Annotated in this window: 39 protein-coding genes and 1 riboswitch; of the genes, 33 read left to right on the top strand and 6 right to left on the bottom strand. The window is 32.6% G+C overall.

Annotated elements, in window-relative coordinates:
* The 4 genes from T369_RS0108465 to T369_RS0108480 form a co-directional block, all read left to right on the top strand.
* On the top strand, positions 1–1,173 hold a 1,173-nt coding region (locus T369_RS0108465), incomplete at its 5' end, for an N-acetylglucosaminidase (protein ID WP_211247191.1).
* A 56-nt stretch (positions 1,174–1,229) separates the two neighbouring features.
* On the top strand, positions 1,230–2,234 hold the full coding sequence (locus tag T369_RS0108470) for a glycosyltransferase family 2 protein (RefSeq protein WP_035496577.1): 1,005 nt from the start codon (positions 1,230–1,232) through the stop codon (positions 2,232–2,234).
* A 214-nt stretch (positions 2,235–2,448) separates the two neighbouring features.
* Complete coding sequence (locus T369_RS09045; protein WP_051619001.1) at positions 2,449–4,233, top strand: CHAP domain-containing protein; 1,785 nt, start codon at positions 2,449–2,451, stop codon at positions 4,231–4,233.
* A gap of 153 nt (positions 4,234–4,386) precedes the next feature.
* Positions 4,387–5,070 (top strand): C39 family peptidase, encoded by a 684-nt coding sequence (locus T369_RS0108480; RefSeq protein ID WP_031554332.1) that lies wholly within the window; start codon positions 4,387–4,389, stop codon positions 5,068–5,070.
* 40 nt (positions 5,071–5,110) lie between these two features.
* Here the strand turns inward: T369_RS0108480 and galE are convergent, their stop codons facing one another.
* Positions 5,111–6,133 (bottom strand): UDP-glucose 4-epimerase GalE, encoded by a 1,023-nt coding sequence (galE, locus tag T369_RS0108485; RefSeq protein WP_006363958.1) that lies wholly within the window; start codon positions 6,131–6,133, stop codon positions 5,111–5,113.
* Between the two features lie 198 nt (positions 6,134–6,331).
* Here galE and T369_RS09455 point away from each other — a divergent pair, with 198 nt between their 5' ends.
* The 8 genes from T369_RS09455 (at position 6,332) to T369_RS0108525 (ending at position 13,843) form a co-directional block, all read left to right on the top strand.
* The gene (locus tag T369_RS09455) at positions 6,332–8,029 is read left to right on the top strand and encodes a C39 family peptidase (protein ID WP_051619002.1); all 1,698 of its coding nucleotides are present in this window, start codon (positions 6,332–6,334) and stop codon (positions 8,027–8,029) included.
* Positions 8,030–8,252: 223 nt separating this feature from the next.
* Positions 8,253–10,682: a leucine--tRNA ligase gene (gene leuS / locus T369_RS0108495; RefSeq protein WP_031554340.1), complete on the top strand. Its 2,430-nt coding sequence runs from the start codon at positions 8,253–8,255 to the stop codon at positions 10,680–10,682.
* Positions 10,683–10,693: 11 nt separating this feature from the next.
* Complete coding sequence (locus tag T369_RS0108500) at positions 10,694–10,918, top strand: KH domain-containing protein (protein WP_006363962.1); 225 nt, start codon at positions 10,694–10,696, stop codon at positions 10,916–10,918.
* Between the two features lie 183 nt (positions 10,919–11,101).
* Positions 11,102–11,803: a peptidoglycan editing factor PgeF gene (pgeF, locus tag T369_RS0108505; protein ID WP_031554343.1), complete on the top strand. Its 702-nt coding sequence runs from the start codon at positions 11,102–11,104 to the stop codon at positions 11,801–11,803.
* A gap of 23 nt (positions 11,804–11,826) precedes the next feature.
* On the top strand, positions 11,827–12,360 hold the full coding sequence (locus tag T369_RS0108510; RefSeq protein ID WP_006363964.1) for a hypothetical protein: 534 nt from the start codon (positions 11,827–11,829) through the stop codon (positions 12,358–12,360).
* A 139-nt stretch (positions 12,361–12,499) separates the two neighbouring features.
* Positions 12,500–12,886, top strand: coding sequence for a hypothetical protein (locus T369_RS0108515; RefSeq protein WP_051619003.1), 387 nt, complete (start codon positions 12,500–12,502; stop codon positions 12,884–12,886).
* An 84-nt stretch (positions 12,887–12,970) separates the two neighbouring features.
* Positions 12,971–13,357 carry a hypothetical protein gene (locus T369_RS0108520; RefSeq protein WP_031554350.1) on the top strand — a complete coding sequence of 129 codons (387 nt, stop codon included), beginning with the start codon at positions 12,971–12,973 and terminating at the stop codon, positions 13,355–13,357.
* Positions 13,358–13,441: 84 nt separating this feature from the next.
* Positions 13,442–13,843: a hypothetical protein gene (locus T369_RS0108525; protein WP_031554353.1), complete on the top strand. Its 402-nt coding sequence runs from the start codon at positions 13,442–13,444 to the stop codon at positions 13,841–13,843.
* 17 nt (positions 13,844–13,860) lie between these two features.
* On the opposite strand, the gene T369_RS0108530 is transcribed toward T369_RS0108525, so the two are convergent.
* On the bottom strand, positions 13,861–14,385 hold the full coding sequence (locus tag T369_RS0108530; protein WP_031554357.1) for a hypothetical protein: 525 nt from the start codon (positions 14,383–14,385) through the stop codon (positions 13,861–13,863).
* Positions 14,386–14,503: 118 nt separating this feature from the next.
* On the opposite strand from T369_RS0108530, the gene T369_RS0108535 reads away from it, so the two are divergent.
* The 4 genes from T369_RS0108535 to T369_RS0108550 all read left to right on the top strand — a co-directional run bounded on the left by T369_RS0108535 (position 14,504) and on the right by T369_RS0108550 (position 18,190).
* A complete protein-coding gene (locus T369_RS0108535) occupies positions 14,504–14,914 on the top strand; it encodes a hypothetical protein (RefSeq protein WP_031554360.1) in 411 nt (136 codons plus the stop codon).
* Between the two features lie 205 nt (positions 14,915–15,119).
* Entirely contained in the window at positions 15,120–16,538 is a 1,419-nt protein-coding gene (locus T369_RS0108540) for a S1C family serine protease (protein ID WP_031554362.1), read from the top strand.
* A 252-nt stretch (positions 16,539–16,790) separates the two neighbouring features.
* The gene (gene galU, locus T369_RS0108545; RefSeq protein WP_031554364.1) at positions 16,791–17,666 is read left to right on the top strand and encodes a UTP--glucose-1-phosphate uridylyltransferase GalU; all 876 of its coding nucleotides are present in this window, start codon (positions 16,791–16,793) and stop codon (positions 17,664–17,666) included.
* 53 nt (positions 17,667–17,719) lie between these two features.
* Complete coding sequence (locus T369_RS0108550; RefSeq protein WP_031554367.1) at positions 17,720–18,190, top strand: NUDIX hydrolase; 471 nt, start codon at positions 17,720–17,722, stop codon at positions 18,188–18,190.
* 43 nt (positions 18,191–18,233) lie between these two features.
* Here the strand turns inward: T369_RS0108550 and T369_RS0108555 are convergent, their stop codons facing one another.
* Positions 18,234–19,655 carry a rhodanese-like domain-containing protein gene (locus T369_RS0108555; protein ID WP_233417898.1) on the bottom strand — a complete coding sequence of 474 codons (1,422 nt, stop codon included), beginning with the start codon at positions 19,653–19,655 and terminating at the stop codon, positions 18,234–18,236.
* A 396-nt stretch (positions 19,656–20,051) separates the two neighbouring features.
* Between T369_RS0108555 and prdC the strand changes: the two genes are divergently transcribed.
* The 8 genes from prdC (at position 20,052) to T369_RS0108600 (ending at position 27,666) form a co-directional block, all read left to right on the top strand.
* Positions 20,052–21,371, top strand: a complete 1,320-nt coding sequence (prdC, locus tag T369_RS0108560; protein ID WP_281727639.1) for a proline reductase-associated electron transfer protein PrdC — start codon at positions 20,052–20,054, stop codon at positions 21,369–21,371.
* Positions 21,372–21,391: 20 nt separating this feature from the next.
* A complete protein-coding gene (gene prdA, locus T369_RS0108565; protein ID WP_031554373.1) occupies positions 21,392–23,332 on the top strand; it encodes a D-proline reductase (dithiol) proprotein PrdA in 1,941 nt (646 codons plus the stop codon).
* Between the two features lie 25 nt (positions 23,333–23,357).
* Positions 23,358–23,651 (top strand): CBO2463/CBO2479 domain-containing protein, encoded by a 294-nt coding sequence (locus T369_RS0108570; protein ID WP_004634012.1) that lies wholly within the window; start codon positions 23,358–23,360, stop codon positions 23,649–23,651.
* 18 nt (positions 23,652–23,669) lie between these two features.
* Entirely contained in the window at positions 23,670–24,395 is a 726-nt protein-coding gene (gene prdB / locus T369_RS09570; protein ID WP_081821917.1) for a D-proline reductase (dithiol) protein PrdB, read from the top strand.
* A 111-nt stretch (positions 24,396–24,506) separates the two neighbouring features.
* Complete coding sequence (gene prdD / locus T369_RS0108585) at positions 24,507–25,244, top strand: proline reductase cluster protein PrdD (RefSeq protein WP_031554380.1); 738 nt, start codon at positions 24,507–24,509, stop codon at positions 25,242–25,244.
* A 14-nt stretch (positions 25,245–25,258) separates the two neighbouring features.
* Positions 25,259–25,735: a glycine/sarcosine/betaine reductase component B subunit gene (locus T369_RS0108590; RefSeq protein ID WP_031554384.1), complete on the top strand. Its 477-nt coding sequence runs from the start codon at positions 25,259–25,261 to the stop codon at positions 25,733–25,735.
* 20 nt (positions 25,736–25,755) lie between these two features.
* Entirely contained in the window at positions 25,756–26,775 is a 1,020-nt protein-coding gene (locus T369_RS0108595; RefSeq protein ID WP_031554386.1) for a proline racemase family protein, read from the top strand.
* 12 nt (positions 26,776–26,787) lie between these two features.
* Complete coding sequence (locus T369_RS0108600; RefSeq protein WP_031554388.1) at positions 26,788–27,666, top strand: sulfite exporter TauE/SafE family protein; 879 nt, start codon at positions 26,788–26,790, stop codon at positions 27,664–27,666.
* Between the two features lie 72 nt (positions 27,667–27,738).
* Here T369_RS0108600 and rarD read toward each other — a convergent pair whose 3' ends face one another.
* The gene (gene rarD, locus T369_RS0108605) at positions 27,739–28,656 is read right to left on the bottom strand and encodes an EamA family transporter RarD (RefSeq protein ID WP_031554390.1); all 918 of its coding nucleotides are present in this window, start codon (positions 28,654–28,656) and stop codon (positions 27,739–27,741) included.
* 338 nt (positions 28,657–28,994) lie between these two features.
* Positions 28,995–29,091: riboswitch (glycine riboswitch) on the top strand.
* 74 nt (positions 29,092–29,165) lie between these two features.
* Here rarD and T369_RS0108610 point away from each other — a divergent pair.
* Genes T369_RS0108610 through grdD form a run of 8 tightly spaced genes read left to right on the top strand, consistent with a single transcriptional unit; the run spans position 29,166 to position 36,773 of the window.
* Positions 29,166–29,534 carry a GrdX family protein gene (locus tag T369_RS0108610; RefSeq protein WP_006363984.1) on the top strand — a complete coding sequence of 123 codons (369 nt, stop codon included), beginning with the start codon at positions 29,166–29,168 and terminating at the stop codon, positions 29,532–29,534.
* Between the two features lie 20 nt (positions 29,535–29,554).
* Positions 29,555–30,499, top strand: a complete 945-nt coding sequence (gene trxB, locus T369_RS0108615) for a thioredoxin-disulfide reductase (RefSeq protein WP_031554392.1) — start codon at positions 29,555–29,557, stop codon at positions 30,497–30,499.
* Positions 30,500–30,556: 57 nt separating this feature from the next.
* Positions 30,557–30,874, top strand: a complete 318-nt coding sequence (gene trxA / locus T369_RS0108620) for a thioredoxin TrxA (RefSeq protein WP_031554394.1) — start codon at positions 30,557–30,559, stop codon at positions 30,872–30,874.
* Positions 30,875–30,905: 31 nt separating this feature from the next.
* Positions 30,906–32,192 carry a glycine/sarcosine/betaine reductase component B subunit gene (locus T369_RS0108625; protein WP_031554397.1) on the top strand — a complete coding sequence of 429 codons (1,287 nt, stop codon included), beginning with the start codon at positions 30,906–30,908 and terminating at the stop codon, positions 32,190–32,192.
* Between the two features lie 45 nt (positions 32,193–32,237).
* Entirely contained in the window at positions 32,238–32,699 is a 462-nt protein-coding gene (gene grdA, locus T369_RS0108635) for a glycine/sarcosine/betaine reductase complex selenoprotein A (RefSeq protein ID WP_081634029.1), read from the top strand.
* 37 nt (positions 32,700–32,736) lie between these two features.
* Positions 32,737–34,044, top strand: coding sequence for a glycine reductase complex selenoprotein B (grdB, locus tag T369_RS0108640; RefSeq protein ID WP_081821918.1), 1,308 nt, complete (start codon positions 32,737–32,739; stop codon positions 34,042–34,044).
* Between the two features lie 22 nt (positions 34,045–34,066).
* Positions 34,067–35,623, top strand: a complete 1,557-nt coding sequence (grdC, locus tag T369_RS0108650; RefSeq protein WP_233417899.1) for a glycine/sarcosine/betaine reductase complex component C subunit beta — start codon at positions 34,067–34,069, stop codon at positions 35,621–35,623.
* A gap of 10 nt (positions 35,624–35,633) precedes the next feature.
* Positions 35,634–36,773, top strand: a complete 1,140-nt coding sequence (gene grdD, locus T369_RS0108655) for a glycine/sarcosine/betaine reductase complex component C subunit alpha (RefSeq protein WP_031554413.1) — start codon at positions 35,634–35,636, stop codon at positions 36,771–36,773.
* Positions 36,774–36,881: 108 nt separating this feature from the next.
* Here the strand turns inward: grdD and T369_RS0108660 are convergent, their stop codons facing one another.
* The gene (locus T369_RS0108660; protein WP_031554415.1) at positions 36,882–37,574 is read right to left on the bottom strand and encodes a GTP pyrophosphokinase; all 693 of its coding nucleotides are present in this window, start codon (positions 37,572–37,574) and stop codon (positions 36,882–36,884) included.
* Positions 37,575–38,032: 458 nt separating this feature from the next.
* Between T369_RS0108660 and nrdD the strand changes: the two genes are divergently transcribed.
* Positions 38,033–40,171, top strand: a complete 2,139-nt coding sequence (gene nrdD / locus T369_RS0108665) for an anaerobic ribonucleoside-triphosphate reductase (RefSeq protein WP_210727768.1) — start codon at positions 38,033–38,035, stop codon at positions 40,169–40,171.
* Between the two features lie 141 nt (positions 40,172–40,312).
* On the opposite strand, the gene T369_RS09575 is transcribed toward nrdD, so the two are convergent.
* The coding region (locus tag T369_RS09575; protein WP_031551115.1) for a transposase at positions 40,313–40,516 on the bottom strand (204 nt) is incomplete at its 5' end.

A 40,516-nucleotide genomic window follows, 5' to 3' on the forward strand; every position in this document is an offset into this window, starting at 1 on the left:
AATGGAAAAGCAGCAAACTGGTGGTATGACGATGGAAAAGATTGGTACTTCTTCCAAAATGGTAAAAAACACACAGGAGAAGGAAAAGATAATGCTGGTAAACATTACTTTTCAAATGGTAAATATGCTAATGGATATCAAAACGGAATCTACTATGCAAAAGGGAAAGCTGCCAACTGGTGGTATGATGATGGAAAAGATTGGTTTTACTTCAAAGACGGTAAGAAGTTTACTGGTATAGCAAATGATAGTTCTGGAAAACATGAATTTGTGAACGGGAAATATGCTCAAAAAGGTGGTAAAACACAATCTAGTCAAGCAACTAGTAATCAATATACTGGACACTACAAAGTAACAGGACTATATATCCCAGTATACGATGGTAATGGTAAAATTTTATCACATATCTCTCAAGGAACTATAATCTTCAAAGATAACAGAGCTTCTGCTTCAGGAAGAATTCCTGTTCAAGTAGCTGGATTAGTAGGATATGTTAATCCATCACAAGTACAAGCAGTTAACTCAAGTACTACATTTATCCCTGACTATGTAAGTGATGGTAAATATGTATATCACAGATACTCTAAAAATAGTAAATTAAAAGTTGCATACCATAATTCAAGTATGCAAGTAGGTAAATCATATTACTCAGCTGATGGAATTAACTTTGGTTCATTTAAATTAGACCATCCTTTCCAATTCAGTAGCTTAAAATCAAAAACAAACTATTCTGCTGCTGATATAAACAAACTTTATACGCTAATGGGAGCTAGCAATAGTATGTTAGCAGGTAAAGGTGCTGCATTTAAAGCTGCAGAACAAAAATATGGTGTAAATGCTTTATACTTAGTAGCTCACAGTGCTTTAGAGAGTGCATGGGGTAGAAGTAATATAGCTAAAGCTAAAAATAACTTCTTCGGAATTGCTGCTTATGATTCAAGTCCATATACATCAGCAACTAAATTTGATAATGTAGATGCAGGTATTTTAGGAGCTGCACGTTGGATTAATGATAAATATCTAAGTAATTCAAGCTTCCCAGCAAAAGGGGCTTACTTAGGAAATAAAGTGAGCGGAATGAACGTTAACTATGCAACTGCACCTTATTGGGGAGAATCTATTGCAAGTATAATGTTTGATGCTAACGATAGATTAGGTAATAAAGATAAATAATAAATTTTAGGCTAGATTACGCAGTTAATCTAGCCTGATTTGTGGAAGGAGAAAGTATGCTAGTATCCATTGTTATTAGTGCTTATAATGAAGAAAAATATTTACCAGGATTAATAGAAGATTTAAAAAATCAAAGTTATCCACACAATCTGATAGAAATAATTCTTATAAATGCAATGTCTACAGATAAAACTAAAGATATTATGGAGAACTTTCAAAAAAATAATAGTGATTTCTATAAAATAAAAGTAATAGATAATCCTAAAAAAGTGCAGCCTAGTGGGTTCAATTTGGGAGTGAAAAATTCAGAGGGAGATGTAGTATTAAAAATTGACGCTCATTCAAAAGTGACTAGTGATTTTGTAGAGAAAAACGTTAATGTAATAAATACAGGTGAATATGTATGTGGTGGGAAAAGACCTACAATTGTAGAGACTTCTGATGATTTCTCTAAGACACTTCACTTAGTAGAAGAAAACATGTTTGGTAGTAGTATAGCTAGTTATAGGAAATCTGATGAAGATAGATATGTAGATTCAATTTTTCATGGAATGTATAGAAAAGAAGTGTTCGAAAAAGTAGGTTTATTAAATGAAAAATTGATTCGTACAGAAGACAATGAGATACATTATCGAATAAGAAAAAATGGTTTTAAAATTAAATATAGTAAGGATATACTATCATATCAATACATCAGACCTACTTTAAAGAAAATGCTAAAGCAGAAATATTCTAATGGATATTGGATTGGTTTAACATCCCATGTTGAATTTAAATGTTTATCAATATTTCACTTTGTTCCATTAGCATTTGTTTTGGCTATAATATTTAGTTTATGCATGATTCCAATTACATCTATATTTATTATTTTATTAAGTAGTGTTTACTTTTTATTTACATTACTTATTACAATTATGACAATAATAAATAATAAGTTTAATGTAACAATTTTACTAATGCCAATAATATTATTTTTAATCCATGTTTATTACGGGGTAGGAACATTAGTAGGTCTAATAAAAGGATTTAGTTGGAAAAAAGAATATTACTCTAATAAATAAAAAAATAATTTTTATAAAATAAAAATACAGAATTTATTTATAATTTAATTCTGTATTTTTTATTTTAAAGTTTACATAATTAATATGTAACAAATTTGTAATTAAGTGGTAACTGTGAAGTAATGGAAATAATGTTATAATGTATATTGATTTTTATTGAAAATATTATGATAACGTATTGAAACAAAAACAGTATAGGAGATTGAAAATAACTATGAAAAATAATATAAAACTAGGATTAGGAATATTAACTGTATTAGCAACACCGTTTGCTGTAGATGCAGCAACTGGATCTAGTGAAGCTCATGCTGCACAAGATACTGTAAAAAATACACAAGTAGCTAAAACTACTAATAAAGAAGAAGTAAAAACTACTACTCAAAAACAAGTGGAAAGTACAACTAAAGTAGGAAATACTAAGGTTGAAACTATTAAAAAAGAAAATATTAAAGTAGAAGATACTAAAAAAGAAAATACTGTAAAAAAAGAAGAAGCTACAAAGAAAGAAGGAACAACTAAAAAAGATGAGTCTACTGATAAACAAGCTAGCTCTGTAAAAACAGTATCAGGTAAACCTCAAGCGCCTGAAGCTGATTCTAAAGAGAAAAAAACTGGTTGGGCATCAAATGGAACATACTATGTAAATGGTAAGTTAGCAAACTGGTGGTATGATGATGGAAAAGACTGGTATTTCTTCCAAAAAGGTAAGAAACACACAGGAGAAGGAAAAGATAATGCTGGTAACCACTACTTTGTTAATGGAAAATATGCCAACGGTTATCAAAAAGATACATATTATGTAAAAGGAGAAGCAGCAAACTGGTGGTATGATGATGGAAAAGACTGGTATTTCTTCCAAAAAGGTAAGAAACACACAGGAGAAGGAAAAGATAATGCTGGTAAGCGTCATTTTACAAATGGTAAATATACTAATGGTTATCAAAAAGATACATATTATGTAAATGGTAAGTTAGCCGATTGGTGGCTGGATGATGGCCAAGATTGGTATTTCTTCAAAGAAGGTAAGAAATTCACAGGAGAGGCAAGTGACAGTGCAGGTAAACACTTATTTACAAACGGAAAATATGCTAATGGTACTGAAAACGGGTTATTCTATGTAAGAGGGAAAAAAGCAAATGGTTACGAAAAAGGAACATACTATGTAGATGGTAAGTTAGGTGACTGGTGGATTAACGATGGCCAAGATTGGTATTTCTTCAAACATGGTTTAAAATTTACAGGAGAAGCAAGTGATAGTGCAGGTAAGCATTATTTTGTAAATGGAAAATATGCCAACGGTAAAGAAAAAGGAATTTACTATGTGAATGGTAAAGTAGCAAATGGATATGCCAATGGAATCTACTATGTTAATGGTAAATTAGGTGACTGGTGGCTAGATGATGGTCAAGATTGGTATTTCTTCAAAGAGGGTAAAAAATTCACAGGAGTTGCAAAAGATTCTTCAGGAGAACATAAGTTTGTAAACGGAAAATACGCTGCAGCAACAGGTAATGGTTCTGATGGACTAAGCAACGTATTAAGTATCGCACAAAGTTACTTAGGTGTTGAGATGGGATCAGCTGAACACAAAAAAATTGTTGATGCATATAACTCAGTTAATCCAAAACCTGTTGGATACACTGCTAAGTACTCAGATGACTGGTGTGATGTTTTCGTAACTACAGTCTTCCAACAAGCGGGATTAAGTAGCCTTATCGGTAGAGAATGTGGAGTTCAACGTCATATCGGAATTATGCAACAAAAAGGAATTTGGCAAGGTAAAGTTTTACCAAAAGCAGGAGATGTTATTACATTTGACTGGGATGGTGGAGGATTTGCCGACCACATCGGAATTGTTGAATCTGTAAAAGATGGAATTGTAACAACTATCGAAGGTAACTCTTCACCTTACACAAGCTCAGGGAAAACAAAAGTAAATAGAAAAACTTATAACTGGAATGCAAGCTACATTAAAGGTTATGCAAGACCAAATTACTAAGAAATAGTATAATAACTTTAATAAGTTTATTAATAGGAGAAGTCGTAAAGTGTGATTAAGAAATCATAATTTATAATTTCTCCTATTTGTTTTAAATTTTAAAAAATAGTATAATATAATGACTTAAATTTTTAGTTGTTAAGGAGAGTTGTTTTGTTAAGGAAAGTGATAATAACTTTGGGTTTTAGCTTAATGTTTACTAGCGTTACAACAGTTGCTAAAGCAGAGTGGATAAAAGATCAACAAAATAAATGGGTGTATTATGAAAATAATTCTAGTAAACTAAACTATAATGTGACAGAAAATTATATAGAGCCGATGAAGTTACCTCAGTATTATCAGGCTGATGATAGATGGGGAACAAAAAGATATGGTTTATCAAATATGAAGCTTACAGGATGTGTACCTACAGCTTTAGCGATGGCTATATCTGGTCTTAAGGAAGATGTTAATCCGGTTCAGGTGGCTGATTTTCTATATGTTATGACTATGGAGCTGAATACTACTTTTTTAGGAACATCTAGCTTAGGAGTTCAAGAAGTAGTAAGTCAATGGGGCTTAAATTATAAGGTAATAGATTCAAAAGAAGAATTAGAAGAAACTTTAAAAAGTGGTACATTAGTCTATGGTGCAGTAGGTCATGGTATATTTGTTAATGGATATAGTACGCATGCTGTTCTATTAACTGGATATGAAAATGGTAAAACAAAAGCTTTTGATCCGGATAATATGGCAAAAACAAATAAGTGGTATAACATAGATGATATTTGGAAAGAACGCAGCTTAGCACCTGAAGATAATATGACAGGTGGAGCATTTATAGCTATTTATAAATAAAAAACTAGTCTAAAAATTTTAGACTAGTTTTTCTTTTTAATTATTCTTCAAAACCGTTTGGATGTTTACTTTGCCATCTCCAAGAATCTTCACACATACGTTTTACATCGTATTGTGCTTCCCATCCAAGTTCTTCTTTTGCTTTAGTAGCATCAGCATAACATGCAGCGATATCTCCTGCACGACGTGGTGTAATAACATAAGGTAAATCACGTCCTACTGCTGCAGAAGCACTTTTAATAATATCTAAAACAGAATATCCTATTCCTGTTCCTAAGTTATATATAGATAGTCCGCTACCTTTTTCAAGTTTTTTTAGTGCGGCAACATGCCCGCGAGCTAAGTCAACTACGTGAATATAGTCGCGTACACCAGTTCCATCGTGTGTATCAAAGTCATCACCAAAAACATTAACTTTTTCTAATTTGCCTACAGCTACTTGCATAATGTAAGGTATTAGATTGTTTGGAACTCCTTTTGGATCTTCCCCGATATCACCACATTCATGTGCTCCAATTGGATTGAAGTAACGAAGTAATACAACATTCCACTCGTTATCAGCAGTATAAACATCTTTTAATATGTCTTCTGTAATTAATTTAGTGCGTCCATATGGGTTAGTTACAGACAATGGAAAATCTTCTTTAATTGGCAATGTATGAGGACTTCCATATACTGTAGCTGATGAACTGAAGATTATGTTTTTACAGTTATTTCTTTCCATAACTCGGAATAATGTAGTAGTTCCAGCTATGTTATTATCATAGTAAACTAATGGAATTTCACAAGATTCACCAACTGCTTTTAATCCTGCAAAGTGGATTACTCCAAAAATATCTTTTTCTGTTTCAAATACTTCGTTTAGTTTTTCTTCATCACGAACATCAACTTCATAGAATGTTACTTTTTTACCAGTTACTTTTTCTACTACTTCTAAACTTTTTTTATTTGCATTGTATAAGTTGTCAACAACAACTACTTTATTTCCATTGTTTAATAATTCTATACAAGTGTGAGAACCAATAAATCCTGCTCCACCTGTTACTAATATTTTCTTACTCATAATATTTTAATCTCGTTTAAAGAGTCCTTTCTAACATTTTATACATATAATTTTATAGTAAGGGCATTCTTATGTCAATAAATTATATTTTATAAAAAATAAAAAATTTATTATAATTAGTACTTTTTTTGTAAAAATAGATAAAATGTAATAGAATATATAGAGTATAAAATTATATTTTTTAGGAGTAAACATATTATGGTAGACAATAAATTAAAAGTAGGATTAGGGTTGTTAACAGTGCTAGCTACTCCAATCGCAGTTAATGTGGCATCAGGTAGTGAAGTACACGCAGCAGAACAAAAATCAGCAGTAGTAGAAAAATCAGCAACGGCAGAAAAATCAGTTGCAGAGAACAAACAAAATGTAACCGAAAAACCAGTGGTGGCAGAAAAATCAGATAATAAAGCGGTAGTTGCAGATAAAAAAGTTACAGAGAAATCAGAAGATAATAAAAAAACAGAAGCTATTGGGAAACAGAAAATTGTAGAGAAGTCATTATCAGAAGAAAACAAAACAGAATCAGTAAAACAAGAAGAAAATAAAAAAAATATGCTGCCAAAAGAAGGTGGGAAACCTTCTGATGGAAAAGAAGAACAAGACAAAACTGGTTATGATAAGGGGATTTTTTATGATAATGGTAAATTAGCTAACTGGTGGTATGATGACGGTCAAGATTGGTACTTCTTTCAGAATGGTAAGAAACATACGGGAGAAGGAAAAGATAATGCAGGTAATCACTATTTTGTAAATGGAAAATATGCTAATGGTTATCAAAAGGAAACATACTATGTAAAAGGTAAGCTTGCAAACTGGTGGTATGATGACGGAACAGCATGGTACTTCTTCCAAAATGGTAAAAAACACACAGGAGAAGGAAAAGATAATGCAGGTAATCACTATTTTGTAAATGGAAAATATGCAACTGGTGAGTATGATGGTAAGATTTACGTAGAAGGAAAAGAGACGACACCGGTAAAAGATGGTTATAAAAATGGAGTATTCTTTGCAGATGGAAAGTTGGCGAATTGGTGGTATGATGATGGTACAGCATGGTATTTCTTCCAAAATGGTAAGAAACATACAGGGGAAGGAAAAGATAACGCAGGATACCATTATTTTGTAAATGGTAAATACGGAACTGGTGAGTACAATGGTAAAGTATATATAGAAGGAAAAGAGATAACACCAATAAAAAATGGTTATAAAAATGGTTTCTTCTTTGTAGACAGTAAGTTAGCAAATTGGTGGCATGATGATGGAAAAGATTGGTATTTCTTTAAGAATGGTAAGAAATATACTGGAGTAGCTAATGATAGTGCAGGGACTCATCGTTTTGTAAATGGTAAATATGATAATAATGTACCAGCAATAAATATGCCACAATATTACCAAAGTGATGCTCGTTGGGGAAGAAAAGTATATGGTATAGCCAATATGACTGCTGCAGGGTGTGTGCCTACGGCGTTAGCGATGGCATTTTCAGGACTAGGTAAACCTGTAACTCCGGTTAACGTCGCAGATGTAATTTATTATAATACTAAAGAATTTAATGTAAGTATGATTGGTACTTCAGGAGCTGGTGCAGATTATGCAATCAAGTATTATAACTTCAAAAACACAGTTATTAACTCTAAAGCACAACTAGTTCAGGCTCTTCAAAGTGGTAATCCAGTATTTGCACTTGTAGGTAATGGGGACTTTGTAAAAGGATACGCATATACACACGGTATTATGCTAAGTGGTTACCAAAATGGTAAAACAAAAGCTATGGATCCAGCTAGTGCTTACAATACAAATAAATGGTATAATGTAGATAGTATTTGGAATCAACGTAGCACAGATCCATATGATACAATGCTTGGCGGATCATTTATGCTAATTGAGAAAAAATAGATAGAAATAACTAGTCTAGAGTCTAATAAATTATATTCTTACCAAAAGTTGATACAAAAATCTGGCTTTTGGTAAGAATATATAAAATTAGATTGTAAGACTAGTTTTTTTATTTGGAATGGTTAAATGCAATGGTCTTTTATAATTCGACTGTTGCTAAATATTAATAAAATTGGTATACTATAAGTTAAAGAACTTGAAAGCGAAGGAGTGTGCTTAATTCATGGTTTATAACCACAGAGTAATAGAAAAAAAATGGCAAAAATATTGGGAAGAGAATAAGACATTTAAAACATTAGATGATCACACTAAAGAGAAATTTTATGCATTAGATATGTTCCCGTACCCATCAGGAGCAGGACTACACGTTGGTCACCCAGAAGGATATACTGCTACTGATATACTAAGTAGATATAAAAGAGCAAATGGATATAACGTACTTCATCCAATGGGATGGGATGCTTTTGGATTACCAGCTGAGCAATATGCTTTAGATACAGGTAATGACCCAAGAGACTTTACTAAACAAAACATTGATACATTCCGTCGTCAAATTAAAGAACTAGGATTTTCTTATGACTGGGATCGTGAAGTAAATACAACTGATCCTAAATATTATAAATGGACACAATGGATTTTCAAAAAACTTTATGAAAAAGGTCTTGCATATGTAGATGAAGTACCTGTTAACTGGTGTCCAGCACTAGGAACAGTACTTTCAAATGAGGAAGTAATCGATGGTAAATCAGAACGTGGAGGTCACCCAGTAGAGCGTCGTCCAATGCGTCAATGGGTACTTAAAATTACTGATTATGCTGAGCAGCTGCTAGCTGATTTAGATATTCTTGATTGGCCTGAAAGTCTTAAAGCAATGCAACGTAACTGGATTGGAAAATCTGTAGGTGCGGAGATTGATTTTAAAATAGATGGTACTGACAAAGCATTCACAGTATTTACAACACGTGCAGATACAGTTTTTGGTGTATCGTACTGCGTACTTGCACCAGAGCATAAACTAGTAGAAGAAATCGTTACTGAAGGTCAAAAAGAAGCTGTAGAAGCTTATTTAGATTTAGTTAAACGTAAATCTGACTTAGAAAGAACAGATTTAAACAAAGATAAAACAGGTGTGTTTACAGGAGCTTATGCGATAAACCCTGTAAATGGTGAAAAAGTAGAAATTTGGATTGCAGACTATGTACTTGCAAGTTATGGAACAGGAGCTGTTATAGCTGTTCCTGCACATGATGAGCGTGACTATGAATTTGCGACTAAGTTCAACCTACCAATTAAAGCTGTTATTGAAGATAATGGTGAGGTAGTTGTACCATTCTATGGTGATGGTAAACACATTAATTCAGACTTTATTAATGGTTTAAACAATGAAGATGCTATCGCTAAAGTTATTGAATTTTTAGAAGAAAATAATGCTGGACGTAGTAAAGTTACTTATAAATTACGTGACTGGTTATTCTCAAGACAACGTTACTGGGGAGAACCAATTCCAATTATTCACTGGGAAGATGGTACTATGACTACTGTACCTGATAGTGAATTACCATTATTACTACCAGAAACAGATAATATTAAACCATCAGGAACTGGAGAATCTCCACTTGCTAATATCGAAGAGTGGTTAAATGTTGTTGATCCAGAAACTGGTAAAAAAGGTAAGAGAGAAACAAATACAATGCCTCAATGGGCAGGGTCATGTTGGTACTACCTACGTTATATCGATCCGCACAATGATGAAATGTTTGCTGATCCAGAAAAATTAAAATACTGGTTACCGGTTGATGTATACATTGGTGGAGCAGAACATGCTGTTCTTCACTTACTATATGCTAGATTCTGGCATAAGGTTCTTTATGATTTAGGTTTAGTTCCATCTCGTGAGCCATTCCAAAAACTATTCAACCAAGGTATGATTCTTGCTGAAGGTAAAGATGGACGCCCAGAAAAAATGTCTAAATCTAAAGGTAACGTAGTAAACCCTGATGACATTATCGTATCACATGGTGCAGATACATTACGTGTTTACGAAATGTTTATGGGACCACTTGATGCTTCTATCGCATGGAGTGAAAATGGTCTAGATGGATCACGTCGTTTCTTAGATAGAGTATACCGTCTATTCGTAGATGAAGAAACTGGAAAAGTTAATGATAAAGTTCAAGATAAAGATAATGCAGAGTTAGAAGTAAGCTACAACTACACTGTTAAGAAAGTATCAGAAGATATCGAGATTCTTGGATTTAACACTGCTATTTCACAACTTATGGTGTTTGTAAATGATTGCTACAAAGCAGAATTTATTCCTCGTAAATATGCACTAGGATTTATTCAACTTCTTGCTCCATTTGCACCACACCTTGCTGAAGAAATGTGGGAAATCTATGGTAATACTGAGTCTATCTCATATGCACCATGGCCAACATTTGACGAAAGTAAACTTGTAAGTGATACTGTAGAAATCGTAGTTCAACTTATGGGTAAAGTTAAAGCTAAACTAGATGTTAAAAAAGATTTAACTTCTAAAGAATTAGAGGAAATAGTTTTAGCTAATGATGAAGTAAAAGAATTAATAGCTGGAAAACAAGTTATGAAAGTAATTGTTGTTCCTGGAAGATTAGTAAATATTGTTGCTAAATAAGGAGAATAGAAATGGAAGAGTTAATTTATAACATTGTAAGTGAAATCGTTGAGCATAAAGATGAAATTAAAATCGAAAAATTCGTAAAAAATGCTCGTGAACACTATATCTTAACAGTACACCCTGATGATTGCGGTCGTATTATAGGGAAAAAAGGTACGGTAATTAATGCTATTCGTACAGTATTAAATTCAACAACATTTAGTAAAAAAGTGTACTTGGATTTAGTAGAGTAGTAAAGTTAATATGAAATATTAAATAGCATACCTCAATAATAATATAAGCATTATTGGGGTATTTTTTATAAAAGTATTTCTGTTTTAATAAATACAACTTTCATACTAGAATTTTATAATTTTTAGAAGTATAATTAAGGTGATACAAAATGATATGTCAGTTGTAATCGGGAGGAAAAAATAATGCGTGAAACAGTAGATGGAATTATTATAGAAGATAAAAATGTAAAAATAGCATTCACTCATAGAAATATTGATGCAAAAAATAAAGATGACATGAATATTTTTTCTGAAAAGTATGGATTTAACTACAGTAATGTAGCATTTAATAGTCAGGTTCATGGTGCATCTGTTCGAAGAATTAAGTCTAGTGCTGATTTAGCTGAAAATGGCAAAGAAGCTGATGGCTTAGTAACATCATTAAAACAAGTGCCGTTGTTAATATTTACTGCTGACTGTGTGCCTATAGTTTTTTATGATAAAAAACAAGGTGTTGTTGCTTTAGCTCATGCAGGATGGCGTGGTACATATGGTAATATTGCCGGGGAAATAGTAGAAATTATGGTAAAAGAATATAGCTGTCAATTAGGTGATATTAAAACTATAATTGGGCCATCGATTTCAAAAGAAAAGTATGAAGTATCTAAAGATTTAATAGAGAAGTTTGCTAGCTTAAAAGTGGATAATTACTATGAAAAAATAGGAGATAGTTACTATTTAGATTTATGGACTATTAATAAAGGTTTATTAGAACAAGCTGGTATTTTAGAAGAAAATATTGAGGTTACTAGTATTTGTACTGTAAAAGAAAATGATAAGTTCTTCTCTTACCGTCTAGATAATCAGACGGCTAAAAGAATAGGTACATTAATACAAATTGATTAATTAAGAGAGGTAAAGCAGGTTTAATGGAAAAAGATATAAAATTAGTTGAGCAAATTTCTACATTTAAGAGATTACCAAAAGGTGATAGTAGATGGAGAGTTGCGTTTTACTATATCGCTAAAGAATTTTGGGATTTAGATGAAGTATTTGTAGTTATTGATAAAAACCTATACACAGAAAAAGGATTGAAGATTCCAGTGTTTAGAGAATATCAAGAAGCAGAAGGGTTTCAAATCTTTTCTAGCTATGTAAAAGCAAAAGAGTTTGTTGAAAAACAAGGTGATTTATTTACTTTAGAAGATGGCACTAAATTAATTGGAAGAATTCGCCAAGGTGCTTTTAGAGAAGTATTTGTTCCATTTTTCGCAGAGCAAAAGTTCAATTATCTTCTAAATGAAGATGAAGGTTTATTTGCGGATACATTTAAGAGATTATTAGGTGTAATGGAAGCTAGTGAAAATTATATAGTAGATGAAGAACAAGAAAAATATCTACTAGATGGTGATGTTCAAAGCTTCTTTGCAGATATTTGTAAAAAATATATAGTTTTAGTATAAAAGAAAATCGTTAGCAGCCGCTAACGATTTTTTTGTTGATGACTAAATCATAATAACTTAACGATAAGAGAAGCTCTATTTTTTTTGTCTAAATATATGTTATAATAAACAAAATAACTTTATAAGGTAGGATAATAAAATGAGAGATATGCTATCAGTGATACTGAGATTAATATTAGGAATTGTAGCTTTTTTTGTAATAATAATAGTAGTTGTTTTTAACTATGAGACTGGAGAAGATAAAAGAAATATTAGATTAGAAGAAGATAGAATTGCAGAATACACAGCTCAAAATTACAAAGATGTTAAGAAAATAGAGTTTAAAAGGTTTGAAAAAAATATTTCAACTCAAACATGGTTTATTGATGCGGTAATAAATGATAATATATCTGTAAGTTATAGTCTTAATGGAATAGGTGAAAATGCGGATATTGGAATATCGTATAATCCTGATAAATTTAAAGAAAGAACTAAAGATGAACAGAATATTACAGAAAAAAGAAATGTTGAAATAATTTATAAATAGGAAAATCATATAATTAATGTTAAAAAGTTATACTAAATGGGAAATTGAGTGTATTTAAATAAAAAGATAAAGCGGGTTGAAAAAATGAAAGATATGAAATCAATAATAGGAAGAATAATATTAGCATTCATAGCATTTATTGTCATAATAACAATTTATGGATTAAAAGGGAAGACAGGCGAAGATGAAAGAAAAATTAGATTAGAAGAAGAAAGAATTGCAGAATATACGATTCAGAATTATAAAGATGTCAAGAAAATAGAGTTTAAAAGTTTTGAAAAGAATAGTTCGACACAAACATGGGTTATTAGTGCAGTAATAAATGATAATATATCAGTAAGTTATAGTCTTTTCAAAATAGGAGAAAATAAGGATATAGGAATATCGTATAATCCAAATGAATTAAAAAAGAGAACAAAAGATGAACAGAATATTAAAGACAAAAGTAATGTTGAAATAATTTATAAGTAGGAAAATCATATAATTAATGTTAAAAAGTTATACTAAATGGGCAGTTGAGTGTATTTAAATAAAAAGATAAAGCGGGTTGATAAAATGAGAGATATGCTATCAGTAATACTAAGATTAATATTAGGGGTTGTAGCTTTTTTCGTTATAATAATAGTATTTGCTTCTAACTATGAGAGTGGAGAAGATAAAGGGAAAATAAGAAAAGATCAAGAGAGAATAGTTGAATACATAAAAGAAAAAGTGGAGTTAACAGACAATGAAGAACTAAGGAAAATTGAATTTAAAGAATATAAAAAAAATAGTTCAACAGGAACATGGCATTTTGATGTGATTTTAAACGATAGAGTGGATGTGACAATTACTTTATGGGGTCTGGGTGGTAGGATATATATAGATGGATTTAAAGATGGAACTATGAAAGTCTTACGTGACGACAGTAAGAAAAAAAGTAATAATAATGATATTGAAGTAATATATAGCGAATAAAAAATCGTTAGCAGCCGCTAACGATTTTTGTCTGTAATAAAGTTTATACCATATGCAATCGCAACAAATAATATTACGATATATATAGTATAATTTGTATAACTAGTATTATTAAGAACGTTTACTAGATAGCTTTGAACAGAAAATGGAACAAACACTGCAAATATTAGTGTAAGTAACTTATCTTTTCTAAATATTATTATAAAGAAGATAAAAGTTAATAATGTCACTATAAAGTAAGTAATTCTTGGTAGTTCGATATTGAAACTTTCTGGTCTTGGGAAAGGGTTATAATAGAAGAATATAATTCCTAACAATACATAAACAAGTATTATACCATTATGTTCTTTTTCAGAACTTTTTAATACGTCTTTTAGTATTAATAGATAACCTGAGAATAACCATAAAACAAGGACGATTAGTATTATGATAAGGTTCATAATATTAAGTTTTTGATCTAAATTAAAGTTTATTTTAAAAGTATATATAAATGTAAAAACTAAAAGTAGAACAGATAGTAATATAGAATATTTTTTATTCATAAGTAAATCCCTTCTTAAATAATTATCAACTTTGAGGATTTGTTGATTAAATTTCTTTTTTTCTATATAATATTAAGTAATTATATCATTTTAAGCAATTTAAAACAAGGAGAGTTGAATGGTGAAAAATATAAAATATAAAAAAACACACGGGTTAATAACTTTATTAGAAGTAATTTTGATAGTTGTGATTTCTGGGTGGTATTATTATTCTGAAAGAAAAATGGGGATGATCAGACATATAATGGCAAAAAATGTTTATAAATTCCCTAAGTACTTTACAGATACAAATATAAAATTAATAGTTCTAGCGTTTGCGATTATGATTTTAATACAGCTATTTATAGTAATAAAATCTAAAAAATATATTGAGACTTTCTTAGTAAATCTAGTACTGGCTGGTATAGGGGCATATACTATTTTAGCCTGCAATGCAGATAGTATATTTATTTATTATTACTGGGTAATCTTTTTTGGTTTATTTAATTTACTTAGATTTCTACAATTTTTCACTTTAAAAATAAAATAAGGTACGAAGGTACTTTATTTTTTTTTTTTTTTTATAAAAAATATTGAGTAGAAAACTTTATAAATTCTTTAAACTTTGTTTTAACTCACACTGATAATATGTAAATGTACCGAAAAATATAGTGAAAATTAATTGTACTAATAGCACTATAAGTTGTATAATTATAATACAATATACTATAGATATTAGTATAAGGAGGGAATTTATGGATAATAGAGATAACCAAAATAATCAAAACTTAGAAAATAATAATCAACAATTTAATAATCAAAATCTAGAAAATAACCAACAAGTTAACAATCAAAACAATGTACAACAACAAAGTTACGATCAAAACAATGAGGAATTTGAAGATTTTGATAATGAGAAATACTTTGAAGAAAATCAAGACTTTGAAGATGAAGAGCAAAATGCTCAAGATCCAAAACAAAATAAAAATTATGGCAAGTTATTTTTAACTGTATTCGCAGCATTTGCGCTAGGAGCTACTAGCGTTTTCGGTGCACAAGCTGTAACGGGTACAGGTAGTGCCTTGAAGTCTTCAGTTACTGCAACAAAAGAAGATAAGGATAACCAACAACTAACTGTTAATGCTATATCAAAAGCTAAAGATGCGGTAGTATCAGTAGTTACATACCAAACTAACAGCAATAACTTAGATTCAATCTTAGGTGGTAATTCAAAAAATAAATCTAAGAATAACTCTAATTCATCTGATTCAGGTGATTTGAAAACAGCATCTACAGGTAGTGGTGTTATTTATAAAAAAACTGGTAATACTGCATATGTAGTTACTAACAACCACGTAGTTAAAGGAGCTAAAAAGTTAGCTGTTATATTAAGTGACGGTACTAATGTTAATGCAGAAGTAGTAGGTACTGATGTTTGGACAGACTTAGCTGTATTAAAAATAAATGGTGATAATGTAACAACTACTATGGACTTTGCGAATAGTGATGATATAGCAGTAGGTGAAACTGCATTTGCGATTGGTTCTCCACTGGATGTTAGTTTTTCAAATACTGTAACAAAAGGTATAGTTTCAGCAGTAAATCGTCAGATTCCTATGGATGTTGATGGAGATGGAACTGTAGACTGGAACCAAACAGTTATTCAAACGGATGCTGCAATTAACCCAGGTAATAGTGGTGGAGCACTAATTAATAATGAAGGTAAACTGATAGGAATCAATGAATCTAAAATTGCCAAAGCAACTTCTAATGTTAGTGCAGAAGGTATCGGATTTGGAATTCCTTCTAATGAAGTTAAATTAATTACTGAACAACTTGAGAAATCAGGTAAAGTAGTTCGTCCTGCTATGGGTGTTCAATTAGTTTCGGTAAATACAATTGCTAATGATACTGTAAAATCGGAATTAAAATATGAAGGTAAGCAAGGAGTAGTAGTTCGTTTAGTTGAAAGTGGTACTCCAGCAGCTAAAGCAGGATTAGAAAAATATGACGTTATAACTAAACTAAATGATACAGAAGTTAAAGATGTAGCGGCAGTTAGAAAATTCTTATTTGAAAAAACTAAGATAGGTGACACTGTTAAAGTAACTTATTATCGCGGAGGTAAAGAAAAAACAGCTGAAATAGTTGTGCAGGCGGTAAGTAATACATAATATATAGAAAATTATGAGGGAGATGTGTTCTCGTAATGGACTTTTAATGTCTTTATTGTTCGTAAAATGTTTATTTTTAGAAATGATAAAGAGTGAAAACATTATAAAAACAGAATTTATAGATTTATTAATTTTAAAAATATTTAATAAAAATGTTTGATTTATTGTAAAAAATAGTAAATATTATTTGCCAAAAAAGTCAAAACATGTTATCATAGTTCTGTTGAAATTTTGAGAAACATAGGTGAATATATGAAGAAAGTAAGAAAAGCAATTATTCCGGCAGCGGGATACGGGACAAGATTCCTTCCAGCTACTAAAGCATTACCGAAGGAAATGTTGCCAATCATTGATACACCTACTATTCAATATATAGTAGAAGAGGCAGTGAAAGCTGGGATAGAAGATATAATAATAGTAACAGGAAAACAAAAAAGAGCGATAGAAGATCATTTTGATAGAAATGTTGAGCTAGAAGTAGAATTAGAAAATAAAGGTAAATTAGAACTTTTAGAAAAAGTAAAATACCCAACTACTTTAGCGAAAATTCATTACGTTCGTCAAAGAGAAATGGCAGGTTTAGGGGATGCAATCCTTACAGCTCGTAGTTTTATCGGAGATGAGCCATTTGCAGTATTATTAGGGGATGATGTTGTAATTAATAAAGAACGCCCTGCAATAAAACAACTTATGGATGAATCAGAAAAAACAGGATGCTCAGTTATTGGAGTACAAACTGTACCTGAAAATCAAACACATAGATATGGTGTAATTGCTCCAAAAGGTCATGAAGGGAAATTATACGAAGTTGAAACTTTCGTAGAAAAACCAGCCCCAGGGACTGCGCCATCTAACTTAGCTATTATGGGACGTTATGTTCTAAATCCAGGAATCTTTAAGCATTTAGAGAAAAAACACGTTGGTGTTGGTGGAGAAGTACAATTAACAGATGCTATCCAAATGCTAAATGAAGAAGAAAAAGTTTATGCTTATGATTTTGATGGAGCACGTTATGATGTAGGGGAAACTATTGGTTTCGTTAAAACTACAATAGACTTCGCTCTGAAAAGCGACCTTAAGGATGAACTAGTTCCATTCTTAAAAGAAAAATTAAGTGAATTAGAATAATACTAAAGCGATGTAATATTACATCGCTTTTTTAAAACTATAGAGGTATAACTATGATTGTTAATCACATTGGAATTTATGGAATTTGTATTAAAGATAATAGACTATTATGTATAAGAAAAGAAAAAGGTCCATACAAAAATAGATTCGATTTACCTGGAGGTAGTCAAAAAGAAAATGAGGGATTAACTGAAACGTTAGTTCGAGAATTTAAAGAAGAAACAGGTTATCAAATAGAAAACTACAGAAATTGCAGGGTTTATGATATATTTGTAGAAGAAAAAAATCGTACGGTACATCATATTATGGTATTTTATGATGTAGACGTTAATTTTGAACAACAAGATGAAGTTTTAGAAAAACTTGTTGATGAATTAAATGATTCTAGTGGAATCTATTGGATTGACTTGGAAAAATTAGATATAAGTAATGCATCTCCTGTTATTTTAAAATTAGTACAGGAACTTAGTAATGATAAAACTATTTTAGAAAAAGTAGTATTTAAGAATTGGAAAATATTATAAAAGAACTTATCCATCAGAAAGTATGGATAAGTTCTTTTTTGTTCTATTTAAAATCATTTTTAGCGTCAGGTTTAGCACCTTTATCTTTGTTTTCATCTACAGGTAGAGAACCATCTAGTTGCCAGTCATTCCATCCTCCATCGTAGAAGTATGTATTAGCACGACCAGTTAGTTGAGTCATAAACCAAGGAATAGAGTTTCTCCATCCAGTTCCGCAATAAACTGCAATCTTATCTGTTTCAGAAATACCTTGGCCTTTCCATAAGTTATAAATTTCTTGTGGATTACGTAATGTACCATCTGGATCATAGTAGTCATCCATATTAGCAGCATCAGTTCCAGAGAATCCGTAGACAGCTCCCTTAGGTTCACCTTTCTTATCGATATAGTCGTAACCACTAGTTTTACCAGTGTATTCATCCCAAGAACGAATACTAACTAGTTTAATTCCTTCTTTTTGAGCTTTTTCAGACATTTCTTTAGCACGAGCTATATCGTATTCAGGATGAGCTGGTACATTAACACCGAAGTCTTTAGCTTCTTGTGGAGTATTAACATTTGATTCTGTTTCATATCCAGCATCTTTCCAAGCTTGTAATCCTCCGTTTAAAACTCGTACATCTTTAACTCCAGCCCATTTAAGCGCCCAGTTTACACGGAAGGCAGCTGACGCATCGCTTGAGTATAATATGATAGTTTTATCACTTGTAATACCTTGTTTTAATAAATTCTTTTTGATTTCATCCGCAGAGCGAAGATTCCAAATTGGACCTTCTTCTATCCAGTCAGTATTAAAGTGATAAGCTCCTTTGATATGCTCTTTGTAGGCTTTTGCCTTATCTAATTCTCCCCAAGAAACTTCAAAGATCGCATAATTATTATTTGTATATGTTTCAGGTTTTTTACCATCTTGTACATCTTTTACCCATTTAGGAGAGACAAGGTTTTGATATTCTGGATAAGCTACTATATTTGCTTTGTTTGCATCGTTATCAGCAAATGTTTTATAATCCTCGAATTTATAAACCTCATAACCTAGAGAAGCAAATTTATCTGATACTTTTGCGATATTATCTTTGTTAGTATCGTAAACAACGATTTTTTTGTTTTTATCAAGTCCTTTATCACTAACAAACTTTGCTTCCTTATCTTTATTAACTTTACCTATGAATGAAGCACTATATTGAATTGAGTTTTTAAGGTGTCCTCCGTTTTTCACGTTATCAACTTTAAACCCGTTATAAGCTTCATCATCACGTGTATCAATAAATTGGTACTCGCTGTTACTTAAATTCTTAGTGAAATCTTCCAGTGAAATAGCCTTTATCTCCTTCTTCTCAACAGGTGTACTACTATTGTTGCCATCTTTTGTAGTACAGCCGCTAAGAATAAATCCTGAAGCTAAGAAAATAATCCCCACTTTCTTAAAGTTAATCATATTAAATTGTATGTGGTAACCTACCACTTTCCTCCTTTTATTTGTACACTATGATTATATTATATAATTTAAAAATTGTAAATATGAGTAAAATTTTTAAATTTCTAGTAAGGTTTACATAAAATATCTCAAACTGTACTATCGTTAAAAAGTATGAATATACAAGTGTGTAAAGGTTTTTGTTTTAAGTGATAATCTCTTTCAATTACAATAAAAAATTATTATGATAACATTTTCTTAAATAAATGCACATATAACGATAACAATAAAGTTTATGTGTAAAACGAAGAGAATAATTTTTTTATTTCTCAAAAAATAAATTAAAAAAAGCTTTGCAAATTTTCTGAAACTGTTATACAATAAAACCAGTAGGAGTTTTGTGCTACTGCTTGTAAATAAATTTTGCTGAAAGGAGGAAAAGGTATGTTAGAGTTTAATGTTGATAAAATTACTATTCCGCTAAAACAACATGTTGGTGGCCCATGTCAACCTATCGTTAGTGTTGGGGACCATGTAAAACGTGGACAACTTGTTGCAACTCCTAATGGATTAGGTGCTAATATTCACACAAGTTTATCTGGTGTTGTTGAATCTGTTGATGAAATGAACATCGTTGTAAAATTAGATAAAGAACAATCAGATGACTATGTAAAATTAGAACCAACAGACGATCATCTACAACGTATTAAAGACGCTGGTATCGTTGGTGTAGGTGGAGCTGGATTCCCTACTGGAATCAAATTATCTGCACAAATACCTGGTGGATACGTAATAGCTAACGCTGCTGAATGTGAACCGGTATTAGGACACAATGTTCGTTACATGGAAGAACATCCAGAAGAATTGGTACGTGGATTAAAATACATTCTTAAACTAACAGGAGCAAAAGAAGGTTATATTGCGATTAAAACTAAATATCGTAAAGCTTTATTAGCTTTAGGAAAAGCATGTAAAAACGAACCAAATATCAGTATTAAAATTTTACCAAATATGTATCCTGCAGGGGACGAACGTGTTATCGTTAGGGAAACATTAGGTGTAATTTTAAAACCTGGTCAATTACCATTAGAAGCAAATGCTATTATCTCAAACGTAGAAACTATTAAACGTATTGTAGAGGCTATTGAATTAGATAAACCATTAATCGATAAAGATATTACTGTCGGTGGACGTGTTCATAATCCAGATGTTTTCATGAATGTACCGATTGGATTACCAATTAGTGTATTTATTGAAAAAGCAGGAGGATACATTAACCCGCATGGTGAAATCGTACGTGGTGGACCATTCACAGGGCGTCCAGCTAAAGAAGACGAACCAATTAATAAAACAACTGGGGGTCTATTAGTGGCAATGCCATATCCACAAGAACGCGAAAAAGTAGGGATACTTATTTGTGAATGTGGAGCCCAAGAAGAACGTCTTCGTCAAATAGCTGACGGAATGGGAGCAGAAGTTGTATCTGTTCAAATGTGTAAACGTATGAAACCAGATAAAAACGGAAGATTACGTTGTGAGCTACCTGGTATCTGTCCAGGACAAGCGGAAAAAGTATTAACAATGAAAAAAGATGGTGCGAAAGCTGTAATAGCTGGTACTTGTCAAGACTGAACTAACACCGTTACAGGTGTAGCTCCTAGGTTAGGAGTAAAAGTTTATCACAGTACCGACCACGTCCTTCGTGCCACTGACCATCATTTATACAGAAGCTATAAAAGCTTAGAATTACATAATAACAAATAATTAGTTGGAGGTTAGAAGTAATGTCAATTACAGTAGAAACTGCAAAAGAACATTTAAATGACAAAGCGGTATTTTGTTGCAGAGCTGAGGAAGGTATCGTAATTACCCCAGAAAACTTAGAAGATCCAGGGTTATTCGATGATTTAGTAGATTCAGGTTTACTATCATTCCCAGATGATGCTTTAACAATCGGACAAGTATTAGGAGCTAAATTAACTAAAACAACAGACGCTCTAGTACCTATTACGCCAGCTATCATTGATGCTGTTCAAGGCGGAGAAGAAAAAGCAGAAGAAAAACAAGAAGAAGTAGCAGAAGTTGCACCAGCTGCAGAAGTTGCTGAAGCAGCACCAGTTGCACCAGTTGCAGCACCAGTTGCTCAAGCATCAGCACCAGCTGGAGTATTCAAATTACAAATTGGAAAAGGTGAAAACATTAACCTTGAAATTCCATTATCAGCATTCGCTCAACAAGCTGCTCAACCAGCACCAGCTGCAGCAGTAGTTGAAGGGAAATCAGCAGCAGTAGCAGAAGCAGCTCCAGTAGCTGTAGAAGCAAAAGCTGAAGAAAAACATGAAGGTGAATCAAAATTCATCCGTTCATTAAAAACTAAACACTATAAAATTGACAAAGTAGTATTTGGAGAAAAAACTGAAATTCAAGGAACTACTTTAGTATTAAGAACACCAGAAGATTTATGTAAAGAAGCTGCTGAGTCAGAAGAATTAGTAGAAGATGTTAAATTAGAAATCATCACTCCTGATAAATATGACACTTACAGTGAAACAATCATGGACGTTCAACCAATCGCTGTTAAAGAAGAAGGAGAAATCGGACACGGAGTTACTCGTGAACTTAAAGGTGTAGTAATGGTTCTTACAGGAACTGATGCTAACGGAGTTCAAATCGGGGAATTCGGATCTTCTGAAGGTGAATTAGAACGTAACATTATGTGGGGACGTCCTGGTGCTCCAGATAAAGGAGAAATCTTCATTAAAGGTCAAGTAACAATCAAAGCAGGAGCTAACATGGAACGTCCAGGACCATTAGCTGCTCACAAAGCTTTCGATCACATTACTGAAGAAATTCGTAAAGCTCTTAAAGAATTAGAAGATGAAAGCCTAGTAGTAGGTGACATCAACATCGAACAATACCGTCACCCAGGAAACAAAAAAGTATTAATCGTTAAAGAAATCATGGGACAAGGTGCAATGCACGATAACTTAATCTTACCAGTAGAACCAGTTGGTACACTTGGTGCTAAACCAAACGTTGACCTTGGTAACTTACCAGTAATGCTTGCTCCAACAGAAGTATTAGACGGTGGTATCCACGCATTAACATGTATTGGACCAGCTTCTAAAGAAACTTCTCGTCACTACTACCGTGAACCATTAGTACTTGAAGCTATGGCTGACGAAGAAATCGACTTAGTAGGGGTATTACTAGTTGGATCACCTCAAGCTAACTCAGAAAAATTCTATGTATCTAAACGTGTTGGTATGACTATCGAAGCTATGGATATCGATGGTGCTATCGTTACAACTGAAGGATTTGGTAACAACCACATCGACTTTGCTTCACACATCGAAGAAATCGGTAAACGTGGAGTATCAGTAGTTGGTATGACTTACTCTGCAGTACAAGGTGCTCTTGTTGTAGGTAACGAATACATGTCAGCTATGGTTGATAACAACAAATCTAAACAAGGTATCGAAAACGAAATTCTTTCAAACAACACATTATGTAAAGAAGATGCTATCCGTGCTTTAGCAATGCTTAAAACACAAATGGGTGGCGGAACAATCAAAAAAGCTGAAAGAAAATGGAATCCAAACGTTAAATTAAACAACGTAGAAGTTATCGAAAAAACTACTGGTGAAAAAGTAGAATTAGTTGATAACGAACAAGTGTTACCAAAATCTAAAAAACGTCAAGAAATTTACGAAAAAGAAGACTAAAATTTAAAAGAATAGGAAGTAAGTTATGATTGAAAAATTAAAATATGCATCTACAGAAAGAGTGTTCGAAGGGGTTATAGTCGATCATAACGACGCCAGCGTTACGATAGATATTAAAGGACGCCTAGGGCAATTTAAAATTCCTATGAGAATGCTAATCTCGGAATATCCAGTAAAAATCGGACAAGAAGTTGCATTTTTACTAAGTTATCCAGAAGTATTAAATGAAGAACCTGACGAACATTACGTAAATGCAATACTTAATACTAAAAAGTTAGAACAAGAAGTACAAAATAGAAAACACAACGAAGAAAAATAGTAGGAAGGAGAAATTAGAATGTCATTAACGATATTTGAAGGTCTACAATCAGAGATTTTTGTACCTATTACACCTAAACCAGTTTGGGCTCCAGTAACTAAAGAATTAAAAGATATGAAAGTAGCATTAGCTACAGCAGCAGGAGTTCACTTAAAAACAGATAAAAGATTTAACTTAGCAGGGGATACTACATTCCGTGAAATCCCAGATACTGCTCACAGTTCAGATCTTATGGTATCTCACGGTGGATATGACAACGCTGACGCTAACAAAGACATCAACTGCATGTTCCCAATCGACAGATTACACGAACTTGCTAAAAAAGGTTTCATTAAAAGCGTAGCAGAATTCCACTATGGATTCATGGGTGGTGGTGGAGACCAAGAGGCTTTCACTAACGAAACAGGTCCAGCAATCGCTAAAAAATTAAAAGAAGAAAATGTTGATGCAGTTATCTTAACTGCTGGTTGAGGTACTTGCCACAGAACTGCCGTGATCGTGCAGAGAGCAATTGAGGAAGCAGGTATTCCAACAATCTTAATAGCAGCACTACCTCCAGTAGTGCGTCAAAACGGTACTCCAAGAGCCGTTGCTCCACTTGTACCAATGGGAGCAAACGCTGGGGAACCAGGAAACGTTGAGCAACAAACACAAATTCTAGAAGCAACATTAGAGCAACTAGTTAAAATACCAAGTGCAGGTAAAATAGTTCCTCTACCATTTGAGTATATCGCTCACGTGTAGGAGAATTCCGGAGAGGGGCTTTCGCCCCTCTCCATTTTTTACACAAACTGTACTATAAAACAGTAAGGTTGCTGTTTCATTACAGAAAATATACAGTAAGGGATGATGATTATGCCAAAAGAGAGATTACAAATAAAGGCATTTCATATGAAAGATGTTGCATTAGGTAAGAAAGTGAAAATTGATAATAATCAATTAACTATTCCTACAGAAATAGAATATGATGAAAATGTCTTTGAAAAAGTAGAGGTTAAAATAATAAAACCAGGAGAACATAATTTTTATGTTAATACTATAATGGACATAGTACCAATATCAACAAAAGTTATAGGTCGTCTTGGGGAAGGAATAACACATACATTAACAGGAGTATATATGATTTTAACTGGCGCGAATACTAAGGGTGAGCAAATGCATGAATTTGGTTCATCAGAAGGTATCTTGCAAGAACAGTTGGTATTAAATAAGGCTGGTTCTCCAGCAGATACAGATTACTTAATACATATAGATGTTATTATTAAACCTGAGATTGATTTTAATCGTCAGTTAGCATTTTCTATTTTTGAACTTTCTGATGTTTACTTACAAAATATAAGAGAAGTTATGAAGGTTCTTAGTGGTCGTGATGCTGATGAAGTTCATGAATTTTATAATAAACAAAATCCAGGAAAACCAAAAGTTGCTTTGGTTAAAGAAGTAGCTGGACAAGGTATGATGTATGATAATCAGTTATTTCCTATAGAACCAAGTGGTATTGATAAAGGTATTTCAATTATAGATATGAATAATATGCCAGTTCTATTAACACCTAACGAATATCGTGATGGTGCTATAAGAGCTATGGTATAGGAAGGGGTGTTATTATGGGGATAGGACCATCTACAAAAGAAACAAGTTTGCATCACTTTAGAGATCCGTTATTAGATACGCTGGCAGACGATCCAGATATCGATTTCCAAGGGGTTGTTGTTGTAGGGACTCCACAAGATAATAGATTAAAACACCTTGTAGGTTGGCGTACAGCGGTGTGGCTAGAAGCTATGCGTACAGATGGTGCTATTATTTCAGCTGATGGTTGGGGTAATAGTGATGTCGACTATGCCAATACCATGTTTGAAATTGGGGAACGTGATATTTCTATAGTAGGTTTAAAATTTATGGGTAAACATAAGTTTGTTGTAGAAAACCAGTATACGAAATATGTTTTAGATTTTAATAAATCTGAAGAAGGTAATGAAACTGAGGTAGTTTGTCAAAATAATATTGATTATTCTGATGCAAGAAAAGCTTTAGCACTATTAAAATTAAAAATGCGTCAAGACGCTAATGAAAAAAATTAAAAATTAAGGAGTGAATTATAATGAAACTAAATAAAATGATTTCAGTAATAGATACACATACAGCTGGGGAAGCTGCACGTTTAGTAACAGCAGGAGTTCCAAAAATTCCTGGTAAAGATATAGTTGAGAAAAAACAATATCTTATTGATAATTTAGATGATCTACGTAAATCTGTAATGTTCGAACCACGTGGACACCAAGATATGTTTGGAGCATTCTTATTACCTCCAACAAAAGAAGAAGCAGACTTCGCTTTAATCTTCATGGATACTGGTGGTTACTTAAACATGTGTGGACACAACACAATCGCAGCGGTAACAGCAGCTGTAGAAACTGGTATGGTTGATGTTGAAGAAGGTGCTACTGAAAAAGAAGTAGTAGTTGAAACACCAGCTGGGCTTATCTATGCAACAGCTAAATTAAAAGATAACGGAGCAAAAGTAAAAGAAGTTTCATTCAGAAACGTTGAATCATTCTTATACAAACGCGACTTAGAATTAGATGTTGAAGGAGTTGGACACATCAAATTTGATATTTCATTCGGAGGAAGTTTCTTCTGTATTCTTTCTGCTGACCAATTAGGATTAGAAGTTAAACCTGAAAATGCTTCTAAATTAAAAGAAGCTGGTCTTAAAATCCGCGATGCAGTTAATGCAAATATCGAAATTCAACACCCAACATTATCACACATTAAATCTGTAGACTTAGTTGAAATTTATGACAAACCTTCTCACCCAGAAGCTACTTATAAAAATGTTGTAGTATTCGGAGATGGTAACATTGACCGTTCACCATGTGGAACTGGTACTTCAGCTAAATTAGCTACATTATACGCTAAAGGTGAACTTAAACCAGGTGAACCATTCGTATATGAAAGTATCTTAGGTACTTTATTCAAAGGTAGAATAGTAGAAGAAAGAAAATTAGCCGACTTTGATGCAATCATCCCAGAAATTACTGGTTCTGGATACATCTTAGGATTCAGTAACTATGTATATGATCCAGATGATTCATTAACTTACGGATTCTTATTAGGATAGGAGTGTAGACATATGAATTTATTAACGGTATTATTAGTAATATTAGGAGCTGGAGGAGTATTCTTCTTAGTTTCATTTGTAATGGACGTAGTTAAGCATAAAGATGATTTAGGAAAAGAAAACCCAATTCTTGGATTCTTCATCGGATTAGTAACTGACTTCTTCGATACATTAGGTATCGGAAGTTTCGCACCAACAACATTATTATTCAAAGTTACTAAATTTTTAGATACAGATAAAAAAATCCCTGGTACATTAAACGTTGCGCACACAGTGCCAGTATTAATGGAAGCTTTCTTATTCTTAACAGGGGTTAAAGTTGAAGGTGTTACTTTATTCTCAATGATCGCATCTGCAATCGTAGGTGCACTAGTAGGAGCAAGAATCGTAAACAAACTTCCTGAGAAAAAAATCCAACTTGTTATGGGTGTATGTTTAATCGTAACAGCATTCTTAATGGCTTCAGGTCAATTAGGTTGGTTAAAAGCTCTAGGTTCTGGTAACGAAGCAGTTGGTTTAACAGGTATTAAACTTATTATCGGTGTTGTAGGTAACTTCATTCTTGGAGCTCTTATGATGGCTGGTGTTGGACTATATGCACCATGTATGGCTATGGTTTATATGTTAGGACTAAGCCCATTAGTGGCATTCCCTATTATGATGGGATCTTGTGCTGGATTAATGGCTATCGGTTCTCCAGAGTTTATTAGAGCAGGGAACTATACTAGAATTGGTTCTCTAGCGATTACTGTTGGGGGAGTTATAGGGGTTACTGTAGCTTACACATTAGTTAAGAGCATGCCACTAGAAGTACTTACTTGGGTAATCATTGCAGTTGTTATCGTAACAGGTATCTCTATGATTAAACAAGGTACTAAAAAAGAAGCTTAATATTTAAAAGAAAAAACGGAATTTAAAATTAAATTCCGTTTTTTTTATGTTCAAATAATAAAAGTCATCAAATTATTTTTGATGACTTTTATTTATTAGGCTTTGTTTTTTCATTGAAGTTACTGCAGAATAACAAAATACAATAACTGCAATCCAAATTATTATAAATGAAATAAGTTTTTGGATACTAAGTTGTTCCCCGTAGACAAAAATACCTATAAAAAATTGCATTGTAGGTGGTAGATATTGAAGTATTCCTAGTAAATAAAGTGGAATATCAATAGCTCCTTTTGCAAAAAGCATAAGAGGTACCGCAGTTACTACACCTGATAATAATGCATATATTAAAGTAGATGTCCCATATGTATGGAACGTAATATTGCTGTTTGTTCCTAAGTACCACATGTAAATAAGTGCAATTGGTGATACTATGGCAGTTTCCACTAATAAACTAGCTTTAGGACTAAGAACGATTTTCTTTTTACATAAACTATACAATCCAAAAGTTAAAGCTAGTAAAATAGAAATCCAAGGCAATGATCCTAAAGAAATAAATAAGTACAATAGAGAAGCTCCTACACATAAACATGCGATTGTTTGTACTCGTGTTAATTTTTCTTTTAGGAATACTACCGCTAAAATTATCGTAACTATTGGATTTAAGTAGTAACCGAAACTTGCTTCTAGAACGTGGTTACTATTTACAGCGATAATATAAGTTAACCAGTTAGCAGTTATCAATAGAGAAGCTGCTATAAGTAGAATAAAACTTTTTTTATCTTTCCAAACTTCTTTAATCTCGTTAAAAATAAATTTTTTATTTGCGGCAACTAATACTACAAAAACCATAAAAATAAATGAACACAAAACACGCAGTGAAAGTACTTCGTATGCATCAATACTTTTCAGTAGTTTAAAATAAATAGGGAAGAGCCCCCAAGAAAAATAGCAAATAAGAATTGCAATCAAACTTTTTTTAGTATTACTCATAAATATCCCTCTCAATGTCTAAAAGTTATTATTATATAAGTATATAGCAAATGTAAATAATAATCAATAACTAATAAAATTAAATAATAACACTAAAATTATATAGATTTTTGGTGTATGGCAATAAGGGACTTTATAAAGTTTAGAATTGGAAATGAAAAAATGTTATTTGTATTTTAAGTAGTATATTTGTTTACTAATAGAGATAGGGAGATAAAAATATACTTTTTATAAATGAGAATACAAATATATTTTAGAGACAGTGGTAAGCCTTTTCAGAAAATACTTTCCATTATTATGTAATTGTTATAGAATAGTTATATAAGATATAAATCTGATTGAAAAATACAGGAGAGAACATAAGTCACCGAAGGGACAAATTGGTATTTGGCGATTATCGATGAAATTCTCAGGTACAGGGACTGTATTTTGACAGAACTCTGAAGCATATAGTCAACAGAGAGAAAGCTAGCTTTCTTTCTGTTTTTATTTTTTTAAGGAGGGGTGCTATGAAATTAATAACAAATAATCCTAAATTTAAATCGGAAAAATATAGGGATATAGATATCGAATATTATGATGCTGATTATCTAGATATATTAATAAAAGTTAGAGATTTAGTGTATAGGAATTATGAATTGGTTACACATCCACTTTATGGAAGTGTTAAACCTAATGAGACAATCTATAGATCTGTCGTTATAAAAGAGGGAAATGTCTTAGATTTAAATTCAGTTAACTTAGCATCAGAGGCTATAGGGACTTTTGAAAAGTTTAGAAAAAATAGGGGAGTTCCAAATTGGACTGAAAGCGTAAGGGACGATTTTAGTGTTATTGATCATGATTTAATATCTAACGCTATAAAAAGAATACTATAAAAATACAAAGGAGAATAATTATGACAAGAGATTACGATGTAATAATTATAGGTTCAGGGCCTGCAGGATTATCAGCAGCGCTATATGCATCACGTGCAAAACTAAATACATTGGTATTAGAAAAATCAAAAAATGGTGGACAAGCAGCCATTACTCACTTGATTGAAAACTATCCTGGTGCTGTAGAAGATCCAACAGGACCTAGAGTAACTGCTCGTATGGTTGAGCAAGCTAAAAGTTTTGGTGCTGAAATTAAACAAGATGAAGTTCTAGATGTTGACTTCACTGGCGATGTTAAAGTAGTTAAATGTGTAAGTGGAGATTACACAGCCAAAACAGTTATTATAGCAACAGGAGCATCTCCTAGAAAATTAGATGCGCCAGGTATTAGAGAGCTTGAAAGTAAAGGTATTTCATACTGTGCTACATGTGACGGAGACTTTTTCGAAGGATTAGATGTATACGTAGTAGGAGGGGCAAACAGTGCTGTAGAGGAAGCTTTATTCTTAACTAAATTTGCTCGTAAAGTAACAATTGTTTATCGTAGAGAAAATGTTCGCTGTGAAAAAGTAACTGCAGAGAAAGCTAAAAACAATCCAAAAATTGAAATTTTAGGAAATACTGTTGTAACTGAAGCAATTGGTGATGGTATCTTAGAAGCTATTAAGCTTAAAAACTTAGTAACTGGAGAAGAATATGTTATTGAAGCAGATGAAGAAGATGGAACAATGGGATTATTCTTCTTTATCGGATATATTCCTCAAACTAAACTTTTTGAAGGAAAAGTTGAAATGACAGAAGACGGATATATTAAAGCAGGAGAAGACACACGCACAAGTGTACCAGGTGTTTATGTAGCTGGAGATTGTCGTGTTAAAGATATTCGTCAAGTAGTAACTGCGGTATCTGATGGAGCTGTTGCAGCGATTCGTGCAGAAAAATATATTGCAGAAAAATTTGAATAACGGTAATAATCTATTAAAAAAAACATATTACAAGTATAAGTAAAGGAGAAGAAGATCATGTTAGAACTAACAAAAGAAACTTTTGAACAAGAAGTACTAGAAGCTGAAGGTTACGTTTTTGTAGACTTTTGGAGCCAAGGATGTGAACCTTGTAAAGCTTTAATGCCAGATGTGCATAAATTAGCTGAACAATATGGGGATAAAATTAAATTCACATCACTAGATACTACAAAAGCACGTCGCTTAGCGATTAAACAAAAAGTACTAGGGTTACCAACATTAGCTATATATAAAGATGGTAGTAAGCTTGAAGAAGTAACAAAAGATGATGCTACTATTCCAAATATAGAAGCTATGATCAAAAAATATTACTAAAAAAAAATAATATAATAGGGAGGTATTTAGTATGCGTCTTGAACTAGGTAAGATTCATATCAAAGACATACAATTTGCTAACGAATCAAAAATTGAGGCAAATGTATTATATGTTAATAAGGAAGAGTTAATAAAAGCTGTATGGGAAGATGAAGCAATTGCTTCTGTTGATCTTGAAATTGCTCGTCCGGGAGAAAGTGTTCGTATCACACCGGTAAAAGATGTAATTGAACCACGTGTTAAAGTTGAAGGACGTGGTGGTATCTTCCCTGGTATCCTATCTAAAGTGGATACCGTTGGGGAAGGACGTACAATTGCTCTTAAAGGTATGGCGGTAGTAACAACAGGTAAAATCGTAGGATTCCAAGAAGGAATTATTGATATGACGGGATTAGGTGCTGAATATACACCATTTTCTAAAACAAATAACTTAGTAGTTATTGCAGAACCTGTTGAAGGAATTAAACAACATGAACACGAAAAAGCTGTTCGTTACATTGGATTCAAAGCTGCAAGATATATTGCAGAATTAGCTCGTGAACTAGAACCAGAAGAAGTTGATGTTTACGAAACAAAACCATTGTTAGAACAAATTGCTGAATATCCAGATCTACCAAAAGTAGGATATGTGTACATGTTACAAACACAAGGATTACTACACGATACATATGTATATGGTGTAGATGCTAAACAAATAGTACCAACAATTCTTTATCCAACAGAAATTATGGATGGAGCTATAGTAAGTGGTAACTGTGTATCTGCATGTGATAAAAACCCAACATACGTTCACTTAAATAATGGAGTAATTGAAGATTTATACAAAAAACATGGTAAAGAAATTAACTTCTTAGGAGTAATAATTACTAATGAAAATGTTTATTTAATGGATAAAGAACGTTCTTCTAACTGGACTGCAAAACTTTGCCGTTATCTAAACTTAGATGCAGTAATTGTATCACAAGAAGGATTCGGAAACCCTGACACTGACTTAATCATGAACTGCAAAAAAATCGAAGCAGAAGAAATTAAAACTGTTATCGTAACTGATGAATATGCAGGACGTGATGGAGGAAGCCAAAGTTTAGCTGATGCTGACGTTGCTGCTAATGCAGTAGTAACTGGAGGAAATGCTAACCAATTGGTAGTATTACCAAAATTAGATAAAGTTATCGGACATCTTGAAGTAGTTGATGTAATCGCTGGTGGACACCAAGATTCTCTACGTGAAGATGGAACAATAGAAGTAGAAATCCAAGCAATCACAGGAGCAACTAATGAAACTGGATTTGGATATCTAAGTGCAAAAACTTACTAATCTAGAATTTAAAGTTAATAAAGTTTATCAAGGAGGAATAAGATAATGGTTAGTCTTGTTAATAAAAAAGTAATAATCATTGGGGACCGTGATGGTATTCCAGGATTAGCTATTGAAGAATGTGTTAAACCAATTGAAGGAGTAGAGGTAGTATTCTCATCTACTGAGTGCTTTGTCTGAACGGCTGCCGGCGCTATGGACCTAGAAAACCAAAAACGTATTAAAGAAGCTGCCGAAAAATTCGGTAACGAAAATCTTGTGGTTTTATTAGGTGCTGCAGAAGCCGAAGCTGCTGGTCTAGCAGCTGAAACAGTTACAGTAGGGGATCCAACATTTGCAGGCCCACTAGCAGGTGTGGAATTAAACTTAGCTGTATATCATATCGTAGAAGATGAAATTAAATCTCAAATTGATGAAGAAATCTACGAAGACCAAGTAGGAATGATGGAAATGGTATTAGAAGTTGACGAAATCGCTAGCGAAATGCAAGATGTTCGTGGTGAATAACTTTTAAAATCAAATAAAAAAGTAGGGGGAAATAACAATGTCTAAAATAAGAGTAGTACATTATATAAACCAATTCTTTGCGGGTGTTGGTGGAGAGGAACAAGCTCATATAGCACCTGAATTAAGAAAAGAATTACCACCAATTAGTACTCAATTACAAGGGAAATTGGGAGAAGATTTTGAAGTAGTAGCTGCAGTAGTTTGTGGAGATAGCTATTTCAATGAAAACTTAGAAAGTGTTCAAAAAGAACTTCTTGAGATGATTAAAGGGTGTGATCCTCAATTATTCATCGCAGGACCAGCTTTTAATGCAGGGCGTTACGGGGTAGCTGCAGGGACAATAACAAAAGCTGTTCAAGATGAATTACATATTCCAGCTGTAACAGCTATGTATGAAGAAAACCCTGGTACTGACATGTTCAAAAAAGATGTTTATATTCTTGAAACATCAGATAGTGCTGCAGGTATGAGAAAAGCATTACCAAAACTTGCAAAATTTGCTGCAAAATTAGCTAAAGGAGAAGAAATCTTATCTCCTAAAGAAGAAGGATATCACCAACGTGGACTTCGTGTAAACTTCTTCAGTGAAACTCGTGGTTCTGAACGTGCAGTAGAAATGCTTGTGAAAAAAATTAAAGGTGAAGAATTCGAAACAGAATATCCAATGCCTAACTTTGACAGAGTTGAACCAAATCCAGCTGTTAAAGACTTAAGTAAAGCTAAAATTGCTTTAGTTACATCTGGAGGAATTGTTCCTAAAGGAAACCCTGATCATATTGAATCATCATCTGCTTCAAAATATGGAGAATATAGCTTAGAAGGTTTTGATGATTTAACAGCTGAAACTCACGAAACAGCACACGGTGGATACGACCCAGTTTATGCTAATGAAGATGCAGACCGTGTATTACCAGTTGATGTAATGAGAGATTTAGTAAAAGAGGGAGTAATTGGATCATTACATGAAAAATTCTATACTACAGTAGGTAACGGAACTGCCGTTGCTAATGCAGTAGCATTCGCTAGTGAATTTGCTCAAAAATTAGTGGCAGATGGTGTAGATGCTGTTGTTCTAACTTCAACTTGAGGTACTTGTACACGTTGCGGTGCAACGTTAGTAAAAGAAATAGAGAGAGCTGGTATTCCTGTAGTACATATGTGTACAGTAGTTCCGATTTCTCTAACAGTAGGAGCAAACAGAATCGTTCCTACAATCGCTATACCTCACCCACTTGGAGATCCTAAATTAGATCACGATGAAGAGAAAAAATTACGTAGAGGTCTAGTAGACAAAGCATTGCATGCATTAACTGTTGAGGTTGATGGTCAAACAGTGTTTGAATAAAAAATAAAAAAGAAGGGGGAGCTTGGGGTACTTATTGTATCCCAAGCAACAAGTAACGATGAGTTATCCAGTATTTAAAGGGGCAGGATATATTCTTGTTCATACACCAGATATGATAGAACAAAATGGATCTACTTGCAGTATTGAGCGAGTAACACATCCAGAATCAGAATTTTTAGCAGAAGTAGGTAAACACATTCGTTCATATGAAGAAGTAGTAAACTATTTACCAAACCAAGTTTATATTGGGAATAAAACACCAGAAGAATTAAAATCATATCCATTGCCTTGGTATGACATAAAAGATGAACAAGGGAAACGCCATGGTAAATTTGGTCAAATAGTTCCACAAGATGAGTTCTTAGCTCTAATGAAAATATGTGATGCATTTGATTTAGTAAAACTTTCAGAAAGTTTTATCGCGTCAGTACGTCCAAAAATAGAGGATAATTTCAAAGAGCTAGCTCCTTATTTTGATAAGTTAGAAGGAAGCGACATTAGTGATAAAGAAGATGATTACGAACCATTATTACATAATGGAGAAGTAGTAGGATATGTGAAAAAAGCACATGATGTCGATGTTAACTTAAATGCCCATGTTATCTTTGAAAACTTAGTAGTTAAAGCATCTGGAGTAATTTCAGCACTTGAAGCTCTTAGAGCAACAGGGGTAAAACCAGAAGAAATTGATTACGTAGTTGAATGTTCTGAAGAAGCATGTGGTGACATTAACCAACGTGGTGGAGGAAACTTTGCTAAAGCTATAGCAGAAGTAGTAGGATTAACTAATGCTACAGGTTCAGACCTTCGTGGTTTCTGTGCAGCTCCTACACACGCTTTAATCAATGCATCAGCATTAGTTAAAGCAGGAGTATACAAAAATGTTCTTGTGGTTGCAGGTGGTGCTAGTGCAAAACTTGGAATGAATGCAAAAGACCATGTTAAAAAAGGACTTCCTGTTTTAGAAGACGTAGTAGGTGGTTTTGCTGTTGTGATTTCAGAAAATGATGGTAAAAATCCAATTATACGTACAGACTTAGTAGGTAAACATGACGTAGGAACAGGATCTTCGCCTCAAGCTGTTATGGGAGCGTTAGTTGCTAAACCATTAGAAAAAGCAAACCTAAAAATTACTGATGTAGATGTCTTCTCAGTAGAGATGCAAAACCCAGATATTACAAAAGCAGCAGGTGCAGGAAACGTGCCAGAATCTAACTATAAAATGATTGGTGCCTTAGCTGCTATGAAAGGTGATATTGATAAAAAATCACTTAAATCATTTATTGAAGAAAAAGGATTACCAGGATGGGCTCCAACACAAGGGCACATTCCTTCAGGTGTACCATATGTAGGTTTCTTAGTAGATGACTTAACAACTGGTGATAAAAATAGAGCAATGATCGTTGGTAAAGGAAGTCTATTCCTAGGAAGAATGACTAACTTATTTGACGGTGTATCAGTAGTAATAGAACGTAATAGTGGAGTATTAGAAGAAAAAGATAGCACTTCTAGTGAAGAAATTAGAAAAATTATTGCCGAATCAATGAGAAATATCGCACAAGAAATGCTTAATGAATAGGGGTGGTACTATGAGTAAAAAAATTATATCAAAAGTATTACTAGAAGTAGCAGATGCGATTGAAACGGGAAATTTTGGTAAAAAAGTTAAAGTAGGATTAACTACTTTGGGGAGCGAGCATGGAGTAGATAATTTACTTCAAGGAGCCACATTAGCGAAAAATTCTTTATTTGATATAGTTTTAATAGGTCAAGGTCAAGAAGGTTTTGAGTCTTATGAAACAGAAAATGAAGAAGAAGCACATAAAATTATGGAAGATCTACTTGATAAAGGGGAAATTGCAGCTTGTGTAACTATGCACTATAACTTTCCTATTGGTGTATCAACAGTAGGAAGAGTAGTTACGCCATCTCGTGGAAAAGAGATGTTATTAGCGACTACAACAGGTACTTCTTCTACTAACAGAGTAGAAGGTATGATTAAAAATACTATTTATGGTATAGCAACAGCTAAATCATTAGGAATAGAAAAACCAACTGTAGGTATTGCTAATATTGAAGGTGCAAGACAAGTAGAGAAAATATTAATAGAATTAAAAGATAGTGGATATGACTTTGAATTTGCAACATCTCAAAGAGCAGATGGCGGAGCGGTTATGAGAGGAAATGACTTACTAATGGCAACACCAGATGTAATGGTTGTTGATTCATTGACAGGAAACCTATTTATGAAAGTATTCTCAGCATTTAATACAGGTGGAGATTATGAAGCACAAGGTTATGGTTATGGACCAGGTGTAGGAGAAGATTATGATAGAAGAATCTTAATCCTATCACGTGCTTCTGGGGCGCCTGTAGTAGCTAACTCATTAAAATATGCTTATGAAATAGCTGTAGGGGAGGTTAATGAATTAGCAAGAAAAGAATACGGAAAAGCAAAAGAAGCAAACTTAGATGCTTTATTAAATAAACTAAAAGAAAAGAAAGAAACTTCTCAATCTGAAGAAGTTAAAGCTCCTGAAAAAGAAATAGTAACAGCTCAAATTGCGGGAGTAGATATAATGGATTTAGAAGATGCAACAAAAGAACTATGGAAACGAGGTATATATGCAGAAAGCGGAATGGGTTGCACAGGACCAATAGTTCTAGTTAATACCGATAAAAAATTACAAGCAGAAGAAGTATTAAAAGAAGTAGGATTGCTTTCTTAGTCCATTATATGGTGAGTTACGTCTTTATGACTGTAACTCACCTTTTCTTAATTTCCACAGAAAATAATAATCCCCTAAAAGTTTATAACTCTTAGGGGTTTTGTTGTCTTATAAGAATTCCGTATCGTCTTCTATTATCTCTTTTACTTTTTGCATCTGATTATCTAATTTAGAACTTATTTCCGCACAAAGAAGTAGTCTTCTTTCTATTTCGGCTTCTTTTTCAGCACTTAGGTTCTTCTTGTAACGAAGTTTATGTTCTAAACTTGCCCAGAAGTCCATAGCTATAGTTCTAAATTGCACTTCCACAGCCATGTGTTCAACTTTATCAGATAAAAAGATTGGAACTTTAACAATAAGGTGATAACTTCTATAACCGTTCTCTTTAGTATTTTTAATATAGTCTTTTTCAGCTATTACTGTAAGGTCATCTTGTTGCTTAAGAGCATCTACAAGCTTATAGACATCATTTCTGAATGAGCAAATAACACGAACACCAGCAACGTCATAAATGTTCTCCTTGATCGTTTCAAGATCAAAAGGTAGATTTAGGCGCTGAAGTTTGTTCATTAAGCTCATAGGCGTTTTTAAACGCGTTGATATAGACTCAATTGGGTTGCTCTCTCCATGAAGAGAGAATTCCTTATCAAAAACATTTAGTTTTGTTTCTATTTCAAGCATAGCACATTCATAATGCATAAATAACTCAACAAAAGGTTGAAGTTCATTGATAAGGTTTGGTTGATTATTTTCCATAGAAAATAATTGATCAGTTAATTTTTCAATTTGTGTTTTTTTCATATTCTTTCTCACTTTATATACTTTCTCAGTCTAATAATAGAGGAGTTTCCTAAAATATAGTTTAAGTTGGAAGAACAAAATTTTTATAAGGAAGGAAACATTTTGAATTTCATTTTTAATCTTTGAATTTAAAGGGCTATTAAGGGCTGTTATAGTTAAAAAATTTTTAAAAATTTAAACAGCTTTAATAATTAACTAATAGAAACGTTGGTATAACAATGATTTAAGAATGTTATCTTAGAAACAGCAACACACAAAAAATTCACAATTGCTACAAAAGGCTAGGTTATAACCTTTTTAAATTTCCGGGAAATATTCACCCTAGACAATGGCTTTTATTTGGGATAATATAGTATATAGTTATGTTAAAAAAATATTATTAAAGGAAAGAAGTATAAACGAGGTGGGGGAAAATGCAAAAAGCTAGTTTTTATTCGTATTCACAAAAAAAAGCAGATATGCTTATTAAAAATCTATTAGTAATAAAAAGAGATGGTCGCATTGTAAAGTTTGACCCTGACAAAATCTATAAGGCCATCGAAAAAGCTGTATTAAAAGTATTTGGAGAAAAACATAGTGTAAATATTGATAATATAGTAGACAAAGTAATTTTAGAAATTTCTAATAGATTTAAAGATAATATTAAAATATATGAAGTGCAAAATATTGTTGAACATACTTTATTAAAATTAGGTGAAGAAGCTATCTATGAAGAGTATGTTGGCTATAGAAGTAAAAGAGATATTGAACGTGAACATAGTTTAGATATCAATATAGCGATTGAGAAGTTAGTTAATCGTGATGAAAATGTAGTTAATGAAAATGCGAATAAAGACAGTTTAGTATTTAATACGCATAGAGATTTAACGAGTGGAATAGTGGCAAAAGCTATCGGGTTAAAAATGCTACCATCACACGTTGCTAATGCACATCAAAAAGGAGATATTCACTACCATGATCTTGATTATTCTCCATATCAACCACTTACTAACTGCTGTCTAATTGATTTTAAAGAAATGTTAACTAAAGGATTTAAAATCGGTAATGCAGATGTAGATAGTCCTAAAAGTATTCAAACAGCAACAGCGCAAATGGCTCAAATTATAGCTAATGTTGCTTCTAGTCAATACGGTGGATGTAGTGCGGATAGAATAGATGAAGTTTTAGCTCCTTTTGCACAGTTAAACTATGAGAAAAACTTAAAAACTGCAAGAGAATGGATTGACGGAGAAGATAAACAAGAAAAATTTGCTTTAGAAAAAACTAAAAAAGATATTTATGATGCGATGCAATCTTTAGAATATGAGATTAATACTTTATATTCATCTCAAGGGCAAACACCATTTACATCATTAGGTTTTGGATTAGGTGAAGGATTATTTGAAAAAGAAATTCAAAAAGCTATTTTAAAAGTAAGAATACAAGGTTTAGGAAAAGAGAAAAGAACAGCAATCTTCCCTAAATTGATTTTTGTAATAAAAGATGGTTTAAACTTAAAACCAACTGATCCAAACTACGATGTTAAAGAATTAGCTCTAAAATGTGCTACTCAAAGAATGTATCCTGATGTATTAATGTATGATACTTTAGTAAAAATAACAGGTAGTTGCAAAACTCCTATGGGTTGTAGATCGTTCTTACCAGCATGGAGAAACGAAGCGGGAGAATTAGTTGAAAGTGGACGTATGAACCTAGGGGTAGTAACTCTAAATCTACCAAGAATAGCGTTAGAGTCTGAAGGAAATAAAGACGAATTTTGGAATATCTTCAAAGAGAGATTAGAAATTTGTAAAGATGCCCTAGACTATAGAGCGAAACGTTGTGGAGAAGCAAAACCACAAAATGCGCCTATACTTTATATGCACGGTGCTTTTGGTAAGAGATTGAAAAAAGATGATAGAGTTAAACAACTATTTGATAAACAACGTGCGACATTATCACTTGGATATATTGGACTATATGAAGTAGCTAGTATCTTCTACGGAGGAGACTGGGAGAAAAATCCTGAAGCTAAACAATTTACATTAGATATTATGAAATATATGAAAGAAAATGTAGATAAATGGACTAAAGATGGAGATTACTGGTATAGTATTTACTCAACTCCAAGTGAATCACTAACTGACAGATTCTGTCGTATGGATACAGAAAAATTTGGAATAGTAGAAAATGTTACAGATAAAGAGTACTATACAAACTCATATCACTATGATGTTAGAAAAAATCCAACTCCATTTGAAAAATTAGATTTTGAAAAAGATTATCCATATTATGCTAGCGGTGGATTTATTCATTATTGTGAATATCCAGTGCTAAAACAAAATCCAAAAGCTTTAGAAGCGGTTTGGGATTATGCATATGATAAAGTTGGTTACTTAGGAACAAATACACCAATAGATCGTTGCTATAAATGTGGTTTTGAAGGAGAATTTGAACCTACGAAACGAGGATTTAAATGCCCAGAATGTGGAAACAATGATCCAAAAAGCTGCGATGTAGTAAAAAGAACTTGCGGTTATTTAGGAAACCCTCAAGCTAGACCTATGATAAAAGGACGTCATAAAGAAATAGTAGCAAGGGTTAAACATTTAAAATAAAAAATAAGGACTAACTTTTAAATTAAAAGTTAGTCAGATTGTTGACAAAAATACCGAAATATCAAGCTAGTATTGATGTTATGGTATTTTTTTTCAAAAAAAATAAGCCTTAAGGCAAAAATTTAGTAGTATTAAGAGGTTTTATACCTCTCTTAATGCTATTGTTTTCATATTTTGAACGCAACAAGACAGCCAAGCGTACGACTGTACTTTGGCTTTTCCTCTATATTGTGCATACCTGTATCCGTGATTTTGTTTAGAATCCGCAAAGCTACGTTCTATTGTTTCTTTTCTTCTCTTATACAATAGTTTTCCTTCTTTTGATATACGTCTTAACCTAGCTTC

Source organism: Gemella sanguinis ATCC 700632 (genome assembly GCF_000701685.1).
Classification (GTDB): domain Bacteria; phylum Bacillota; class Bacilli; order Staphylococcales; family Gemellaceae; genus Gemella; species Gemella sanguinis.

Bases quoted from the DNA above. Each gene is read 5' to 3' on its own strand.
- T369_RS0108600 (WP_031554388.1), top strand. From the start codon at position 26,788: ATGAATTTATTAACGGTATTATTAGTAATATTAGGAGCTGGAGGAGTA.
- pgeF (WP_031554343.1), top strand. From the start codon at position 11,102: ATGCGTGAAACAGTAGATGGAATTATTATAGAAGATAAAAATGTAAAA.
- T369_RS0108520 (WP_031554350.1), top strand. From the start codon at position 12,971: ATGAAAGATATGAAATCAATAATAGGAAGAATAATATTAGCATTCATA.
- T369_RS0108610 (WP_006363984.1), top strand. From the start codon at position 29,166: ATGAAATTAATAACAAATAATCCTAAATTTAAATCGGAAAAATATAGG.
- rarD (WP_031554390.1), bottom strand. From the start codon at position 28,656: ATGAGTAATACTAAAAAAAGTTTGATTGCAATTCTTATTTGCTATTTT.
- T369_RS0108470 (WP_035496577.1), top strand. From the start codon at position 1,230: ATGCTAGTATCCATTGTTATTAGTGCTTATAATGAAGAAAAATATTTA.
- T369_RS0108550 (WP_031554367.1), top strand. From the start codon at position 17,720: ATGATTGTTAATCACATTGGAATTTATGGAATTTGTATTAAAGATAAT.
- T369_RS0108510 (WP_006363964.1), top strand. From the start codon at position 11,827: ATGGAAAAAGATATAAAATTAGTTGAGCAAATTTCTACATTTAAGAGA.
- galE (WP_006363958.1), bottom strand. From the start codon at position 6,133: ATGAGTAAGAAAATATTAGTAACAGGTGGAGCAGGATTTATTGGTTCT.
- trxA (WP_031554394.1), top strand. From the start codon at position 30,557: ATGTTAGAACTAACAAAAGAAACTTTTGAACAAGAAGTACTAGAAGCT.
- T369_RS0108535 (WP_031554360.1), top strand. From the start codon at position 14,504: ATGGTGAAAAATATAAAATATAAAAAAACACACGGGTTAATAACTTTA.
- T369_RS0108500 (WP_006363962.1), top strand. From the start codon at position 10,694: ATGGAAGAGTTAATTTATAACATTGTAAGTGAAATCGTTGAGCATAAA.
- galU (WP_031554364.1), top strand. From the start codon at position 16,791: ATGAAGAAAGTAAGAAAAGCAATTATTCCGGCAGCGGGATACGGGACA.
- T369_RS0108595 (WP_031554386.1), top strand. From the start codon at position 25,756: ATGAAACTAAATAAAATGATTTCAGTAATAGATACACATACAGCTGGG.
- T369_RS0108570 (WP_004634012.1), top strand. From the start codon at position 23,358: ATGATTGAAAAATTAAAATATGCATCTACAGAAAGAGTGTTCGAAGGG.
- prdA (WP_031554373.1), top strand. From the start codon at position 21,392: ATGTCAATTACAGTAGAAACTGCAAAAGAACATTTAAATGACAAAGCG.
- prdD (WP_031554380.1), top strand. From the start codon at position 24,507: ATGCCAAAAGAGAGATTACAAATAAAGGCATTTCATATGAAAGATGTT.
- T369_RS0108590 (WP_031554384.1), top strand. From the start codon at position 25,259: ATGGGGATAGGACCATCTACAAAAGAAACAAGTTTGCATCACTTTAGA.
- T369_RS0108530 (WP_031554357.1), bottom strand. From the start codon at position 14,385: ATGAATAAAAAATATTCTATATTACTATCTGTTCTACTTTTAGTTTTT.
- T369_RS0108625 (WP_031554397.1), top strand. From the start codon at position 30,906: ATGCGTCTTGAACTAGGTAAGATTCATATCAAAGACATACAATTTGCT.
- T369_RS0108540 (WP_031554362.1), top strand. From the start codon at position 15,120: ATGGATAATAGAGATAACCAAAATAATCAAAACTTAGAAAATAATAAT.
- nrdD (WP_210727768.1), top strand. From the start codon at position 38,033: ATGCTTATTAAAAATCTATTAGTAATAAAAAGAGATGGTCGCATTGTA.
- grdD (WP_031554413.1), top strand. From the start codon at position 35,634: ATGAGTAAAAAAATTATATCAAAAGTATTACTAGAAGTAGCAGATGCG.
- T369_RS0108660 (WP_031554415.1), bottom strand. From the start codon at position 37,574: ATGAAAAAAACACAAATTGAAAAATTAACTGATCAATTATTTTCTATG.
- T369_RS09455 (WP_051619002.1), top strand. From the start codon at position 6,332: ATGGTAGACAATAAATTAAAAGTAGGATTAGGGTTGTTAACAGTGCTA.
- T369_RS0108525 (WP_031554353.1), top strand. From the start codon at position 13,442: ATGAGAGATATGCTATCAGTAATACTAAGATTAATATTAGGGGTTGTA.
- T369_RS0108515 (WP_051619003.1), top strand. From the start codon at position 12,500: ATGAGAGATATGCTATCAGTGATACTGAGATTAATATTAGGAATTGTA.
- leuS (WP_031554340.1), top strand. From the start codon at position 8,253: ATGGTTTATAACCACAGAGTAATAGAAAAAAAATGGCAAAAATATTGG.
- trxB (WP_031554392.1), top strand. From the start codon at position 29,555: ATGACAAGAGATTACGATGTAATAATTATAGGTTCAGGGCCTGCAGGA.
- T369_RS09045 (WP_051619001.1), top strand. From the start codon at position 2,449: ATGAAAAATAATATAAAACTAGGATTAGGAATATTAACTGTATTAGCA.